The sequence below is a fragment of the Streptomyces xiaopingdaonensis genome, assembly GCF_000262345.1.
Taxonomy (GTDB): domain Bacteria; phylum Actinomycetota; class Actinomycetes; order Streptomycetales; family Streptomycetaceae; genus Streptomyces; species Streptomyces xiaopingdaonensis.
The window spans coordinates 1-45,220 of record NZ_AJTQ01000017.1 but is presented as its reverse complement, the minus strand read 5'-3'; the positions used below and the strand labels follow the sequence as shown (position 1 = coordinate 45,220).

Here is a 45,220-nt window from a genome sequence, read left to right as displayed (position 1 = left end):
CCGGCGGCGGCACTCGCGGGTGGAAACCGCGAACTAGCAGTTCAGCGGCGTCACTTCACCGGTGCAAGCTTGTCGACGAGCCCGGGTCGCTCGTCCATCCACTTGCGGACCGACTTCTTCTCCTCGCCCTTGGCGCCGTTCTGGATCTCGGCTTCAAGGGAGTTGAGGTCGTCCTCGGACATCTTGAAGTCCTTCAGCCAGCCGTGCAGCTCGGGGAAGTCCTTCTTGAAGTCCTTCTTGGCGGTCACGCGGATCGAGTCGCCCTCGCCCCACGCGCCCTTCGGGTCCTCGATCTTCTTCAGCGGGTACTTGTTGTAGACCCAGTGCGGAGACCAAGTCGTCGCCAGGACGGGCTTCTTCTGCTTCACCGAGCGCTCGACCTCGGCGATCATCGAGGAGGTGCTGGAAGAGACGACCTTGTACTCCTTGTCGAGGCCGTACTCCTTGAGCACATCCTTGAGGATCTTCATCTCGCCGGCGCTCGACTCGATGCCGGTGATCTTGTTGTCGAAGAGATCGCCCTTGCCCTTGAGGTCCTCCATCGAGTTGATCCCCTTGACGTACTCGGGGGTCGACAGCTCCAGGGAGGTCTCGTCGTACCAGGCACCCAGATCCGACATCTTCGAGCCGTACTTCTTCCAGTACTGCTCGTGCGTGGTCGGTAGCCAGCCGTCCATCTGGAAGTCCATCTTGCCCTGGGCGAGCGAGGTGTAGAGCGGACCGGGGTCGAGCTGCTTGACGTTCGGCTTGTAGCCGCGGTCCTCCAGGACGTTCTCCCAGAGGTACGTCGTCGCGATCGCCTCGTCCCACGGGAAGAATCCCATGTTGACGGGCTTCCCCGCGTCCTTGCCCTTCTTGACGTCACCGCCGGGGACCGGAGCCGCCTTGTCGGCGAAGTCCGGGTTGTCCTTCAGCCAGGTCTTGACGCCTTCCTGCTCCTGCCCCTTGGGCGCGTTCTGGATCTCGTTCTCCAGCGACGTCAGCTCATCTTCCGTCATCTTGAAGTTGGAGAGCCAGGAGGCGACCGTCGGGTTCTCCTCGGAGAAGCCCTTGCGGGAGACGGTGTGGAGCTTCTCTCCCTCGCCGAAGGCACCCTCCGGGTCGTCCAGCTTCGTCAGGTCGTACTCGTTGTACGCCCAGTGCGGCGACCAGAGCGTGACGACGACGGGCTCCTTCTTCTGGTACGAGCGCTTCAGCTCGGCGAGCATCGAGGAGGTGCTCGACGAGACCACGTCGTACTCGCCCTCGAGGCCGTACTCGGGGAGCACCTTGTCCTTGAGGATCTTCATCTCGCCCGCGCTGGACTCGATGCCGATGATCTTGCCGTTGAACTTCTTGCCCTGACCCTTCAAGTCCTCAAGGGAGTCGATGCCCTTGACGTACTTGGGGGTCGCCAGCTCGAGCGACGTGGGGCCGTACCAAGCGCCCAGGTCCTCCATTTTGGACTTGTACTTGCTCCAGTACTGCTCGTGGGTGGTCGGCAGCCAGGCGTCCGTCTGGAAATCGACGTCGCCCTGCGCGATGCCGGAGTACAGCGGGCCGGCGTCGAGCTGCTTGACGTCGGGCTTGTAGCCGCGCTGCTCCAGCAGCTCCTTCCAGAGGTACGTGGTGGCGATGCCCTCGTCCCACGGGATGTACCCCATGCTGACCTTCTGGCCCTTGCCGACGTTGGACGAGCCGCCGCCTGCGGTGTCGTCGTCCCCGCTGCCGGCGATGTTGATCCCGCCGGCGACGAGCGCCAGGACCACGACGCCGCTGAGTGCGACGGCGGTGCCCGGCTTGTACCTGACGAAGCGCAGGCTGCCCATGGCAGCGGCGGCCTTGGCCGCAGCACGCCGGCCGAGCGGCGAGACGCGCTGGTTGAGCGCGCCCGTCATGCGGTCGAGGTACATCGCGAGAATGACGACGGCGATGCCGGACTCGACGCCGAGACCCACCTGGACCTGCGTCACCGCCGCGTAGACCCGCTCACCGAGGCCGGAGGCACCGGACATGCCGGCGATGACGACCATCGAGAGCGCGAGCATGATGACCTGGTTGATACCGGCCATGATCGTCGGGAGCGCCAGCGGGAACTGGACCCTGGTGAGGGTCTCCCGCGGGCTGGTGCCGAACGCCTCGGCCGCCTCGACGAGCTCGCCGTCGACCTGCCGCACGCCGAGCTCGGTCATGCGGACGCCGGGCGGCATCGCGAAGATGATCGTGGCGATCAGACCGGGCGTCGTACCGATCGAGAAGAACATGACGCCCGGGATCAGGTAGACGAACGCAGGCATCGTCTGCATCACATCGAGGACCGGACGGAGGACTCCGCTGACGGCCTTGTTCCGGGCTGCCCAGATACCGAGCGGTACGGCGATCACGATGGTTATCACCGCTGCGGCGATGACCAGCGACAGCGTCGACATCGCGTCGCTCCACAGACCGAACGAGTCGATCAGAGCGAATCCGAGGAAAGTGGCGACTGCTCCCAGCAGCCCCCTCAGCCAGAACGCGATCACGGCGAAGATGCCGGCCATCAGCAGCGGTTCGCCTCCGCCGAGCACGGCGTTGACACCGTCGTACAGACCGGTGAGAACCGAGTTGATGAAGTCGAAGAGCCAGGCGAGATGCCCCTGCAGCCAGTCGACCGCGCTCTCGACCCACTCTCCGGGGTGGAAGTCAGGCACCTGCCTTCACCTCTGTCCCGTCCTCCTGTTCTCCGTCGCGCGGCTCGCTGGAGCCCTGCGCGACCTGCGGCTCTTCGGCGAGCGCGCTGAGCAGCCGCTCGCGGTCGACGACGCCGACCGGGGTGCCGTTCTCGTCGGTTACGACCATCTCGGCGTCGTCGCTGGCGAGCGGGTTGAAGAGGTCGGCGAGGGGGGTCTCGGCCGTGACGTGGGCACTCCCCGCGCCGTCGACCGAGGTACCGTCCCGGCGGCCCTCCATGATCGAACCCGCGGTGAGCACCCGGGAGCGATCGACATCCTGAATGAAGGAGGCCACGTAGTCGTTGGCGGGGCGCACGAGGATGTCCTCGGCCGTCCCGGTCTGGACGATGCGGCCGTCGCGCATCACCGCGATCCGGTCACCGAGGCGCATGGCCTCGTTGAGGTCGTGGGTGATGAAGACGATCGTCTTCTTCAACGTCTTCTGCAGTTCGAGCAGTTGGTCCTGCATGTCGCGGCGGATCAGCGGGTCGAGCGCGCTGAACGACTCGTCCATGAGCATCAGCTCGGCGTCGGTCGCGAGCGCACGAGCCAGGCCTACGCGCTGCTGCATACCGCCGGAGAGCTCGTCGGGCCAGGACTTCTCCCAGCCCTTCAGCCCGGCCAGCTCGAGCGCCTCCAGCGCACGCTCCTGCCGCTCCTCGCGCGGGACGCCCTGGACCTCGAGCCCGTAGGCGGCGTTCTCCAGCACGCTGCGGTGCGGGAAGAGCGCGAAGTGCTGGAAGACCATGCTGATCTGCTTCGAGCGGACCTCGCGCAGCTCCTTCGGAGGGAGCGAGGTGACCTCCTGCCCGTCGAAGAGCACGCGGCCCGAGGTGGGCTGCAGCAGCCCGTTGAGCATCCGGAGCAGCGTGGACTTGCCGGAGCCTGACAGGCCCATCACCACGAAGATGTGGCCCTCTTCGACCTCGAAGGAAGCGTCGACGACGGCCGCGGTGGTGCCCTCGCCGCGCAGCTCCTCGCGATCCACCCCCTGCTGGAGCCGGGACACCGCTTCTTCTGGCCTTCGTCCGAAGACCTTGTACAAGTGCTCGGCTTTGAGCCTAGACACATTCACCTCTTGGGTCAGACGACAGAAAAACCCGGCACCCCCTCAGGGGAGAAACAGCACACTTCAACAGTAAAAGGCGCATACCAGAACTACGCACCTTACATCAGAGGCGCACCAGGCCGCGCCTGCTCGGAGCCCACCGCTCCAAACAAGACGTGACCCAATCTTTACGCACTTGAATGCACTATGCACAGAATTCCTGCTCAGAGGCCGCTCGGGGACCGCCCCTCCCTCCGTCGGGCATCATCGGGCGCGTGACGACCAACACAACCGACACCGCATCGTTGCCGAAGCTGATGCTCCTCGACACGGCCTCGCTCTACTTCCGGGCCTACTTCGGCGTCCCCGAGAGCGTGCGCAGCCCCGACGGCGCCCCCGTCAACGCCGTGCGCGGCCTCCTCGACTTCCTCGCCAGGCTCCTCCGCGACCACCGCCCGGACGCCCTCGTCGCCTGCATGGACGCCGACTGGCGCCCCCGGTGGAGAGTCGAGCTGCTCCCGAGCTACAAGGCCCACCGGGTCGCCGAGCCGGACGCGGGACCCGGCGGCGTCGACGTCGAGGAGACGCCGGACACCCTCGCTCCCCAGGTACCCGTGATCGAGGAGGTGCTCGACGCGCTCGGCGTCGCGCGGATCGGCGCAGCCGGATACGAGGCCGACGACGTCATCGGCACGCTCTCGGCACGCGCCACGGGACCGGTCGACGTCGTCACGGGCGACCGCGACCTCTTCCAGCTCGTCGACGACGCCCGCGGCGTCCGCGTCCTCTACCCCGTGAAGGGCGTGGGCAACCTGGACGTCTACGACGAGGCGGCGCTGCGCGCCAAGTACGGCGTGGACGGGCGGAGTTACGCCGATCTCGCGCTGCTGCGCGGTGATCCGAGCGACGGCCTCCCCGGCGTGCGAGGCGTCGGCGAGAAGACGGCGGCGAGACTGCTGGAGACCTACGGCGACCTGGGCGCGATCCGTGCCGCCGTCGACGACCCCGCCTCGGCACTCACCCCGGCGCAGCGCCGCAGGCTCCACGAGGCGAGCGGCTATCTCGACGTCGCGCCCGACGTGGTCAGGGTCGCGAGGGACATCGACCTGCCCGCGCACGACGCGACGGTGCCCGGCGCACCGCGCCGCCCCGAGGCGCTCGCTGCGCTCGCCGAACACTGGGGCCTGGGCGGTTCGTTGGAGCGCCTCCTCTCGGCGCTCGGGGAGAACGCCGGACGGTAAGGGCCGCACGGCGGCCGTGACGGGGAACCGTGCGGAGCACGCCACCTCCGTGCGCGGCACAACGGCCACTACAGGTACGGTTAGGTATACCTAAGTTGACCGTCGCCGCAGTCGCTGGAGGCCCACGTGCCCGATCGTCCCGCCCGCAAGCAGCCGCAGCAGCACCGCGCGACGGTACTGCACAAGGAGCAGCTCTCCCCGCACATGGTGCGGGTGGTCCTCGGCGGCGACGGCCTCTCCGCCTTCGCCGCCGGGGAGTTCACCGACCACTACGTCAAGCTCGTCTTCCCCAGGCCCGAGGTCACCTACCCGCAGCCCTTCGACCTGGCCCAGGCACGCGCCGAACTCCCCCGGCACGAGTGGCCGCTCACACGGACGTACACCGTGCGCTCCTGGGACCCCCGACTGCGCGAGCTCGCCATCGACTTCGTGGTCCACGGCGACGAGGGGATCGCCGGCCCCTGGGCCGAGGCCGCCCGACCCGGCGACGAGCTGGTCCTCGCCGGCCCCGGCGGCGCCTACCGCCCCTCCCCCGAGGCCGACTGGCACCTCCTCGCCGGTGACGAGAGCGCCCTGCCTGCGATCGCCGCGTCACTCGAAGAGATGCCCGAGGGCGCACGGGCCACCGTCCTCGTAGAGGTGGCAGGGCCCGAGGAGGAGCAGAAGCTGGCGGTGCCCGAAGGCGCCGAGGTCGTGTGGCTGCATCGGAACGGGGCACGGGTCGGCTCGCTGCTCACCCGGGCGGTGCGCGAACTCGACTGGCCGCAGGGCGACTTGCAGGCTTTCGTGCACGGGGAGGCCGGCTTCGTCAAGGAGCTCCGACGGTACCTGCGCGTCGAGCGCCAGGTGCCGAGGGAGCGGCTCTCCGTCTCCGGGTACTGGCGCCTCGGCTCCGACGAGGACGGCTGGCAGGCGGCGAAGCGGGAGTGGAACGCGCAGGTCGAGGCGGAGCAGGAGAGCGGCGGGACCGTCAGCGCTCCGGCCGGCCGCTAGAGCGGGTGTCGCGGGGCACGGTGACCGGGTTGCGGCGCACCGGCCCCGCGCGGCCGGCGGTGCGGTCGCAGCCGTGGAGTGCCGCGACGGCACCGCACGCCGACACCGCGCGGGTTCAGCCGACGCTCGTGTACGCCACGACCCCGCGCTTCATCGCGTCCATCGCCTTGCGCGCGTTGGTGCGCACCGTCCCGCCCTCCGGGGCGGCGACGGCGATCTGCCCCAGGACGTCGAGGACCTGCTTGCACCAGCGGACGAAGTCGCCCGCCGGCATCTCCGCCTCGCGCAGCACCTCGTCGAGGCCGTGGCCCTCGGCCCAGCGGTAGGCGGGCCAGGCGAAGCCGAGGTCCGGCTCGCGCTGGCCCACGCCCTCCGTGGCGTTGATGCGGTGCTCCTCCTCCAGCGCGTCGAGGCGTCCCCAGATCCGGACCATCTCGCCCAGCGCCGAACGGGCCCTGCCGCCCGGCAGCTTGGGCGGCATCGTGTCGTCGCCGCTGCGCGCCTCGAAGACGAGCGCCGAGATGCACGCGGCGAGCTCCGAGGGCGGAAGCCCCTCCCAGACGCCCTCGCGCAGGCACTCGGAGGCGAGGAGGTCGAGCTCGCCGTAGAGGCGGGCGAGGACCTTGCCGTCGTCGGTGACGTGGTCGCCTTCGAGGTAGTCGAGGTCGGAGAGGAGGGCGTAGACGCGGTCGAAGGTGCGCGCGATCGTGTTGGTGCGCCCCTCCACGCGTCGCTCCAACTGCCGGGTGTCCCGCTTCAGTCGGTGGTAGCGCTCCGCCCACCGTGCGTGGTCCTCGCGCTCCTCGCAGCCGTGGCAGGGGTGCTGGCGGATCTCCCGGCGCAGACGTGCGATCTCCTCGTCCTCGGCGGCCTCCGAGCGACGGCGCCGGTGGCGCGGGGGCGCGTAGTGGCCTGCCTTGGTGCGCAGGGCGGAGGCGAGGTCGCGCCGGGACTGCGGGCTGCGCGGGTTGAACGAGCGCGGGATGCGCATCCGCTCGAACGGCTCGACGGCGGCCGGGAAGTCGATCAACGCGAGCCGCTTCACCTGCCGTTGCGCGGTGAGGACGAGCGGACGCGGGCCCTCCGGGTGGTCGTCGTGGCCGCCCGCCCTGCGCCGGTGCCCAGGGCCCTGCTGCGAGCCGCCGGTACCCGGATCGAGGACGAGCGCGAGCCCGGCGAACTTCCCCGTGGGGACGTGGATGACGTCGCCCGGCTTCAGCTTCTCAAGCGACGCGGCTGCCTGCGCCCTGCGCTGTGCCGTGCCCTGCTTCGCCAGCTCCGTCTCGCGGTCCTTGAGCCGGCGGCGCAGCGCCGCGTATTCCCCGAAGTCACCGAGGTGGCACGTCATCGACGTGCGATAGCCCTCCAGCCCCTCCTCGTTGCGCTGGATCTGGCGCGAGATCCCGACCACCGAGCGGTCCGCCTGGAACTGCGCGAACGACGTCTCCAGCAGCTCGCGCGAGCGGTGGCGCCCGAACTGGCCGACGAGGTTCACCGCCATGTTGTACGACGGCTTGAACGAGGAGCGCAGCGGATAGGTGCGCGCTCCCGCGAGCCCGGCCACGACCCCCGGATCCATTCCGCGCTGCCAGAGCACCACCGCGTGCCCCTCGATGTCGATGCCCCGGCGCCCCGCACGCCCCGTAAGCTGCGTGTACTCGCCGGGCGTGATGTCGGCGTGCTGCTCGCCGTTCCACTTGACGAGCTTCTCCAACACCACGGAGCGCGCAGGCATGTTGATGCCGAGCGCGAGCGTCTCCGTGGCGAAGACCGCCTTCACGAGACCGCGGACGAAGAGCTCCTCGACGACCTCCTTGAAGGTGGGGAGCATCCCCGCGTGGTGTGCGGCTATGCCGCGCTCCAGCCCCTCCAGCCACTCGAAGTAGCCGAGGACGTGGAGGTCGGCGTCGGGGATGTCGGCCGTGCGCTCCTCGACGATCTGGCGGACACGGGCACGCCCGGCGTTGTCGTTGAGCCGCAGTCCTGCGGCGAGGCACTGCTGGACGGCCGCCTCGCAGCCGGCGCGGCTGAAGATGAAGGTGATCGCCGGGAGGAGGCCCTCGGCGTCGAGCCTGTCGATCACTTCCGGGCGGCTGGGCGTCCAGATCCGTGCACGCTGCCGCCGCTCCCGCTCCCGGTCGGCCTCGCGCTTGGGGCGGCCGCCGCGACGCCGGTCCCTGACGCTGGTGGGGCGGGTGTTCTCCATCCGCGCCATGCGCACCAGGTCGGGGTTGACCTCCTTCTTCTCCCCCTTCTCCTCGAAGAGGTCGTACATCCGCCGCCCCGCGAGCACGTGCTGCCACAGCGGGACCGGCCGGTGCTCGGAAACGATCACCTTTGTGTCACCGCGGACGGTGTCGAGCCAGTCGCCGAACTCCTCGGCGTTGGAGACGGTCGCGGAGAGCGAGACGAGCGTGACCGACTCGGGGAGGTGGATGATCACTTCCTCCCACACCGCGCCCCGGAAGCGGTCGGAGAGGTAGTGCACCTCGTCCATCACGACGTACCCGAGGCCGACGAGCGACTGCGAGCCCGCGTAGAGCATGTTCCGCAGCACCTCGGTCGTCATCACGACGATCGGGGCATCGGAGTTGACGCTGTTGTCCCCGGTGAGCAGACCGACCTTCTGCGCGCCGTACCGTTTCACGAGGTCGCCGTACTTCTGGTTGGAGAGCGCCTTGATCGGCGTCGTGTAGAAGCACTTGCGCCCCTGGGAGAGCGCCAGGTGGACGGCGAACTCGCCGACGATGGTCTTGCCCGAGCCGGTCGGCGCGGCGACGAGCACCCCGGAGCCGGCCTCGAGGGACTGGCAGGCCTCGATCTGGAAGCCGTCGAGGTCGAAGTCGTACAGGTCCTGGAAAGGAGCGAGAGCGGTGGCCTGCTCCGCCGCCCGCCTGCGCGCGGCGGCGTAACGCTCTGCTGGGGAGAGGTCGTCGGTCATCGTGCCTACGACCCTACCGGTCATGGCCCGGATAGCTCACGATCTTTACCGGGCCATGAGCCGGGACGTACTCAGGAAACGCTGGTCAACAGGCGTACGGCGGCCGGATACGACTCCGCTCTCAGGGGAAGCGGACCGAGTGGTTCCCCGTCCGCGTACCCGGTCACTCCGGGCGCCTCCAACGTGACACTGCGTGCGCGGTGGAGGGTGACGAGGGGATGGTCGAGATGAGTCCCGCGGTAGATGCGCGGGAAGGCCCGGAGGAGTGCCGTACGGCTGCACGCGCCGACGACGGCGACGTCGAAGAGGCCGTCCTCCATCGACGCCGCCGCGCATATCCGCATCCCGCCCCCGTACGACGGACCGTTGCCCACCGCCACGAGGGTCGCGCGGAGCTCCATGGGCGCGCCCCCGTCGAGCGTCAACCGGTAGTCGAAGGCGCGGAGCGCCGCCACCTCGGCGAGGACGGCGAGGTCGTAGCGGAGCTTGCCCTTGGGCCAACGCATGCGGTTGCCGCGGTCGTTGACCCTGGAGTCGAGTCCCGAGGCGAGCACCGAGCCGAACCAGCGGTCTCCGACACGCCCCAGGTCGAGCGGCCGGGTGCGGTCCTCCTTGAGTGCCTCGGCGACGACCCTGCCGGCTGCGGCGGGGTCGAGCACCGGGAGCCCGGTGGCCCGCGCGAAGTCGTTCCCCGTGCCGACGGCGACCATGCCCAGCGGCGTCCCCGTGCAGGCGACGGCCTGCAAGGCGAGCGACGCCATGCCGTCGCCGCCGACGGCGATCAGTGCGCCCGTGCCCTCGTCGACGGCCTTGTGGGCGAGGCTGAGCGCGTCATCGGCGTCGGTGCCGACGAGCATGCGGACGGAGAAACCCGCTGCGCGGAGCGCCTCGGCCGCGGCCCTGGCACCTTGCGCGCCGCGGCCGCGGCCGGCCACCGGGTTGACGAAGAGGGAGACGTCGCTGGTCACGAGCGGAGGTTAGCGGGTCAGGTGGCGTCGTCGTAACCGCCGGTTCCGCTGTCGTTGCCGTCGTCGCGGCGCCGCCTTCCCTGCTCGCCGCTCTGCTCGTCCTCGCTGAGTCGGCGCGGCGGGGGCACGGTGTCGGTGCCGATCGATTCGGGGCGGTGGTCGAGGCTCGATGCCTCGTCGTCGTCGAGGCCGGCGTACGGGTCGTTGTGCGCACGGCGCCTGTCGTTGAAGAAGCAGATGCCGACAGCGGCGAAGTAGAGCACGACGATCGGTGCCGCCAGCGCCAGCATGGTGAGCGGGTCGCCGGTCGGGGTGGCGACGGCCGAGAAGATCGTGATGCAGAGGACCATCACGCGCCACCAGCCGAGCAGCCGCTTGCCCGTGAGGATGCCGCCGAAGTTCAACATCACGAGCAGCAGCGGGAGTTCGAAAGCGAGACCGAAGACGATCACCAGCCGCGTGACGATGTCGAGGAAGTCGTCGAGCGGGATGAGGTTGCCCGTGCCCTCGGGGCTGAAGTCGAGCAGCGTGCGCGCGGCGGCGGGGAGCAGGATGTAGGCGAGGCAGGCGCCGCCCACGAAGAGCGGGACACCCGCGGCGACGAAGGAACGCGCGTACTTCTTCTCGCTCTTGTGCAGACCGGGCGCGAGGAAGCCCCAGAGCTGGTAGAGCCAGACCGGCGAGGCGGCGACGACACCGGTGGTGAGCGCCACCTTCAGCATGATGGTGAAGGGGGCGATCAGGCCGTTGATGGTGATCTCGGCGCAGGTCTCGCCGTCCTTCGCGGCCTCGCCGAAGCCCTCGGTGCAACCGACGGCGTCCCGGACCGGGCCCATGAGGAAGTCGGCGATCTGCTGGTAGAAGACCATCGCTACGATGGTGACGACGAGCACGGCCAGCACGGACTTCAGAAGCCGGTTGCGCAGCTCCCGCAGGTGGTCGGCGAGGGGCATGCGTCCCTCGGGGTCCTTGCGCTGGCTACTGCCCTGTTTCCGGGCGGACTTGAGCACCCCACGTCCTCGGTGTCGAAGTGTCGGAACGGGCCTGGATCAGTTCTTCTGCTGCTGCGTCTCGTTGACGGGGCGGGCGCTGGTGACGTCGCCGGGGGCGGCCTGAATGGTCCGGGGAGCGGCCTGCGTCTCGCTGTTCTGCGCCGGCTCGCTCTCCTCCGCGCTGCCGCCGCTGCTGCTGCCGCCCTCCTTCTTCATCTGCTTGGCCTCGCTCTTGAGAATCCGCGCCGACTTGCCGAGTGAACGCGCCATGTCGGGGAGCTTCTTGGCGCCGAACAGCAGCAGGATGACAACGAGGATCAGAACGATCTCCATGGGCTTCAAGTTGCCAATCATGTGCCACTACCTTCTCGCCGGGGAGGCGTGTGTCCGTGCCTGCCGAGTGATTCGGACGGGTGCGTCAGCTTTTCGTGCTCCGAGAGATCGTACCCCCGGGGTCTGAACGCAAGGCAATCCCCATGCGTCCTCCGCCTGGCGCACGCGACGGCCGCCGGCAGCTCGGCCGCTGCCCCGGCGGAGCCGCCCCCTCGACGGGTGACGCAGCGGGGCTACCGCCGTGTCGGGCCCTGCCCGCGTGCCTGGCCGGTGCGGGCGGCGAGAGGCTCCGCCGACCGCTCCAACTCCTCGGCCGCGACGGCGATCCGCTCGGCGCCGTCCCCGACCGCCTTCGAGAAGCGGCGCACCTCCAGCCCGACGCGGACGGCGAGGACACCGAGGACCGCGATACCGCAGAAGGCAAACGTGAGGAAGAACATGGGCCAGAGCATGCCCGCAGCCTAACGAAGCCGCTCGGCGAACCCGCCGGCCGCGCCCCCGGCGTCTGCTCACTCGCCGTATGCCGCGAGAGCCTCGCGCGACGCCGCACGCGCGCTCTCCGCGAGCTCGGGCGGCGAGAGGATGCGCCCGTCGGCGCCGAGCCGGAGGCCGAGCCGGCGGAGCGAGGCCGGATCGGGGGTCCGCAGCGTGATGCGGAGCCCGCCGTCGGGCAGCTCCTCGGCGCTGTCGTGCGGGTAGTACTCGGCGACCCAGCGCCCGCCGGGGCCGACCTCCACGACGACCTCCGGGTCGTCGGCGGCCGGCTGGACGAGCCCGGCGCTCAGATCGCGCGGCTCGACGCGCGGTGGTTCCGCAGCCTCGTCGAGGAGCCGTATCTCCGCGACGCGATCGAGGCGGAAGGTGCGCCGGTCCTCGGAGAGCCGGCACCACGCCTCCAGATAGGTGCGCCCGACGGTGAAGAGGCGGACGGGGTCGACCTCGCGCTCGGTCAACCGGTCGCGCGCCGGCGAGTAGTAGCGCAGCCAGACCCGTCGGCGCTCGGCGATCGCCCGGTCGAGGTCGGCGAAGACGCCGCCCTCCGACTCGAAGGTGACCGAGAGCCGGGAGCTCGCGCCTGCGCTCTCCCCCGCCGCGGCTTCCAGCTTCGCGGTCGCACGCCGGAGCGCCTCCCGGTCGCTCTCGCGCAGCCCCGGCAGGTTCGCCACGGCGCGCGCGGCGACGAGCAGGGCCGTCGCCTCGTCGGCCGCGAGGCGTAGCGGTTGCGCGGTGTCGGCGCCGAGCGCGTCGGCGTTGCGCCACCAGATGTGCTCACCGTCGGACTCGATCTCCAGGAGGTCCCCGCCGCGGAAGCTGGTGCCGCACATCGGCAGGACGTTGAGGTCGGAGATGAGCTCGTCCGCCGTGATGCCGAACGCGCGCGCGACCTCCTCGACGGCGGCGCCGGGCCGGTCACGGAGATAGGTGACGAGGGAGAGCATCCGCCGGGTCCGGTCGATGGCGTTGGTGGCCATGTCCGCTCCTCCTAGTCCTTCGCCACGGCGCGGAGCCGGTCGACGACCTCGGCGCGCAGCTCGTCGGGGCCGAGGACGACGACGTCCGGGCCGAACTCGACGAGCCAGGCGTCCATGCCGTGCCCGTACGGCAGCTCCAACTCGTCCCACTCGTCGTCTAGTCGGCGCTGGACGGTGGCCCGGGCGCGGAGCGGGTAGCCGCAGCCGCGCCGCAGCCTGATCCGCGCGCTCCCCGTCGCACTCTCCCCTGCCCAGTGCTCCACCGTGCCGCGGACGCTGACCTGCTCGGGCACCGGCGCGGTGAAGGCGCCGGCGCGCGACCGGACGGCGGAGGTGATCCGCGAGAGGCGGAAGACGCGCTGCTCTCCGCGGTCCCTGTCGAAGCCGGCGAGGTACCACTGGCCCCGCCAGCACTCCAGCTTCCAGGGCTCGACCAGCCGGCGCTCGGGGCGGGCCGCGTTGGACTTGCGGTACTCGAAGGCGACGGCACGACGGTCCCGGCAGGCGAGCATCAGCGGCTCGAACGCGGTCTCGCGTGCGGGGATGTGCGGCTCCAGCGAGCTGTACGGCTGCCGCTGCGCAGCTCCGCGGCCACTCGCACCGTCCGCGGGCGCCGGCATACCGCCGGCGGCGTGCAGCTTCTGGAGCGCGCCGCTCGCCGCGCCGGCGAGCCTGGCCTGCTGCCAGACGCGCGCCGCGAGTCCGAGCGCCGCCGCCTCCTCCGCGTCGAGCGCGACGGGCGGGAGGCGGTTGCTGTCACGGTGCGCGAGGTACCCCGTCTCCCCCTCGTCCGTCTCCGACGTCTCGATGACGAGACCGAGTTCGCGGAGGTCGTCCTTGTCCCGCTCGAACATCCGGTTGAAGGAGTCGTCGCCGCCGGCCTCCGCGCGCTGGCCGGGGAGGCGCCCGGAGGGGCCGAACGCTTCCAGGTACGCCTCGATGGAGTCGCGGAGCTCCCTTTTGGTGAGCGCGCGGCTGGCGCCGAGAAGGCACAGCGCGAGGTTCATCAGCCGCTCGGCCTTGGCGATCGCCATGGGTCCTGGGTGCCTCTCTCACGCTCTCGTGCTGTGGTTACGTACGCGGCCCGCTGCCGACTCGGAGGGGTCCCGGTCGAAGGTGGCGGTCTCCGCCCCGCCCCGCGGACCGCCTGCGACAGACTCCCGACCGTACCGCCCGCGGGAGGCCGGGAAAAGCCGAGGGCCCCGCCGAAGCGGGACCCTCGCGGCCGCGGTCACAAAGGGACCGCGGCATCGGAAGCGATCAGTCGGACCCGGACACTTACGGTCGGTCCCGGACCGATACAGCGGTCGCTCAGACCGCGATCAAGTCGCAGACGAAGATCAGCGACTCGTTGGGCTTGATCCGGCCGCCGCCCGCGCCCTGCTCGCCGTACGCGAGGTGCGGCGGGATGGTCAGCCGGCGCCGGCCTCCGACCTTCATGCCCTGGACCCCGCGGTCCCAGCCGGCGATGACCTGCCCGGCCCCGAGCTGGAACTGGAGCGGCTTGCCGCGGTTCCAACTGGCGTCGAACTCCTCACCGGTCGAGAAGGAGACCCCGACGTAGTGCACGGAGACGGTGTCCCCTGCCTTCGCCTCGGGCCCGTTGCCCTCCCACAGGTCCTGGATCTCCAGATCGCTGGGGACGGGGCCTTCGGGGAACTCGACCTCGGGCTTGTCGATGCTCACGGATTAGCTCCTACGTACGTAATCGGGGACAACCTCGCCAGTCTGCCACGGCGCGGGGGTCGGGCTCGCTCCGCGCCCGCCCCGCAGGTCAGTTGATGTCGAGGATGTCGACGGAGAAGACCACGCCGGACTTGAACTGCTTCTGCTGCTGCTTGGGGAACTCGCTGCCGGGGACGGAGAAGACGACGCGGCTGCCCGCCTTGGCGCCCTTGAGCCCCTCCTTCCAGCCGGGGATCTGGTCGAGCGCGATCTCCTGCGGACCGCCCTGCTCCCAGGTGTTGTCGAGCTGCTTGGAGTCCTTCCAGAGCTTCGCCGTGAAGTGCGCGAGGACCGTCTTCTTCTTGCCGACCTTCTCGCCGTCGCCCTCGACGACGGTCTGCTTCACGAGCTCGTCGGGACCCTCCTCCTTGCCCTTCGGCATCTCGATCTTCGGGGCCTTCCCCTTCTCCACCTTGCTGCTCACCACAGGCAGTTCGGAGTTGGGCTCCTCCTCGGAGGGCTTGCCGTCGATCTGGCTCGGCATGATCTTCTTCAGGTCGACGACGAAGACGAGCGTCGAGTTGGCCGGGATCGTCGGCGGCTGCCCCTGCTTGCCGTACGCCTTCGCCGGCGGAGCGATGATCTGGACGCGGCTGCCGATCTTCTGGCCGACGAGCGCCTCGTCCCAACCCTTGATCACCTTGCCGGTGCCGATCTCGAAGGTGGTCGGGTCACCGCGCTTCCAGCTGCTGTCGAACTCCTTGCCGTTCCAGAGCTGTCCGACGTAGTGGGCGTTGAGCGCATCGCCCTTCTGCACCTTCTCGCCCTTGCCCTGCTTGAGGACCTTCGACTCCAGCTTCTTCGGCGGATCGCCCTCCGCCTTCTTGATCTTCGGCTTCTGCTCCAGGGCACCGGTGACGACGGGGCGGGAGTTCTTGTCGTCGCCGGAACCGTCCTCGGTGCCGCAGGCGGCCGCGGCGAGCAGCAGCGGGAGCGCCAGCAGAGCGGTGGCGGAGCGGCGCACGGTCTGCCGTGCCGGACGGGATGCGCGGGGGGACTTGCCCCCGGAACGTTGCAGCATGAGTCCAACTCGCGGTGTGTAGGGGTGTGGGTCGGGCAGTCACGCCAGCCTACGACTCCACGCGCCCCTCGCGGACCACCGGCGACACGTTCGGCGCACCCGCACACGGGCACGCCCCGGGGGCACGGTCTCCGCGCTCCCCGGGGCGTGCCTCCGCGGCCGCCGCCCTCACATGCCGGCGATCAGCTTCTCCACCCGCTCGTCGACGGAGCGGAACGGGTCCTTGCACAGGACGGTGCGCTGTGCCTGGTCGTTGAGCTTGAGGTGGACCCAGTCGACGGTGAAGTCGCGCCGCTGCTCCTGGGCACGCCGGATGAAGTCGCCGCGCAACCGCGCCCGCGTCGTCTGCGGGGGCACGGACTTGCCCTCGAAGATCTTGACATCGTTGCAGATGCGCTTCGCCCTTCCGCTCCGCTCCAGCAGGTAGTACAGGCCGCGTCGGCGATGGATGTCGTGGTAGGCGAGATCTATCTGCGCGATCCGCGGATGCGACATCGTGATGTTGTTGCGTTCGCGGTAGCGCTCGATGAGCTGGTACTTCATCACCCAGTCGATCTCGGTGTTGATGCGGTCGAGCTCCTGGGTGCGGATCGCCTCCAGCGTGCGGCCCCACAGCTCCAGCACCTGTTCGACCAGGCCGCTGCGGATGCCGCGGCGCTCGCAGAAGTCGACGGCCTTCTCGTAGTACTCCTCCTGCACCTCCAGCGCGGAGGCTTCGCGTCCGCTGGCGAGGCGCACCTTGCGCTGCCCCGTGGTGTCGTGGCTGACCTCGCGGATCGCGCGGATCGGGTTCTCCAGAGTGAGGTCGCGCATCACGGTGCCCGCCTCGATCATGCGGAGCACCAGATCGGTCGCGCCGACCTTGAGCAGCATCGTCGTCTCGGACATGTTGGAGTCGCCGACGATCACGTGGAGCCTGCGGTAGCGCTCGGCGTCCGCGTGCGGCTCGTCCCTGGTGTTGATGATCGGGCGGGAGCGCGTCGTGGCCGAGCTGACGCCCTCCCAGATGTGCTCGGCACGCTGGCTGACGCAGTAGACGGCGCCGCGCGGCGTCTGGAGCACCTTGCCCGCGCCGCACATGAGTTGGCGGGTGACGAGGAAGGGGATGAGGACGTCGGCGAGCCGGGAGAACTCCCCGTGCCTGGCGACGAGGTAGTTCTCGTGGCAACCGTAGGAGTTGCCTGCCGAGTCGGTGTTGTTCTTGAAGAGGTAGACGTCGCCGGCGATCCCCTCCTCGTGGAGCCGGCGCTCGGCGTCGACCAGCAGCCCCTCGAGGATGCGCTCGCCGGACTTGTCGTGGGTGACCAACTCGGTCACGCTGTCGCACTCGGGAGTCGCGTACTCCGGGTGTGAGCCCACGTCCAGGTAGAGGCGGGCGCCGTTCCGCAGGAAGACGTTGCTGCTGCGGCCCCATGACACGACACGGCGGAAGAGGTACCGCGCCACTTCGTCGGGGGACAGCCGCCGCTGTCCCCGGAACGTACACGTGACGCCGTACTCGTTCTCCAGCCCGAAGATTCGGCGGTCCATGACTGAACATTACGCCCGAAGCCCTGATCTGAAACCGGGTTCGGGGCACCGTTGCGATCATTTTCAGCAGGCGGAGCGGGAAGCACCGGCGGAGCCCGACACGGCTTCGACGGGGGCGAGGACGCGCCGCGTCGCCGCGAGGACGAGGAAGGCGGCCACCCCTGCGGCCCCCGCCACGGCGAACCCCAGTGCGGCACCGCCGAGTTCGACGGCCGGCCCCGCGGCAGCGGTGCCGACCGCCGCCCCCACCCCGAACGTCGTCACGAGCCAGGAGAACGCCTCCGTGACGGTCCCCACCGGCGCGTGCCGGTCCACCACGACGAACGAGCAGGCGAGCGCCGGTGCGAGAAAGAGGCCCGCGACCCCCGCGAGGAGCGTCATGGCACCGACGCCGCCCGGCGTGAGCGCGAGCGGCAGGTACCCGGCGGCGAGCGCCACCGAGAGCCGCCGCAGCCGTACCTCGGGGGCGCCCGACCACTGCCGCGCCCCGTAGACGAGGCCGCCTAGGAGCGCACCGGCGCCGTTGGCGGCGAGCAGGTAGCTGGAGACGCGCTCGCTCCCCGCCTCGTCGGCGTAGGCCACCGCGTCCACCGCGATCGAGCCGAGCGCCAGGCCGACGAAGAAGAACGCACCGAGCAGCGCGAGCAGGCCCCGGGAGCGCAGGGCGCCGAGCCAGTGCGCCGTGCGCGGCGCCGAGCGCCAGGCGCGTGAGGGACGCGAGAGCACCACCGACAGGGCGCCGAGCACCCCGATCACGTTGATCACGAGCAGCGCGGCACCGGCGCTCCAGAATCCGACGAGAAGGGTGACGAGCAACGGACCGACCGTGAACATGACTTCCTGTGCCGCCGCGTCCAACGCGTAGGCGGCGTGCACCCGTTCGCCGCGTCCGAGGACGTCGGGCCAGAGCGCGCGCAGCCCGCCCTCCAGCGGCGGGGTGCAGACGCCTGCGATCAGCACGGCGAGGTGGGCGAGCACGACCGGCTCCACTCCCCCGACCGCGAGGAGGCACATGCCGCCGGCCGACACGACGGCTGCGGGGAGCATCACGACCGGCTGCCCGTAGAGGTCGACGAGCCGTCCGAGCGCCGGTTGTCCGACGGCCGTCGCGACGCCGTAGACGGCGGCGAGGGCGCCGGCGAGGCTGTAACTGCCGCCCTCGGAGCGGGCGAAGAGGACGATGGCGAGCGCCGCGGTGGCGTTGGGGAGCCGCCCCACGAGGGTGCCGGCGAGGAGTCGCGCGGCGTACCGCACCCGGAGCAGCTCCCAGTAGCCCGCCATCGCGCACTCCTTCCCACCGGGTCCCGACCCGACGTGATACGTATGAACAGAACCCGTCATACGTATCATCGACTCCAACTCCCGGTCCACCCGGTGGTGTTGTGTCGAAAGGAGGCCGCGTGCCGCAAGGTCAACCGGACGCCGCGCTCGGACGGGCCCGCCCCACCAGCAAAGACGTGGCGCAGGACGCCGGGGTCTCGCAGGCGACCGTCTCGCTCGTCCTCTCCGGCAAGGGCGAGGGCCGGATCTCCGCGAGCACCTCGGAGGCAGTGCGCCGGAGCGCGGCGCGGCTCGGCTACCGGCCCAACCTCGCCGCGCGCACCCTGCGCGCGGGCCGCACCAGGACGGGGATGCTCGTCGTACCCGCGCTCAACAGCGACTTCTTCGCCCGCGTCCACTTCGGCGCCGCGCGCGAGGCGGCCCGGCACGACTTCGGCCTGCTCCTGTACCCGACGCACTCGACACCGCCCGCGCCCGGCGCGACCGAGCCGGACACCGGCGGCCGCGTCCAGGACCCGCTCGGCTCCGCCGGCGCCGCGCTCGACGGCGTGATCGCGTCCTCGCTCACACCCGGCACCCTGCCGGCGCTGCGCAGCGGCACACCCGTCGTGATGCTCGACGACGATCCCGCGCTCACCGGCACCGCGGCCACCGTCAACCTCGACATCGCCGACGGGATGCGCCAGGCCGCCGAGCACCTCCTCGCCCTCGGGCACCGCAGGATCGGACACGTCGCAGCGGCGATCGACTCGTGGACGTTCCGGGTACGGGCGCGCGCGCTCGGGCGCACCCTCGCGGACGGCGGCGCCGCCCAACCGCCCACGGCGTCGGCACCGTTGAACGTCCCCGGCGGCCTCCGCGCGGCCACCGAACTCCTCACGTCCGACCCGCGCCCGACCGCGCTCGTCTGCGACGACGGCTTCCTCGCCGCCGGCGCCTCCAAGGCCGCCGGCCGCCTGGGTCTGCGCGTACCGCAGGACGTCTCGCTCACCGGCGTCGACGGCGTCACGCTCGCGACCGCGCTGGAGCCGGAGTTGACGACGGTGGACCTGCCGGCCGAGGAGTTCGGCGCCGCGGGGATGCGCGCGCTCCTCGACGTCGTCGACGGGCGCGCGCCCCGGCCCGGCGTGCTGCCGGTGTCACTCGCCGTCCGCGGGTCCACGGGGCCTGCACCCGACTGAACCGCTCCGAGCGGACGGCGGGCACGAACGCGGGGCGGGGCGGGCCCGTTCGGCCCGCCCCGCCCCGTGCGCCCTCAGCAGGGCGGGCGGAGGATCACTCCTCGGAGCCCTCCGCGCTGTCGGCCTCGTCGTCCGGGGAGGAGCCGTTCGCGCCTCCGAGGAGCCTGGCGACCTGCCCCGCCGCGACCCGCTTGAACTTGCGCTGCTGCGGGCGGGAGCGGTCGAGGAGGGCGACCTCCAACTGGTCGGCCGTCAGCTCGCGTTCGCCGCCGCTGCCGTCCCTGACGAGCCCCGCGACCGCGAGCTTCAGCGCCTCGCCGAGGGACATGTCCTCGCGGTAGTTCTGATCGAGGTGGCTCCCGATCTGGTCGGAGTTGCCGCCGACGGCGACGGAACCGTGCTCGTCGACGATCGAGCCGTCGTGCGGGAGGCGGTAGATCTGGTCCTCGGAGGAGTCGGCACCGACCTCGGCGACGATCAGCTCGACCTCGTACGGCTTCTCCGCGTTGGCCGAGAAGATGGTGCCCAGCGTCTGCGCGTAGACATTGGCGAGGCCCCTCGCCGTCACGTCGGTGCGGTCGTAGGTGTAGCCGCGCAGGTCCGCGTAGCGGACACCGCCGATTCTGAGGTTCTCGAACTCGTTGTACTTGCCGACCGCCGCGAAGGCGATCCGGTCGTAGATCTCGCTGACCTTGTGCAGCGCCCGCGAGGGGTTCTCGGCGACGAACACGATGCCGTCGGCGTACTGCAACACGACCACGCTGCGACCGCGCGCGATGCCCTTGCGGGCGTACTCGGCGCGGTCCGCCATGGCCTGCTGGGGTGAGACATAGAACGGCGTCGACACCGGCTATCCGTCCCTTCCTGTCCGTCTGTCGAAGTGGGCCTGGGAGATCGGGGCCTGCGGCCCGTCGGGAAGCTGGAGACGGTCCTCGTGCACGCGTCGCACGAGGCGGGAGACCTCGGACTGCTCCAGCCCGCGGTAGCCGTCCTCGGTGATCGCCGCAACCACCGGGGGGATCCGTCGGCTGGAGTCGGAGCCGTCCGCGGCGTCGCGGAGAGCCTGCACCGCAGCGGTCGCCGCCTGCTCCTCGCTGAGGTCCTCGCCGTGCAGCTTCTTCAACGAGCCGCGGGCGTGGACGGCGCCGGGGCCGACCGCCGCGAAACGGGCCTCGGAGCGCCCACCCGTCACGTCGTACGTGAAGAGGCGGGCCTTGCGGCGCTCCTTGTCCCAGCCGGCGAAGAGCGGGACGACCGCGAGGCCGTGGAACGCACCGGCGAGGTGCCCGCGGACCAGCGCGGCGAGGCGGTTCGCCTTGCCTTCCAGGGAGAGCCGGGAGCCCTCCGCCTTCTCGGAGTGCTCCAGCTCCGACCGGAAGAGCCGCACCACTTCCGCTGCGGGACCCGTCGCGCCCGGGATGCCGAGGCCGGAGTGCTCGTCGGCCGGGAAGACGTTCTCCAGGTTCTGTTGTGCGAGGACGCTGCCCGTCGTGGCCGGGCGGTCGCCGGCGAGCACGACGCCGCCGGGGAACGTCGCAGCGACGACGGTGGTGCCGTACGGGGCCTCCTCGGCGCCCTCGGAGGGCAACGGGCGGTCGCCCGGAAAACCCCCGTTCACCTGCGCAGAGGGCGAAGACGGGCCCGGCGTCAGGAAGGCCGCCGGCGCGCGCCCGGCGCTACGAGTTTCGGCTGCCACACGTTTCCTTCCTGGTGTACGACGGCCCGGTTCGCCGCTCCCCGGTCTCCATGTGCCCCGCGCGTACTCCCGGTTGGGGCGCGGTGCACGCCGGGACTCTACCCGCCCCGTGATCGCGAACCACGTGCTCCGGCGAACCGCGAGGCGGACGCAGACAGTAGCCGACCGCACGGTCCGTGCCGCGTCCCGGCACCGCAGGCGAGACTGCGTCCGGTGGGCGGACGGCGCACCGGCGGACCGGTGCGCCGTCGAGCGAAGTCCGCCCGCACCGGGGCCGGTTCGGCCGCTCGGCACCGTCGGGCACGGGTCCTACTCGCCGCCCTTCTGCACGAACGACCTGACGAAGTCCTCGGCGTTCTCCTCCAGGACGTCGTCGATCTCGTCGAGGACCGAGTCGACGTCGTCGGAGAGTGCCTCCTGGCGCTCCTTGAGGTCCTCGGACGCCTGCGCGTCCTGGGTTTCCTCCTCGGTCTCCTCGGTCTGCCGGGTGGACTTCTGCTGTCCGCCGCCGGTGTCCTTGGTCGCCATTTCCCTCACCCCGCTCGGTTCGGTTGTACGCGAGACGTACAAGATCAGACCCTACAAGCCGCGACTGACTTCGGCCCCTCGGTTGGTGCAACGTCCGGGGTCCCCCGCAGTGATTCCCCGCCTCATGGTGATTCCCCGAGAACGGCGACCGCGCACCTGGTGAGGGCGGGTTCGTGAACTCTCGGTGTCGGAAGAGGACCTCGATGCAGCCTGGGAACGGTTAGTTTCCGGACAGTACGCGCACAAGTTCGTCCGCCGTTCTGCATCGGTCGAGCAGATCCTTGACGTGTTCCCGCGTACCCCGCAGCGGCTCGAGGGTGGGGACGCGCTGCAGGGAGTCGCGGCCCTGGAGGTCGAAGATGACCGAGTCCCACGACGCCGCCGCGACGTCGTCCGCGTACTGCTCCAAGCAACGCCCGCGGAAGTACGCCCTGGTGTCCTCGGGCGGGCGCAGCACTGCCCTGTCCACGTCCTCCTCCGCGAGCAGCCGCTGCATCTTCCCGCGGTTGGCGAGCCGGTTGTAGAGACCCTTGTCGGCGCGGACGTCGGCGTACTGGAGGTCCACCAGGTGCAGGCGGGCCGCGTCCCAGCCGAGGCCGTCGCGGCGGCGGTAGCCCTCCAGGAGTTCGCGCTTGGCGACCCAGTCGAGCTCGCCGCTGAGGCTCATCGGGTCGTCCTCGAGGCGCGTCAGCACCGACTCCCAGCGGCTGAGGACGTCCTTCGTCTGCTCGTCGGCGTCCTGGCCCCAGCGTTCCTCGACGTACTTGCGGGCCAGCTCGCAGTACTCCATCTGAAGCTGGACGGCCGTGAGCCGGCGGCCGCTGCGGAGCGTGACGAGGTGTCCGAGGCCGGCGTCGTGCGACACCTCGTGGAGCGTGCGCACGGGCTGGTCGACGGCGAGGTCGACCGCGATGAAGCCGTCCTCGATCATCGAGAGGACGAGGGAGGTCGTGCCGAGCTTGAGATAGGTGGAGACCTCGGAGAGGTTGGCGTCGCCGACGATGACGTGGAGCCTGCGGTACTTCTCCGCGTCCGCGTGGGGCTCGTCCCTGGTGTTGATCAGCGGACGCTTCAGGGTGGTCTCCAGGCCCACCTCGACCTCGAAGTAGTCGGCGCGCTGGCTGAGTTGGAAGCCCTGCTCGGTGCCGTCCTGACCGATGCCGACGCGGCCGGCGCCGCAGACGACGGGCCGGGAGACGAAGAACGGCGTCAGGTGGCGGACGATGTCGGAGAACGGGGTCTCCCGCTTCATCAGGTAGTTCTCGTGGGTGCCGTAGGAGGCGCCCTTGTTGTCGGTGTTGTTCTTGTACAGGTGGATGGGCTGCGTGCCCGGCACCTCGGCGGCGCGCAGCGCGGCCTCCGCCATCACGCGCTCCCCGGCCTTGTCCCAGAGCACGGCGTCCCTGGGGTTGGTGACCTCGGGGGCGCTGTACTCCGGGTGCGCGTGGTCGACGTAGAGGCGGGCGCCGTTGGTGAGAATGACGTTGGCGAGGCCGATGTCCTCGTCGGTGAGCTGGCTGGCGTCAGCGGTCTCGCGCGCGAGGTCGAAGCCGCGCGCGTCACGCAGCGGGTTCTCCTCCTCGAAATCCCAACGTGCGCGGCGCGCCCGCTGCATCGCGGCCGCGTAGGCGTTGACGACCTGCGAGGAGGTGAGCATGGCGTTCGCGTTGGGGTGACCCGGAACGGAGATCCCGTACTCGGTCTCGATGCCCATTACCCGCCGTACGGTCATCGCATTCTCCTTGCGTGGATACACGGCTCTGTCAACGCGCATTGCCAAGGTACTGCCCGGCACCGACATGCCCGCGGCGTGCTCCGGGCGCCGCATACGGCGGCGAGTCCGACGAGACTACCCCCGGGGCGCGCGCCGGGGAGCCCACCTGCGGCATCCGTCCGCCGGGGCAGCCGGCGCCGCGCCACCAGGCGCCAGGGCCCCGCCTGGTGGGCGGGGCCCTGGGCCGCGGCGTCGGTGGGGGCGGTGCCTGCTAGAGGTACTGGCCCGTGTTGGCGACCGTGTCGATCGAGCGACCGGTGTCCGCACCCTGCTTGCCGGTGACGAGGGTGCGGATGTAGACGATCCGCTCGCCCTTCTTGCCGGAGATGCGGGCCCAGTCGTCGGGGTTGGTGGTGTTGGGGAGGTCCTCGTTCTCCTTGAACTCGTCGACGCAGGCGGCGAGGAGGTGGGAGACGCGCAGGCCCTTCTGGTTGTGGTCGAGGTACGCCTTGATCGCCATCTTCTTCGCCCGGCCGACGATGTTCTCGATCATGGCGCCGGAGTTGAAGTCCTTGAAGTACAGGACCTCCTTGTCCCCGTTGGCGTACGTGACCTCCAGGAAGCGGTTCTCCTCGGACTCCGCGTACATCTGCTCGACGACGGACTGGATCATCGCCGCGCAGGCCGCCTCGACGTTCCCGCCGTGCTCCGCGACGTCGTCGGCGTGCAGCGGCAGGTTCGCCGTGAGGTACTTGGAGAAGATGTCCTTCGCCGCCTCGGCGTCCGGGCGCTCGATCTTGATCTTCACGTCGAGGCGCCCGGGCCTCAGGATCGCCGGGTCGATCATGTCCTCGCGGTTCGAGGCGCCGATGACGATGACGTTCTCCAGGCCCTCCACGCCGTCGATCTCGGAGAGCAGCTGCGGCACGATGGTGTTCTCCACGTCCGAGCTGACTCCGGAGCCGCGGGTGCGGAAGAGGGAGTCCATCTCGTCGAAGAAGACGATGACGGGCGTCCCCTCGCTGGCCTTCTCGCGCGCCCGCTGGAAGACGAGGCGGATGTGCCGCTCGGTCTCGCCGACGTACTTGTTGAGCAGCTCGGGGCCCTTGATATTGAGGAAGTAGCTCTTCCCCTGCGGCTTGCCCGTGACCTCGGCGACCTTCTTGGCAAGCGAGTTGGCGACCGCCTTCGCGATGAGCGTCTTTCCGCAGCCGGGCGGGCCGTAGAGCAGCACGCCCTTGGGCGGCCGGAGTTCGTGCTCCTTGAAGAGGTCCGGGTAGAGGTAGGGGAGTTCGACGGCGTCGCGGATCGCCTCGATCTGACCGCCTAGGCCGCCGATCTTGTTGTAATCGATATCGGGGACTTCTTCGAGGACGAGCTCCTCGACCTCGCTCTTGGGGACGACCTCGAAGACGTAGCCGGAACGCGGTTCGAGCAGCAGCGCGTCCCCCGCGCGCAGGGTGCTGCTGAGCAACGGCTCGGCGAGGCGCACGACGCGCTCCTCGTCGGTGTGGCCGACGACGAGTGCCCGCTCGCCGTCCTCCAGGACCTCCTTGAGGGTCACGATGTCGCCGGCCGTCTCGAACTCCATGGCCTCGACCACGTTGAGCGCCTCGTTGAGCATGAGCTCCTGGCCGCGGCGGAGTTCGTCGAGTTCGACGTTGGGGCTGACGTTCACCCTGAGCTTGCGGCCCCCGGTGAAGATGTCGGCGGTGCCGTCCTCGTTGGGCTTGAGGAAGACGCCGAACCCGGCGGGGGGCTGAGCGAGGCGGTCGACCTCCTCCTTGAGCGCCACGATCTGGTCGCGGGCTTCGCGCAGTGTGTTGGAGAGCCGTTCGTTCTGCGCGGAGACCCCGGCCAAGTTGGTCTGGAGCTCGACGATCCGTTCTTCGAGAACCCGGGTGTGCCGCGGAGAGTCGGCGAGCTTCCGGCGCAGGACGGCGATTTCCTGCTCTAGCTGGGCAACCTGGCCTTCCGGGTCCTCTGAACCCCGACCGGCCTTGATGCCGCGGTTGATGTCGTCGTCGTGGGCTGCCACGGTCCTCACCTCCTCCAGGGGGAGCTGGACGCTTCGACCCTACCTGGGCCGGTGCGGGTTGAAACCCCTAGATCACAAAGACGTAAGGGGAGTGTCCGATCTTCACCCTTGCGCGCTCCCTCCCGTCTGGGGGATACCCACGAGTTCCGGTCCGAAAGCGGCCCGCCTTGTGCTTGCACACCCCAATACCCTTACGGGGGTGCGAATTCCGACCTCCGGCCCGAGAGGGAGGACGCGGCAGACACCGCCGCCCCGCTCCGTCGCCGCCGTCCGCATGCTCGACGCCCGTACACCGCAGGGGTCTTGCACCCGACCGCCCTCAGGCGGCGCCCGCGACCGGCCCCGGCACCAGCACGAACCGTCCGTCGCGCCACTCCCAACGCACCTTGCGCTGCTTGTCGGGGCAGCACCTCGGGACGTCGGACGAGGAGTAGCCGAGGAGCGTCGCGGAGATTGCGTGCGGGGTGACCTTCAACCCCTGCACGCTCATGCCCTCGCTCGCCGGAACGAGTGTGGCGACGACCTCGGGCCGCTCGTCCTCCGCTGCGGGCGCGAGGACGAAGACCGCGCTGGGCGGCGTCCCGCCCGCCGAGCCGCACCGTGCGACCGCCACGGCCTCCGCGCGCCCGTCCCCGTCGAAGTCGGCCGAACCGCTCGCCAGCACCTCCGCCTCGTCGGCACCGCAGTCGAGCGGGTAGCTGGCCGCCTCGGGGGCGGGGCCGCGGGCCGCCTCGCCCGACGGGTTCGCCGTGGCGCCGGACGGTTGGAGGAGGGCCGTACCGCCGAGGAGGGCGGCGAGCGCGAGGGCGGTGGCGGCCCAGTGGGCCGTGCGGGAACGGGTGTGCGGCAGTGCTGTCACGCGGGGCGACTCCTGGGCGTGCTCGAACGCGCCGGCGCATCGGCGCGGAGGGCTGGCGGGTGCCAGCATGGTGCCATACGTCACACCGTGGCGGAACGGCGGGCCCCCGGTCTCCGCGTCTCCTCAACGCAGCGGCCCCGCAGCGGAGTTCCTCGTCGGAACGGTGCTGCGGGGCCGGTCGGTCGTGCGGGGTCAGCGGGAGGTGCTGCCGGGGCCCTTGTAGTCCTCGCCGTACGCGCCCTTGGACGGGCGGCGGCGGCGCAGCGGCGGCTCGACGCCGTCGGCGAGGCGGCGGGCGGTGAGCAGGAACCCGGTGTGTCCGATCATGCGGTGGTCGGGACGGACGGCGAGGCCCTCGACGTGCCAGTTGCGGAGCATCGTCTCCCACGCCTGCGGCTCGTTGAAGGTGCCGTGCTCGCGGATCGACTCGACCATGCGCGCGAGCTGGGTCGTCGTGGCGACGTAGCAGCAGACGATGCCGCCGGGCACGAGCGCCTTGGAGACGGCGTCGAGGCACTCCCAGGGGGCGAGCATGTCGAGGATGACGCGGTCGACCTCGGTGTCCGAGAGGTTGTCCTGGAGATCGCCGACGGTGAGCGTCCACGCCGGGTGCGGGCTGCCGAAGTACCGCTCGACGTTCTGCCGGGCGATCCCGGCGAAGTCCTCGCGACGCTCGTACGAGTGGAGCATGCCCTGGTCGCCGATGGCGCGCAGCAGGAACGCGCTGAGCGAACCGGAACCGACGCCTGCCTCGACGACGCGGGCGCCGGGGAAGATGTCGGCCATCGCCAGCACCTGCCCCGCGTCCTTGGGGTAGACGACGGCCGCTCCGCGCGGCATGGACAGGACGTAGTCGGGGAGCAGGGGGCGCAACGCCAGGTAGGCGACGTTGCCCGTGGTGCGGACGACGCTGCCCTCGGGCGCACCGATCAACTCGTCGTGCGGGAAGGCTCCCTTGTGGGTGTGGAAGCTCTTCCCCTCTTCGAGGGTGATCGTGTAGTGGCGGCCCTTGGGGTCGGTGAGCTGGACCTGGTCCCCGACCTGGAAGGGCCCGCGACGGCGGGCGGCACCGGTCGGTTCGGACATGCGGACACACTAACGGGTCGTCGGAGCTGCTCCGCGCGGAGGGCCGGCCCCGGTCAGGAAGGATGCTTCGCCATCGCCTTGACGAAGGCGCGCTCCACGTCGCCGGTCGAGAGGACGCCGTAGATCGCGCCCGTCTCCTCGACGACGAGGTACTCGGTGGCCGGCGTCGTGCGCAGGTACTCCAGCAGCTCGTCGCCGGCGAGCTCCACCGGCACCCGCATCCCCTCCTTGAGGTCCTGCGCCAGAGTGCTCACCGCGACCCACGGCCGCCGGTGCTCCGGCACCCCGACGATCGCGGACTCCCGTACGAGCGAGAGCGGCTCGCCCCTGCCGCCCACGACGACGAGCGCCCTGGCGCCCGCGTCGTTGGCACGCCTGAGCGCCTCGGAGAGCGGGGTGTCGCCGGAGACGGGGACGGCCCGGCGCGTCAGCGCGCGGGCGCTCAACTCCGGGAGCCGCTCGCGGAGTCGCGCCATCCGGAGGCTGTTGCCCGCACCCGTCCAGATGATCGCGGCGAGGATCGCGGCGAGGAGGGCGTCGGTGAGCGTCGAGACACCGCCCATGCCCTCCGTGCCGGCGCGGGACCGGGTGGCGAGCGGCAGCCCGACGAGCACGGCGAGCGCGAGCACCCGGCCCGTCCACACCGCGGCGACGGTGCCGGTCATCGGCCGGCCGCTCAGCTTCCACACGACGGCGCGCAGCATCCGCCCGCCGTCGAGCGGCAGCCCCGGAAGGAGGTTGAAGACGGCGACGATCAGGTTGGAGAGCATCAGGGCCGCGAGGATCACACCGGGCACGGTGCCGGCCTCGACCCCCTGCATCCCGCCGTAGAAGACGGCGGCGAGGACGAGGGAGAGCAGCGGCCCGACGAAGGCGAGGACGAACTCCCTGCCCGGCGTCTCCGCCTCCTTCTCGATCTCCGAGACGCCGCCGAAGAACTGGAGCTGGATACGGCGCACCGGCAGCCGGAAGCGGAGCGCGGCGACGGTGTGCGCCAGCTCGTGGACGAGTACGGAGGCGTAGAAGGCGACCGCGAAGAAGAGGGCGATGAGGTAGCGCTCGATGCCCAAGTGGGGCAGGACGCGGTCGAGTTGCCCGCCGAAGACCCAGGTGATGAGCGCGGCGACGAGGAACCAGCTCGGTGCCACGTACACGGGGACGCCGAAGGGCCGCCCCATGAGGAGGCCGCCGCCGCGGGGGCGTGCGGCCGCGCCCTTCGTCTCGCCCGGACGGCCGGTGCCGGGCCGGCCCGCGGCGGGGAGGCCGGGGGGCGTGGGGCCGGACTCGCCCGTGGGGCCCTCGCTGCCGGAGGCTTCGCCCGGGCGGGGGCGCTCCTCCGGTTCCGTGGGCTCGAGAGGTGTCGACTCCGCGTCGGGGCGCGGCTGTTCGGGCGAGGGGTGTTCGTCCGCTCCGGTCGGCTGCGGGGCGTCCGCGGGTTCGTCCTCGGGCGCCGACGGACGGTCGGGCGACGGTTCGCCCGAGGGCTCCCGCTCGCCGGCGTCCGCGTCCGTGACGGGGCTTCGGGTGCCTTCGGGCTCTTCGCCGGCGGACGGGCGCTCGGCGTCCGTCTCCTGTTCGCCCGCGTCGGTTTCGCCGAGGGCGGGCGCCGGCTCCTCCGTGCCGCCGGGCGACGCAGGCGGCGCGGTACGCCGGGGCGTGCCGCACTCGCCGTCCGTGCCCTCGGGGCCGCCGGCCCGCGGTTTCCCGCCGCTGTCCGTGTCCGCCACGGGTTCCCCTCTGCCGCTTGCCTGGTGTCCCCCGCCCGCCTGCACGGTCGCACGCGGTGGAGGTGTGGTGATCATGCAGGGTGAGCGCTGCTGCCGTCCGAGGACGATGGTATGTGCCCGGTGTCGGTGACGGGGCTTAGGGTCGTTGCCCATGAACACCGGTGCCTCCTCCCCCTCCCCCGCGGACGCCCGCCGTCCGGCCCCGCCGAACGGCCTTTCCCCTTCTCGCGCCGGTGACTTCATGCAGTGCCCGCTGCTCTACCGCTTCCGGGTGATCGACAAACTGCCCGAGGAGCCGTCCGCCGCGGCCACCCGCGGCACCGTCGTCCATTCGGTCCTGGAACGCCTCTTCGACGCGCCGGCGGCTGAGCGCAGCATCGAGCGGGCACGGTCGATGGTCGGACCGGAGTGGGAGAAGCTGCTCGCCAAACGGCCCGAGCTCGCCCGGTTGTTCGCGCCCGAACCGCCCGCCGGGCCGCCGGAGCCGGAGGACGCGCAGAGCCCCGCGCTCGACGCCGCGCAGCTCGCCGAGTGGCTCGCGGAGGTCGAGGCACTCGTCGAGCGCTGGTTCGAACTGGAGGACCCGACCCGCCTGGAGCCCGCCGAACGCGAGCTCTTCGTGCAGACGACGCTCTCCTCGGGGCTGCGCCTGCGGGGCGTGATCGACCGGGTCGACGTCGCCCCCACCGGCGAAGTCCGCGTCGTCGACTACAAGACGGGCAAGGCTCCCCGTCCGGAGTACGCCGAAGGACCGCTCTTTCAGATGAAGTTCTACGCGCTCGTGCTCTGGCGCCTCCGCGGAGTCGTCCCCCGGCGCCTGCAACTCGTCTTCCTCGGCAGCGGGGACGTCCTCACCTGGGATCCCGAGGAGTCCGAGCTCCTCGCCGTCGAGCGCAAGCTCCACGCACTGTGGGACGCGATCACCCGCGCCACCGAGACCGGTGACTGGCGCCCGAGACCCAGCAAGCTCTGCAACTGGTGCGACCACCGCTCCCGCTGCCCCGAGTTCGGCGGCATCCCGCCCGAGTACCCGTTGACGATCCAGCCCCGCCTCCCCCTGCCCCGCGAGGCCGAGGAATCGGCCTGAGCGTTCGACCGCTGCCCGGGAGCCCGGCGGTGTACGCACCGCGGGTTGGGTGAGAATGGGAACGCCCGCCGCCTGCCGCCCCCTTGGAGGAGATCCCGTGGCAATCCGCGTACTGCTCGTGGACGACCAGCCGCTGCTGCGTACCGGCTTCCGGATGATCCTGGAGGCCGAGCAGGACGTGGCGGTGGTGGGCGAGGCCGGCGACGGTCAGCAGGCGCTCGATCAGGTGCGCGCCCTCCAGCCCGACGTGGTGCTGATGGACATCCGGATGCCGCGGATGGACGGCGTCGAGGCGACACGGCGCATCACGGGCCCCGAGAAGGACGGGCCGGCGAAGGTGCTCGTGCTCACCACCTTCGACCTCGACGAGTACGTGGTCGAGGCGCTGCGCGCCGGGGCGAGCGGCTTCCTGCTCAAGGACGCCCCGGCCGACGAACTCGTCCAGGCGCTCCGGGTCGTGGCCGCGGGCGAGGCGATGCTGGCGCCGAGCATCACCCGCCGCCTGCTCGACAAGTACGCGGAGAAGCTGCCTTCCGGCGAGGAGCCCGTCCCCGACAGCCTCGACCAGCTCACCGAGCGCGAGGTGGAGGTGCTGAAGCTCGTCGCACGCGGCCTGTCGAACGCGGAGATCGCCGCGGACCTCTTCGTCAGCGAGACGACCGTCAAGACGCACGTCGGGCACGTGCTCACCAAGCTCGGCCTCCGCGACCGCGTACAGGCGGCGGTCTACGCCTACGAGAGCGGGCTCGTGCGCCCGGGCGCCGCCTGACGCCCGAACGAAGGAACGGGCTCCCGCCCCGGCGCGGCGCGCCAGGGACGAGAGCCCGTCGAGGGAGGGTCCGTCAGTCGGAGACGCCGCGGCCCAGCTCCCAGAACTGGTTGAGCGACGAGGCGTTGAGCGCCCACTCGACGCCGGTGATGTCGTCGCGCGCGGCGACGTACTGCTTGCCCTGCCAGAGCGGGAGGATCGGCACGTCCTCCGCGACGAGGTCCTGAGCGCGGCCGAACTGCTGCGACGCGTTGGCGCGTTCGGTCTGGCGGCGGCTCTGGGGGATGAGCTTGTCGCGGATCTCCCGGTTGATGTACGACGAGTTGAGGTGGTTGTTCTCCTCCATGAAGGGCGCCAGGTAGTTGTCGGCGTCGGGAAAGTCGGGGAACCAGCCGTAACCGAAGACCTGGTACTTGCCCTTCAGCGCGGCCGGCTGGAAATTCTTCCACTTGGTGCCCGTGGTCGTCACCTCGAAGAGCCCGGTGTCGTTGAGCTGCTTCTTGAGGATCTTGAACTCCTCGGCCGTCGCTTCGCCGTAGTGGTCGGTGGTGTAGGCGAGTTGCAACTTCACCGGGGTGTCGATGCCCGCCTTCTCCAGCGTGGCGCGGGCGGCGGCGGGGCTGGGCCTGCCGTACTCGTTGAAGAACGCGTTGTTGTGACCGGGCAGACCGCTGGGCACGGGTGAGTAGAGCGGCTCGGAGGTACGCGAGTAGGCGTCGCGCACGAGCTTCTGACGGTCCACCACCTGCGCCACGGCCCGGCGTACGGCCTTGCGGCCCGCGGTGCGGTCGTCGGTGTCGAAGACGAGGTAGCGGATCTCCTGGCCCGGCTGCTCGACGAGTTGGACGCCCTCGTCCTTCGCCGTGCCGAGCCGATCCACCTGGCTCGGCGAGATGGTCCGGTTCATGACGTCGATGTCGCCGGCGGTGAGCGCCTGCTCCATGCTCTTCGCGCTCTTGAAGAAGCGGAGCTCGATGCCCTTGTTCCGGACGTTCAGCCCGCCGTCGTAGTCGGGGTTCCTGCTGAGGACGGCCTTGCCTTCCGAGGGCTCGAAGGAGTCGACGACGTACGGGCCCGAGCCGGTCACGGAGAAGCCGTCGACGAAGCCGTCCTTCGGGTACGTCTCGCTGTCGACGATCGCGGCCGCCGGGGTGGTGAGCTTCAGCGGGAAGGTCGCGTCCGGCTTCTTGAGGTGGAAGACGACCTGCTTCTCGTCGACCGCCTCCACCTTGTCGACGTTGGAGAAGAGCGATGCGGGGCCGTTGACGTAGTTGATGGAGAGCTGCCGCCGCATGGAGAACTCGACATCCTCGGCGTCGAGTTGATTGCCGTTGGAGAAGTGCTGACCGTCCTTGAGCGTGCAGCGGTACTGCTCGTTGTGCGAGTCGGTGAAACCGCACTTCTCGGCCGCGTCGGCCTCGGGCTCGGTGCCGGAGCGGGGTATGCGCACCAGGGTCTGGAAGGTGCTGCGCATGATGTTCCACCCGGCGATGTCGTACGAAGCGGCCGGGTCGAACGGCGCCGGGTTGTCCTTGCTGACGGCGAACTCGTCGGTGGTGCCCACGACGACGGTGTCATCCCCGCCGCTTCCCGACCCGTCCCCACAGGCGGCGAGCAGAGGCGCGAGCAACCCGGCCAGCACGGGCAGCACCACGGTTTTACGGTTCATGGTCGACGATCTCCCTCGTCCGGCCGCGAGTTGTGCAGGAATGGAATGGCCGGGCAACAGACATTAGTAGTTCGCTCGGACCCCCCTTGAAGTGGAAGGCGCAGAGCGGTTTCACGCACCGATATCGCCGCGCCACCATCCGCTATACGGACAAGGGAACGTACCGCACCTTCGGTGAACCAATGCGGACACATGGACAGCCGCCCGAAGCGCACGAAGGGCCGCGGAGCAGGTCCGCGGCCCCCTGTCGACACCGCTTCCCGTGACGAACATCACACGATCAACTCACCTGCGCACGCCGGGAATTGACGGCCCCACAGTCACCGAAAATGAGCACTCCGGCGCATTGGGTTTCCCCGCTATTCCCCCGCGGGAAGGGCACGTGGCGTTCCCTACGCTCAGTGCGCGACCGCTCTCAGAGAGCGCAGAAATGCGAGATCGACTTCTTCGAGCGATCGGACGATCGTCCGCCCGGGCGCCGGTTCGATCGGCGCGACCGACGGCACGGCGACGACCCGGCAACCGGCCGCCTCCGCCGACGCGACCCCCGTCGCGGTGTCCTCGAGCACCGCGCACCTGCGCGGGTCGACGCCGAGCTGCTCGGCGGCCGTCAGGTACGGGTCGGGGTGCGGCTTGGTGCGCACCAGCTCGTCACCGGCCACCGTGCAGGCGAAGTTGGCGTTCCCGAGCGAGCCGAGCATGTGGTCGACGACGTGGCGGTGCGAGGCGGAGACGAGCGCGGCGGGCAGCCCGTGCTCGGCCAGCTCGGCGAGCAGCCGGCCAGCGCCCGGCATCAGCGGCACGCTTTGACCCATCCGTGCGACGCACTCGACGAACCGGGCGTTGAGGAGCCTGCTCACCTCCTCCAGGCCGATGTCTGCCTTGGTCGCCTCGATGAGGAAGCCGGCGCTGCGCGCCATGGGCCCGCCGACGACCACCTGCCGCCACTCCTCCCGCAGCGAGTGCCCCAGCTCGGCGAAGACCTCCCGCTCGGCCTGCCACCAGCAACCCTCGGTGTCCACCAGGGTGCCGTCCATGTCGAGCAGGACGGCCTGTAGACCCGGCCCCTCCTCCAGAAGGGTGCCGAGCGCCGAGACGGAACTGGACATCCGCATGCACCTCCCACGGGGCGAGAAGGCCGGCCGCCCCGCTGTGCGGCGAGGGCGGCCGGCCTGTTGTCGGATCGATCAGTCTACGTCCTGCGCTTACCTGGCGTTGAAGTACTTCGCCTCGGGATGGTGCAGGACGATGGCGTCGGTCGACTGCTCGGGATGGAGCTGGAACTCCTCGGAGAGCTCGACGCCGATCCGCTCCGGCTGGAGCATCTCCGCGATCTTCGCGCGGTCCTCCAGGTTCGGGCAGGCACCGTAGCCGAGCGAGAAGCGCGCGCCCCGGTACTGGAGGTCGAACATGCCCTGCATCTGCGCCGGGTCCTGGCCGGAGAAGCCGAGCTCGTTGCGGACGCGGGCGTGGAAGTACTCGGCGAGGGCCTCGGCCAACTGCACGGAAAGGCCGTGGAGTTCGAGGTACTCACGGTAGGCGTTCGCCTCGAAGAGTTCCTGCGTGACCTCGCCGATGCGGTTGCCGACCGTCACGACCTGGAAGCCGACGACGTCCGTCTCCCCCGACTCCTCCGGACGGAAGAAGTCGGCGAGGCAGAGCCGGCGACCGCGCCGCTGCCGCGGGAAGGTGAAGCGGGTCCGCTCGGAGCCGTCCTCGTTGAGGACGATCAGGTCGTCGCCCTTGGAGTGGCACGGGTAGTACCCGTAGACGACGGCGGCCTCCAGCATGTTCTCGGTGTGCAGCCGGTCGAGCAGGCCGCGCAGCCGCGGCCGGCCCTCGGACTCCACGAGCTCCTCGTAGGACGGACCGTTGCCCTTGCGGGACTCCTTCAGGCCCCACTGCCCCTTGAAGAGCGCGCCCTCGTCGATCCAGGCGGCGTAGTCCCGCAGCCCGATCCCCTTGACGACGCGGCTGCCCCAGAACGGCGGCTCGGGAACCGGGTTGTCCACGGCGACGTCGGAGCGCACGGAGCCGTCGTTGGGCGGGGGCTCCTCGATCTGGAGGTCGCGCTTGGGCACGCGCCGCTGCTTGAGCGCAGGCAGCTCGGCGCCGGGGACGCCGCGCTTGACGTCCATCAGCTTGTCCATGAGCGAGAGGCCCTCGAAGGCGTCCTTCGCGTACCGGACCTCGCCCTCGTAGACCTCGTGGAGGTCCTGCTCGACGTAGGCGCGGGTGAGCGCGGCACCACCGAGGATGACGGGGAAGTCCGCCGCCATCTTCCGCTGGTTCAGTTCCTCCAGGTTCTCCTTCATGATCACCGTGGACTTCACCAGCAGGCCCGACATCCCGATCACGTCGGCCCGGTTCTCCTCCGCCGCCTCCAGAATCGCCGAAACCGGCTGCTTGATACCGATGTTGACGACGTTGTAGCCGTTGTTGGAGAGGATGATGTCCACGAGGTTCTTGCCGATGTCGTGGACGTCGCCGCGGACCGTGGCGAGCACGATCGTGCCCTTGCCCTCGTCGTCCTCGCTCTTCTCCATGTGCGGCTCCAGGTGGGCCACCGCGGTCTTCATCACCTCGGCGGACTGGAGCACGAACGGCAGCTGCATCTGCCCGGAGCCGAAGAGCTCGCCGACGACCTTCATGCCCTCGAGGAGCGTGTCGTTGACGATGTCGAGGGCCGGGCGCTCCTGGAGCGCCTCGTCGAGGTCGGCCTCCAGGCCGTTGCGCTCACCGTCGATGATGCGCCGCTGGAGCCGCTCTTCCAGGGGCAGTTCGAGGAGTTCCTCGGCCCTGCCCGCCTTCATCGACTTGGTGTCGACGCCCTCGAAGAGCTCCAGCAGCTTCTGGAGCGGGTCGTACCCCTCGCTGCGGCGGTCGTAGACGAGGTCGAGCGCGACCTGGACCTGCTCCTCCTCCAGCCGTGCGATCGGCAGGATCTTCGAGGCGTGGACGATCGCCGAGTCGAGTCCGGCCTTGACGCACTCGTCGAGGAAGACCGAGTTGAGGACGATCCGCGCGGCCGGGTTGAGGCCGAAGGAGATGTTGGAGAGCCCGAGGGTGGTCTGCACGTCGGGGTGGCGGCGCTTGAGTTCGCGGATCGCCTCGATCGTGTGGATACCGTCCTTGCGGGACTCCTCCTGGCCCGTGCAGATGGTGAAGGTGAGGCAGTCGATGAGGATCGCCGACTCCTTGAGGCCCCAGTTGGTCGTGAGGTCCTCGATGAGCCGCTCGGCGATGGCGACCTTGTGCTCGGCCGTACGGGCCTGGCCCTCCTCGTCGATGGTGAGCGCCATGAGCCCGGCACCGTGCTCCCGCGCGAGGCCCGCGACCTTGGCGAAGCGGGACTCGGGGCCGTCGCCGTCCTCGTAGTTGACGGAGTTGATCACGGCGCGGCCGCCGAGCTTCTCCAGGCCGGCGCGGATCACCGGGACCTCGGTTGAGTCGAGGACGAGCGGCAGCGTGGAGGCGGTGGCGAACCGGCCCGCGAGCTCCTCCATGTCCGCGACGCCGTCCCGGCCGACGTAGTCGACGCAGAGGTCGAGCATGTGGGCGCCCTCGCGGATCTGGTCCTTCGCCATCTCCACGCAGTCCTCCCACCGCCCTTCGAGCATCGCGGTGCGGAACTTCTTCGAGCCGTTGGCGTTGGTCCGCTCACCGATCGCCATGTACGAGCTGTCCTGGCGGAACGGGACCGTCTGGTACAGCGAGGCGGCGCCCGGCTCCGGCTGCGGGGAGCGCTGCGTCTGCTCCGCGCCACGGACGCGCTCCACCAGCTGGCGCAGGTGCTCGGGCGTCGTGCCGCAGCAGCCGCCGACGAGCGAGAGGCCGTAGTCCCGTACGAACCCCTCGTGCGCGTCGGCGAGTTCGGGCGCGGTGAGCGGGTAGGTGGCGCCGTGCTTGCCCAGTTCGGGGAGGCCGGCGTTGGGCATGCAGGAGATCGGAATGGTGGAGTGCTGCGCGAGGTAGCGCAGGTGCTCGCTCATCTCGGCGGGGCCCGTGGCGCAGTTGAGGCCGATCATGTCGATGCCGAGCGGCTCCAGCGCGGTGAGCGCCGCCCCGATCTCGGAGCCGAGCAGCATCGTGCCGGTGGTCTCGACGGTCACGGAGCAGAGCAGCGGCACCCGGTAGCCGGCCGCCTCCATCGCCCGGTGGGCGCCGATGATCGCCGCCTTCGTCTGGAGAAGGTCCTGGGTCGTCTCGACGAGCAGCGCGTCGGCGCCGCCGGCCATCATGCCCTCGGCGTTCTGCTGGTAGGCGTCGCGGAGGGTGGCGTAGGGCGCGTGCCCCAGTGTCGGCAGTTTGGTGCCGGGGCCCATCGAGCCGAGGACCCAGCGCATGCGGCCGTCCCCCGACTCGAACGCCTCGGCGGCGTCGCGGGCGATCCGCACGCCCTTCTCGGAGAGTTCAAAGATCCGTTCGGTGATGTCGTACTCGCCCAGCGCCGCGTGGTTGGCGCCGAAGGTGTTGGTCTCCACGCAGTCGACTCCGGCCGCGAAGTACTCGTCGTGCACCGAGCGGATGATGTCGGGCCGGGTGACGTTGAGGATCTCGTTGCAGCCCTCGAGCTGCTCGAAGTCGTCGAGGCTGGGGTCCTGAGCCTGGATCATCGTCCCCATTGCGCCGTCGGCCACCACCACGCGTTCGGCGAGGGCCTGACGTAGGGCGTCTGCCCTGGCGGTGTTGGCTGCGGACGTACTGCTCGGCGAGGCCATGGAAGTGCTCCCTGAGGTGCGACGGCTGTCGGCTATGCGTGATCATCGACTCCATCGGCGATGCAACGCACCCGGTCAGCGTATAGGGCGGGCGCAAGAGGACGCTCGGGTGTACCGCCAAGCGGACACTCTGCGGGGTCGGCTGCACCCGTTCCGCGGCTGAAGTCCGACTACCGCTGGGTCGTCAGTAAGGGATACCGTTCGACATTGTCGACCTGTGGACGTCCGTCGACAGAAAGGCCAGGGAGGTGCCGATGGCCCGGACCATTCAGTCCCTGGAGCGCGCGGCCGCGGTGCTGCGTCTCCTGGCAGGAGGTGAACGCCGGCTCGGTCTCTCGGACATCGCCTCCACGCTGGAGCTCGCCAAGGGCACGGCGCACGGGCTGCTGCGGACGCTCCAGCAGGAGGGCTTCGTCGAACAGGACCCGCTCTCCGGCAAGTACCAGCTCGGCGCCGAGCTGCTCCGTCTCGGCAACAGCTACCTCGACGTGCACGAACTGCGTGCCCGCGCCCTGGTCTGGGCCGACGACCTGGCGCGCTCCAGCGGCGAGAGCGTCTACCTCGGCGTCCTGCACCAGCAGGGCGTCCTCATCATCCACCACGTCTTCCGGCCGGACGACAGCCGTCAGGTGCTGGAGGTCGGGGCGATGCAGCCGCTCCACAGCTCGGCCCTGGGCAAGGTGCTCTCGGCCTACGACCCGGTGGCCCACAGCGACGTCCTCGAAGGCGAGCGCCGGCGGTTCACCGGGCACACGGTCACGGACCCGAAGAAGCTGGAGCAGGTCCTCGCGCTGACGAAGGGACGGGGCTGGGGCGCGGACGTCGAGGAGACGTGGGACGGGCTCGCCTCCGTCGCGGCGCCGATCCACAGCAGGCGCGGGCTGCTCCTCGGCGCGGTCGGCGTGACGGGCGCCGTCGAGCGGGTCTGCGACGCCGGGGAGTTGCGGGCGCGCATCGTCGCCTCGGTGCGCGACTGCGCGCGGGCCATCTCCAGGGACCTGGGCGCCGGGCGGTTCCAGGCGGGGCGGGGCGCCGTCTAGATCCGGCCGGCAAACGGAAGTTGACGCTCCGAGGGACCGCCGACCGGCGTGTTCGGCGGGGTTGCCGCGCACCCCCTTCCCAGTTCCCCTCCTCGGGCCGATCCTGCCCGTCCGAGGTCTCGCCGGCCCGCCGGTTCGGGCGCCTGACCCGGGCAGCGGAGCAGGAGGCGGCGGCAACCACCGGGTTGGCGCCGTCCCGGATGCCGCGGTTGCGTCGTGCGGTGAGGATGGACGGCCATGGAGTGCTGTGTCACACCCTCTTGACGCAAGCTTCACCAAAGAGAAAACTGCCGATCACTGGTCGACATTGTCGAACAACGAACGGCTAAGGACGCGGGACCGGTTCGTGGCTCAGGCCGCGTAGGTCCGTGCTCCCTCTGGACGAAGGACAAAGGAGTCGCGGGTGTCCAGCACCGACATCTTCGTAGGGGAAGTGGTCGGCACCGCGGTGCTGATCCTGCTCGGTGGCGGCGTGGTCGCCGCCGTCACGTTCAAACGCTCCAAGGCGTACGAGGCGGGCTGGGTGGCCGTCGCGTTCGGCTGGGGCATGGCGGTGCTCTCGGGCGCCTACATCGCCACCGGCGTCTCCGGCGCCCACCTCAATCCCGCGGTGACGCTGGGACTTGCGATCCAGGGCGGTACGGAGTGGAGCGACGTGCCGCTCTACCTCTTCTCCGAGATGCTCGGCGCCATCATCGGCGCCGTCCTCGTCTGGCTGACGTACTACGGGCAGTTCCGCTACCACCTCACGACGCCGCCGATCACGGGCGACGAGCTCGACCACGGAAGCCCCACCGCGGCCAGCAACGAGCCGGGCCCCGTGCTCGGCGTCTTCTCGACCGCCCCCGAGATCCCGCACAAGCTGCAGAACCTCGTCACCGAGATCATCGCTACCTTCGTGCTGATCATCGCGATCCTCACCCAGGGCCTCAACGACGAGGGGAACGGGCTCGGCACGCTCGGCGCCCTGATCACCGCGCTCGTCGTCCTCGCCATCGGCCTCTCGCTCGGCGGGCCCACGGGGTACGCCATCAACCCGGCGCGCGACCTGGGACCGCGCATCGTGCACGCGCTGCTGCCGCTGCCCAACAAGGGAAGCTCCGACTGGCAGTACGCATGGGTCCCAGTCGTGGGGCCGCTGATCGGCGCCGCTCTCGCCGGCGGGCTCTACAACCTCGCCTTCGCCCCGTGAGCAGCACCGCAGGCGACCGGGGAGAGCCGGCCGCGGAGCAGAACCACAGACCAACCGAGCATCGGAGCACACCGTGAGCGACATCCACTCCACCGGCCCGTTCATCGCAGCGATCGACCAGGGCACGACCTCCAGCCGCTGCATCGTCTTCGACAAGGACGGCCGGATCGTCTCGGTCGACCAGAAAGAACACGAGCAGATCCTGCCGAAGCCGGGCTGGGTCGAGCACGACGCCACCGAGATCTGGCAGAACGTCCAGCAGGTGGTCACGGGCGCGCTCGACAAGGCCGGCATCACCAAGCAGGACGTGCTGGCGCTCGGCATCACCAACCAGCGCGAGACGACGCTGCTGTGGGACAAGAACACGGGCGAGCCGGTGCACAACGCGATCGTCTGGCAGGACACCCGCACCGACGGGCTCTGTCGGGAGCTCGGCCGCAACGTCGGTCAGGACCGCTTCCGACGGGAGACGGGACTGCCGCTCGCCTCGTACTTCGCAGGGCCGAAGATCCGCTGGCTGCTCGACAACGTCGAGGGGCTGCGGGAGCGCGCCGAGCGGGGTGAGCTTCTCTTCGGCACGATGGACTCATGGGTGATCTGGAACCTCACCGGCGGCGTCAACGGCGGCGTGCACGTCACCGACGTGACCAACGCGTCGCGCACGATGCTCATGAACCTCCACACGATGAGCTGGGACCCCAAGATCTGCGCCTCGATCGGGGTGCCGATGTCGGTGCTGCCGGAGATCCGCTCCTCCGCCGAGGTCTACGGCGAGGCCACGGGCGACCTCGCGGGCCTGCCCGTCGCCTCCGCGCTCGGCGACCAGCAGGCGGCGCTCTTCGGACAGACCTGCTACGAGATCGGCGAGGCGAAGTCGACGTACGGGACCGGCACCTTCCTGCTGATGAACACCGGGCACGAGCCGGTCAACTCGTACAACGGCCTGCTGACCACCGTCGGCTACCGCATCGGCGACCAGGACCCGGTCTTCGCGCTCGAGGGCTCGATCGCGGTCACCGGTTCCCTCGTACAGTGGATGCGGGACCAGATGGGCATGATCAACAGCGCCGCGGAGATCGAGACGCTGGCGAGCTCCGTCGACGACAACGGCGGCGCCTACTTCGTGCCGGCGTTCTCCGGCCTGTTCGCACCGTACTGGCGCTCGGACGCGCGCGGTGTGATCGCGGGGCTGACCCGCTACGTCACCAAGGCGCACCTCGCGCGCGCCGTGCTGGAGGCGACCGCGTGGCAGACGAAGGAGATCGTCGACGCCATGCACAAGGACTCCGACGTCGACCTGACCTCGCTCAAGGTCGACGGCGGCATGACAGCGAACAACCTGCTGATGCAGACCATCTCGGACGTGCTCGACGCGCCGGTGGTCCGCCCGATGGTGGCCGAGACGACCTGCCTCGGCGCCGCCTACGCCGCCGGGCTCGCCGTCGGCTTCTGGTCGGACACCGACGAGCTCCGCGCCAACTGGAAGCGGGCTGCCGAGTGGACACCGCAAATGGACGCGGCCGTCAGGGACCGCGAGTACAACAGCTGGCTCAAGGCCGTGCAGCGGACCATGGGTTGGCTTGAAGAGGAGAGCTGAGAGAGATGAACACCCCGCTGAGCGCCCCCGCACTGGGGACGCACCCGGCTGCCGGCAGCAACCCCGGCCGCACCGAGACCAGGGACCTGCTCGCGCACGCGACGTACGACCTGCTGGTCGTCGGCGGCGGCATCCTGGGCACCTCGGTCGCCTGGCATGCCGCGCAGTCGGGGCTGCGGGTGGCCATGGTGGACGCGGGCGACTTCGCCGGAGCCACGTCGTCCGCGTCCTCCAAGCTGGTGCATGGCGGCCTGCGCTACCTGCAGACGGGCGCCGTGAAGCTGGTCGCTGAGAACCACCACGAGCGGCGGGTGCTGGCGAAGGACGTCGCACCGCACCTGGTCAACCCGCTCACGTTCTACCTGCCCGTCTACAAGGGCGGGCCGCACGGGGCGGCGAAGCTCGGTGCCGGTGTCTTCGCCTACTCGGCGCTCTCGGCCTTCGGTGACGGCGTCGGCCGCGTGATCTCCCCGTCGAAGGCCGCGGCCGACAACCCCGGCCTGCGCACGGAGAACCTCAAGGCGGTCGCGGTCTACGGCGACCACCAGATGAACGACTCGCGTATGGCGGTGATGACGGTCCGCGCCGCCGTCGACTCCGGCGCCGTGGTGCTCAACCACGCCGAGGTCACGGGGTTGCGCACCACCCGCGGCCGCGTCACGGGTGCCGAACTGCGGGACCGCCTCGACGGCACCGAGTTCGGCATCGACGCACGGCTCGTCCTCAACGCGACCGGGCCGTGGGTCGACCACCTGCGTGCGATGGAGGACAGCGCGGCGGCCCCGTCGATCCGGCTCTCCAAGGGCGCCCACCTCGTCCTCAAGCGCAAGGCGCCGTGGAAGGCCGCGATGGCGACGCCGATCGACAAGTACCGGATCACCTTCGCGCTCCCCTGGGAGGACCAGCTCCTGCTGGGCACCACGGACGAGGAGTACACGGGCGACCCGGCGGACGTACGCGCCACCGAGTCCGACATCCAGCAGATCCTCGACGAGGCGGCGTTCTCCGTGCGGGACGAGCACCTCGATCGCGACCTGATGACCTACGCGTTCGCCGGACTGCGGGTGCTGCCGGGCGGTCCGGGCGGCACCGAGTCGGCGAAGCGCGAGACGGTCGTCAGCGAGGGGCGCGGCGGGATGCTCTCGGTCGCGGGCGGCAAGTGGACGACGTACCGGCACATCGGGCGCACGGTTCTCGACAAGCTGACGAAGCTGCCCGGCGGGGCGCTCGCCGAGGACATGGAGCCGGTGAAGCGGCTCGTGCGCCACACTCCGCTGCCGGGCGTCTCCAATCCGAACGCGGTGGCGCACCGTCTGCTCGTCGACCGCGAGCCGGGCGCGCGCATGGACCCGCTCACCGCGCGGCAGTTGGCGACGCACTACGGGTCGCTCTCCTTCGACATCGCCCGGCTCGTCAACGAGGACCCGGCGCTCGGCGAGCGCATCCACCCCGACGGTCCCGAGGTCTGGGCGCAGGTCGTCTACGCGCGCGACCACGAGTGGGCGGAGACGGCGGACGACGTGCTGCGTCGCCGCACCACGCTCACCATCCGCGGGCTCGACACCGACGAGGTGCGCGGGAAGGTGCAGCGGATACTCGACGAGCGTCGCGGCTGACACCGCGCGGTCGACGTCCTTACGGCGGCGGCGCGTTCCGGGGTTCCGGATCGCGCCGTCGCTTTCGCGTGGCAGCATCCGACCCATGTTCGATGAGCGGCGAGCGGACGGCGGGAACGGGCCGGAGGCGGTCGAGGGCGGGCCCACGGAATCCGCGGCCGAGCGCCGGGCGTACGCCGGCGGGCCGTCGTCGACGTCCCCGACGCTCCGGCGCAGGCTGCTGCTGTGGGGGTTGCCCGCGCTCGGCGCCGCCGTCCTCCTCCCCGCGGCCACCGCGGCGACGGCGCTGCGCCTCTCCTACGCGGGCGACCTCCCCGAAGGCGCGCACACGCGCGGTCGCGACGCCGTCTGGCTCGGCCACGCCTGGGTCGACGGCCGCAAGGACGACGAGGACCTCGCCCGCCTCGGGCGCCGCATCGAGGGGACGGGCGTGCGCGATCTCTACGTGCACACAGGGCCGTTGGAGCACGACGGCACCCTCGACGCGAGCCGCGCCCGACGGTCCCCGTGGCTGCTCCGCGCCGTCCGCAAGAAGCTGCCGGGGGTCCGTGTGCAGGCGTGGCTCGGCGACGTCCTCGTCCACGACGAGGCGGGCGAGCGCGCGGGAAAGGGGCTGCGCCTCGCCAATCCGGCCTCACGGCGCGCGGTGGTGGCGAGCGCGCGGCAGGTGATGCGGGCGGGGTTCGACGGCGTCCACTTCGACCTGGAGCAGATGCACTCGGGCAACGAGGACTTCCTGCGCCTCCTCGACCGGCTCGGCCCCGTGGTCTCCCGCGCGGGCGGGGTGCTCTCCGTCGCGGCGCACCAGATCGACCCGCTGCCCGAGGTGCACCGGGTCCTGGGTGCGGTGAGCGGTCGGGGCAAGTACTGGTCGCAGGGGTACTTCGGGGAGGTCGCACGGCGGGTCGACCAGATCGCGATGATGTCGTACGACACCTGGATGCAGACGGAGAGCCACTACGGCGGACTCGTCGCGCACCTCACGGAGTTGGCCCTGGAGGCGACACCGCGCGGGACCGACCTCCTGATGGGGCTGCCCTTCTTCCACACCGACAACCTCGCGCACCGCGCCTCGGCGGAGACCGTGCCGGCCGCGGTGCGCGGCATCCGGCTGGGCCTCGGCCGCGGGGACGTGCGGCGCAAACGGTTCGGTACGGCGGCGTACGTGGATTTCGCCGCTGACGAAACCGACTGGACCGCCTACCGCAGGAGTTGGTGCGAAGTCGCCGGGCGGAAACCCCCATAATGGCAAGGCATCGGATGTCTGGCGGTCGGGGAGGGGCGGCGCTGTGGCGGTCACCGACAAGGCGATCGGGAAGATCCGCGGCATGATCGTCTCCGGGGCGCTGGGACCTGGCGACCGCTTGCCCAAGGAGAGTGTGCTCGCAGGAGAGTTGGGCCTCTCGCGCAGTTCGCTGCGGGAGGCGGTGCGCGCGCTCTCGCTCGTGCGCGTCCTCGACGTGCGCCAGGGCGACGGTACGTACGTCACCAGCCTCGACCCCGGACTGCTGCTGGAGGCGCTGGGGTCGATCGTGGAGCTCCAGCGGGACGACGCCGTACTCGACTGCCTCGCGGTGCGGCGCATCCTGGAGCCGGCCGCGACGGCGCTCGCCGGCTCCAGGATCGGCGAAAGCGAACTCGACTCCCTTCAGGCGCAGTTGGAGCCGCTGAGTGAGAGCTCCACCGTCGAGCAGCTCGTCGAGGCGGATCTGGAGTTCCACCGCCGCACCAACGCCGCCTGCGGCAACCCGGTGCTCCACTCGCTGCTCGACGCGCTCGCGGCGCCGGCGACGCGGGCCCGGGTGTGGCGCGGTCTCGCGCGGGAGCGCGCCGTCGGCCGGGCCCTCGACGAGCACCGGCAGATCCTCGCGGCGCTGCGGGACGGCGACGCGGAGGCGGCGCGCTCCTGGTCGACCGTGCACCTCGCCGGCGTCGAGCGGCGGCTCCGCTCGACACCGTGAGGTGCCCCGACTCCCCCGCTGTCAGCGGGCGTTCGGCTCACGCGCCCTGCCACACCGGTGCGCGCTTCTCGGCGAAGGCACGCGGCCCCTCCTCCGCGTCGGCCGAGCGCAACATGGTGCCGTAGCACGGGAGTTCGCCGCTGCGCATCCGCGCGAACCCGGCTTCCACGCCCAACGCCTCGGTCTCCCTGAGGACTTCCTTGACGGCGGCGAGCGCCAGCGGCGCACCCTGCGCGACCTCCCCCGCCAGGGCCACCGCGCGCTCCACGACGGCCCCCGGCTCCGCGACCTCGTTGACTAGGCCCCAGCGAGCGGCCTCAGCGGCGGTGAGGCGCTTCCCTGTGAGCAGCAGTTCCGTCGCCACCGCGCGCGGGAGGCGCCTCGGCAGCCGGAGCACCCCGCCGGAGTCGGCGATCATGCCGATCCGCACCTCGGGGAGCGCGAACTCGGCGTGCGGTGCGGCGACGATCAGGTCGGCGGCGAGGGCGAGTTCGAAGCCGCCGC

Annotated in this window: 36 protein-coding genes; 11 read left to right on the top strand and 25 right to left on the bottom strand. The window is 70.6% G+C overall.

Going from position 1 to position 45,220, the window contains the following annotated elements; all coding sequences use genetic code 11:
• Positions 1–50: 50 nt before the first annotated feature.
• Together UWG_RS0101180 and UWG_RS0101175 are read right to left on the bottom strand one after the other, a co-directional pair.
• Positions 51–2,669, bottom strand: a complete 2,619-nt coding sequence (locus tag UWG_RS0101180) for an ABC transporter permease/substrate binding protein (RefSeq protein ID WP_016905376.1) — start codon at positions 2,667–2,669, stop codon at positions 51–53.
• Positions 2,662–3,759, bottom strand: a complete 1,098-nt coding sequence (locus UWG_RS0101175) for a quaternary amine ABC transporter ATP-binding protein (protein WP_193386394.1) — start codon at positions 3,757–3,759, stop codon at positions 2,662–2,664. Before UWG_RS0101175 ends, UWG_RS0101180 begins: the two co-directional genes overlap by 8 nt.
• Before the next feature lie 296 nt (positions 3,760–4,055).
• Between UWG_RS0101175 and UWG_RS0101170 the strand changes: the two genes are divergently transcribed.
• Positions 4,056–4,979: a 5'-3' exonuclease gene (locus tag UWG_RS0101170; RefSeq protein ID WP_016905374.1), complete on the top strand. Its 924-nt coding sequence runs from the start codon at positions 4,056–4,058 to the stop codon at positions 4,977–4,979.
• A gap of 126 nt (positions 4,980–5,105) precedes the next feature.
• Positions 5,106–5,972: a siderophore-interacting protein gene (locus UWG_RS0101165; protein ID WP_016905373.1), complete on the top strand. Its 867-nt coding sequence runs from the start codon at positions 5,106–5,108 to the stop codon at positions 5,970–5,972.
• A 115-nt stretch (positions 5,973–6,087) separates the two neighbouring features.
• Here UWG_RS0101165 and UWG_RS0101160 read toward each other — a convergent pair whose 3' ends face one another.
• The 11 genes from UWG_RS0101160 to UWG_RS0101110 form a co-directional block, all read right to left on the bottom strand.
• On the bottom strand, positions 6,088–8,913 hold the full coding sequence (locus UWG_RS0101160; RefSeq protein ID WP_016905372.1) for a DEAD/DEAH box helicase: 2,826 nt from the start codon (positions 8,911–8,913) through the stop codon (positions 6,088–6,090).
• A gap of 71 nt (positions 8,914–8,984) precedes the next feature.
• Positions 8,985–9,881, bottom strand: coding sequence for a diacylglycerol kinase (locus UWG_RS0101155; protein ID WP_016905371.1), 897 nt, complete (start codon positions 9,879–9,881; stop codon positions 8,985–8,987).
• Between the two features lie 17 nt (positions 9,882–9,898).
• Positions 9,899–10,891 (bottom strand): twin-arginine translocase subunit TatC, encoded by a 993-nt coding sequence (gene tatC, locus UWG_RS0101150; RefSeq protein ID WP_016905370.1) that lies wholly within the window; start codon positions 10,889–10,891, stop codon positions 9,899–9,901.
• A 39-nt stretch (positions 10,892–10,930) separates the two neighbouring features.
• Positions 10,931–11,227, bottom strand: a complete 297-nt coding sequence (tatA, locus tag UWG_RS0101145) for a Sec-independent protein translocase subunit TatA (RefSeq protein ID WP_029391064.1) — start codon at positions 11,225–11,227, stop codon at positions 10,931–10,933.
• A gap of 212 nt (positions 11,228–11,439) precedes the next feature.
• Positions 11,440–11,658 (bottom strand): hypothetical protein, encoded by a 219-nt coding sequence (locus UWG_RS0101140; RefSeq protein ID WP_016905368.1) that lies wholly within the window; start codon positions 11,656–11,658, stop codon positions 11,440–11,442.
• A gap of 57 nt (positions 11,659–11,715) precedes the next feature.
• Complete coding sequence (locus tag UWG_RS0101135) at positions 11,716–12,678, bottom strand: helix-turn-helix transcriptional regulator (protein WP_016905367.1); 963 nt, start codon at positions 12,676–12,678, stop codon at positions 11,716–11,718.
• Between the two features lie 11 nt (positions 12,679–12,689).
• On the bottom strand, positions 12,690–13,712 hold the full coding sequence (locus UWG_RS0101130; protein WP_016905366.1) for a helix-turn-helix transcriptional regulator: 1,023 nt from the start codon (positions 13,710–13,712) through the stop codon (positions 12,690–12,692).
• 277 nt (positions 13,713–13,989) lie between these two features.
• Positions 13,990–14,364, bottom strand: coding sequence for an FKBP-type peptidyl-prolyl cis-trans isomerase (locus tag UWG_RS0101125; protein WP_016905365.1), 375 nt, complete (start codon positions 14,362–14,364; stop codon positions 13,990–13,992).
• 88 nt (positions 14,365–14,452) lie between these two features.
• Positions 14,453–15,424 (bottom strand): FKBP-type peptidyl-prolyl cis-trans isomerase, encoded by a 972-nt coding sequence (locus UWG_RS0101120; RefSeq protein ID WP_016905364.1) that lies wholly within the window; start codon positions 15,422–15,424, stop codon positions 14,453–14,455.
• A gap of 168 nt (positions 15,425–15,592) precedes the next feature.
• Entirely contained in the window at positions 15,593–16,954 is a 1,362-nt protein-coding gene (gene pafA / locus UWG_RS0101115; RefSeq protein ID WP_016905363.1) for a Pup--protein ligase, read from the bottom strand.
• 63 nt (positions 16,955–17,017) lie between these two features.
• Positions 17,018–18,235, bottom strand: coding sequence for an MFS transporter (locus UWG_RS0101110; RefSeq protein ID WP_016905362.1), 1,218 nt, complete (start codon positions 18,233–18,235; stop codon positions 17,018–17,020).
• Between the two features lie 119 nt (positions 18,236–18,354).
• On the opposite strand from UWG_RS0101110, the gene UWG_RS0101105 reads away from it, so the two are divergent.
• A complete protein-coding gene (locus UWG_RS0101105) occupies positions 18,355–19,416 on the top strand; it encodes a LacI family DNA-binding transcriptional regulator (protein ID WP_016905361.1) in 1,062 nt (353 codons plus the stop codon).
• 94 nt (positions 19,417–19,510) lie between these two features.
• On the opposite strand, the gene prcA is transcribed toward UWG_RS0101105, so the two are convergent.
• The 8 genes from prcA to UWG_RS0101065 all read right to left on the bottom strand — a co-directional run bounded on the left by prcA (position 19,511) and on the right by UWG_RS0101065 (position 29,064).
• Positions 19,511–20,263: a proteasome subunit alpha gene (prcA, locus tag UWG_RS0101100; RefSeq protein ID WP_016905360.1), complete on the bottom strand. Its 753-nt coding sequence runs from the start codon at positions 20,261–20,263 to the stop codon at positions 19,511–19,513.
• 3 nt (positions 20,264–20,266) lie between these two features.
• On the bottom strand, positions 20,267–21,112 hold the full coding sequence (gene prcB / locus UWG_RS29270) for a proteasome subunit beta (protein ID WP_050988487.1): 846 nt from the start codon (positions 21,110–21,112) through the stop codon (positions 20,267–20,269).
• A 309-nt stretch (positions 21,113–21,421) separates the two neighbouring features.
• Positions 21,422–21,640: a ubiquitin-like protein Pup gene (locus tag UWG_RS0101090; protein WP_016905358.1), complete on the bottom strand. Its 219-nt coding sequence runs from the start codon at positions 21,638–21,640 to the stop codon at positions 21,422–21,424.
• A gap of 220 nt (positions 21,641–21,860) precedes the next feature.
• On the bottom strand, positions 21,861–23,372 hold the full coding sequence (gene dop / locus UWG_RS0101085) for a depupylase/deamidase Dop (protein ID WP_078495566.1): 1,512 nt from the start codon (positions 23,370–23,372) through the stop codon (positions 21,861–21,863).
• A 253-nt stretch (positions 23,373–23,625) separates the two neighbouring features.
• Positions 23,626–25,392: a proteasome ATPase gene (arc, locus tag UWG_RS0101080; RefSeq protein WP_016905356.1), complete on the bottom strand. Its 1,767-nt coding sequence runs from the start codon at positions 25,390–25,392 to the stop codon at positions 23,626–23,628.
• 319 nt (positions 25,393–25,711) lie between these two features.
• The gene (locus tag UWG_RS0101075) at positions 25,712–26,251 is read right to left on the bottom strand and encodes a hypothetical protein (RefSeq protein WP_016905355.1); all 540 of its coding nucleotides are present in this window, start codon (positions 26,249–26,251) and stop codon (positions 25,712–25,714) included.
• A 192-nt stretch (positions 26,252–26,443) separates the two neighbouring features.
• Entirely contained in the window at positions 26,444–27,337 is an 894-nt protein-coding gene (locus tag UWG_RS0101070) for a tRNA (adenine-N1)-methyltransferase (RefSeq protein ID WP_016905354.1), read from the bottom strand.
• A 53-nt stretch (positions 27,338–27,390) separates the two neighbouring features.
• Positions 27,391–29,064: a site-2 protease family protein gene (locus UWG_RS0101065; protein ID WP_016905353.1), complete on the bottom strand. Its 1,674-nt coding sequence runs from the start codon at positions 29,062–29,064 to the stop codon at positions 27,391–27,393.
• A gap of 151 nt (positions 29,065–29,215) precedes the next feature.
• Here UWG_RS0101065 and UWG_RS0101060 point away from each other — a divergent pair, with 151 nt between their 5' ends.
• Together UWG_RS0101060 and UWG_RS0101055 are read left to right on the top strand one after the other, a co-directional pair.
• Positions 29,216–30,151 carry a RecB family exonuclease gene (locus tag UWG_RS0101060; RefSeq protein ID WP_078495565.1) on the top strand — a complete coding sequence of 312 codons (936 nt, stop codon included), beginning with the start codon at positions 29,216–29,218 and terminating at the stop codon, positions 30,149–30,151.
• Positions 30,152–30,248: 97 nt separating this feature from the next.
• Positions 30,249–30,920 (top strand): response regulator, encoded by a 672-nt coding sequence (locus UWG_RS0101055; RefSeq protein ID WP_016905351.1) that lies wholly within the window; start codon positions 30,249–30,251, stop codon positions 30,918–30,920.
• Positions 30,921–30,993: 73 nt separating this feature from the next.
• Here the strand turns inward: UWG_RS0101055 and UWG_RS0101050 are convergent, their stop codons facing one another.
• From UWG_RS0101050 to metH, 3 genes are all read right to left on the bottom strand, one after another.
• Positions 30,994–32,589, bottom strand: coding sequence for an ABC transporter substrate-binding protein (locus UWG_RS0101050; protein WP_029391062.1), 1,596 nt, complete (start codon positions 32,587–32,589; stop codon positions 30,994–30,996).
• A gap of 398 nt (positions 32,590–32,987) precedes the next feature.
• Entirely contained in the window at positions 32,988–33,698 is a 711-nt protein-coding gene (locus tag UWG_RS0101045; RefSeq protein WP_016905349.1) for an HAD family hydrolase, read from the bottom strand.
• A gap of 96 nt (positions 33,699–33,794) precedes the next feature.
• A complete protein-coding gene (gene metH / locus UWG_RS0101040) occupies positions 33,795–37,310 on the bottom strand; it encodes a methionine synthase (protein ID WP_029391061.1) in 3,516 nt (1,171 codons plus the stop codon).
• A gap of 254 nt (positions 37,311–37,564) precedes the next feature.
• Here metH and UWG_RS0101035 point away from each other — a divergent pair, with 254 nt between their 5' ends.
• The 6 genes from UWG_RS0101035 (at position 37,565) to UWG_RS0101010 (ending at position 44,716) form a co-directional block, all read left to right on the top strand.
• Positions 37,565–38,350 carry an IclR family transcriptional regulator gene (locus tag UWG_RS0101035; protein ID WP_016905347.1) on the top strand — a complete coding sequence of 262 codons (786 nt, stop codon included), beginning with the start codon at positions 37,565–37,567 and terminating at the stop codon, positions 38,348–38,350.
• Positions 38,351–38,753: 403 nt separating this feature from the next.
• Entirely contained in the window at positions 38,754–39,542 is a 789-nt protein-coding gene (locus UWG_RS0101030) for an MIP/aquaporin family protein (RefSeq protein WP_016905346.1), read from the top strand.
• A 73-nt stretch (positions 39,543–39,615) separates the two neighbouring features.
• Positions 39,616–41,139: a glycerol kinase GlpK gene (gene glpK, locus UWG_RS0101025; RefSeq protein ID WP_016905345.1), complete on the top strand. Its 1,524-nt coding sequence runs from the start codon at positions 39,616–39,618 to the stop codon at positions 41,137–41,139.
• Between the two features lie 5 nt (positions 41,140–41,144).
• Positions 41,145–42,755 carry a glycerol-3-phosphate dehydrogenase/oxidase gene (locus UWG_RS0101020; protein ID WP_016905344.1) on the top strand — a complete coding sequence of 537 codons (1,611 nt, stop codon included), beginning with the start codon at positions 41,145–41,147 and terminating at the stop codon, positions 42,753–42,755.
• Positions 42,756–42,840: 85 nt separating this feature from the next.
• Entirely contained in the window at positions 42,841–44,001 is a 1,161-nt protein-coding gene (locus UWG_RS0101015) for a glycoside hydrolase family 18 protein (protein WP_016905343.1), read from the top strand.
• Positions 44,002–44,044: 43 nt separating this feature from the next.
• The gene (locus UWG_RS0101010) at positions 44,045–44,716 is read left to right on the top strand and encodes a FadR/GntR family transcriptional regulator (protein WP_016905342.1); all 672 of its coding nucleotides are present in this window, start codon (positions 44,045–44,047) and stop codon (positions 44,714–44,716) included.
• Between the two features lie 37 nt (positions 44,717–44,753).
• Here the strand turns inward: UWG_RS0101010 and UWG_RS0101005 are convergent.
• The coding region (locus tag UWG_RS0101005; protein WP_016905341.1) for an enoyl-CoA hydratase-related protein at positions 44,754–45,220 on the bottom strand (467 nt) is incomplete at its 5' end.

Bases quoted from the DNA above. Each gene is read 5' to 3' on its own strand.
- UWG_RS0101120 (WP_016905364.1), bottom strand. From the start codon at position 15,424: ATGCTGCAACGTTCCGGGGGCAAGTCCCCCCGCGCATCCCGTCCGGCA.
- UWG_RS0101035 (WP_016905347.1), top strand. From the start codon at position 37,565: ATGGCCCGGACCATTCAGTCCCTGGAGCGCGCGGCCGCGGTGCTGCGT.
- UWG_RS0101060 (WP_078495565.1), top strand. From the start codon at position 29,216: ATGAACACCGGTGCCTCCTCCCCCTCCCCCGCGGACGCCCGCCGTCCG.
- UWG_RS0101130 (WP_016905366.1), bottom strand. From the start codon at position 13,712: ATGGCGATCGCCAAGGCCGAGCGGCTGATGAACCTCGCGCTGTGCCTT.
- UWG_RS0101110 (WP_016905362.1), bottom strand. From the start codon at position 18,235: ATGGCGGGCTACTGGGAGCTGCTCCGGGTGCGGTACGCCGCGCGACTC.
- tatA (WP_029391064.1), bottom strand. From the start codon at position 11,227: ATGATTGGCAACTTGAAGCCCATGGAGATCGTTCTGATCCTCGTTGTC.
- UWG_RS0101090 (WP_016905358.1), bottom strand. From the start codon at position 21,640: ATGGCGACCAAGGACACCGGCGGCGGACAGCAGAAGTCCACCCGGCAG.
- dop (WP_078495566.1), bottom strand. From the start codon at position 23,372: ATGACCGTACGGCGGGTAATGGGCATCGAGACCGAGTACGGGATCTCC.
- UWG_RS0101140 (WP_016905368.1), bottom strand. From the start codon at position 11,658: ATGCTCTGGCCCATGTTCTTCCTCACGTTTGCCTTCTGCGGTATCGCG.
- metH (WP_029391061.1), bottom strand. From the start codon at position 37,310: ATGGCCTCGCCGAGCAGTACGTCCGCAGCCAACACCGCCAGGGCAGAC.
- UWG_RS0101160 (WP_016905372.1), bottom strand. From the start codon at position 8,913: ATGACCGACGACCTCTCCCCAGCAGAGCGTTACGCCGCCGCGCGCAGG.
- UWG_RS0101170 (WP_016905374.1), top strand. From the start codon at position 4,056: ATGCTCCTCGACACGGCCTCGCTCTACTTCCGGGCCTACTTCGGCGTC.
- pafA (WP_016905363.1), bottom strand. From the start codon at position 16,954: ATGGACCGCCGAATCTTCGGGCTGGAGAACGAGTACGGCGTCACGTGT.
- UWG_RS0101020 (WP_016905344.1), top strand. From the start codon at position 41,145: ATGAACACCCCGCTGAGCGCCCCCGCACTGGGGACGCACCCGGCTGCC.
- UWG_RS0101050 (WP_029391062.1), bottom strand. From the start codon at position 32,589: ATGAACCGTAAAACCGTGGTGCTGCCCGTGCTGGCCGGGTTGCTCGCG.
- UWG_RS0101015 (WP_016905343.1), top strand. From the start codon at position 42,841: ATGTTCGATGAGCGGCGAGCGGACGGCGGGAACGGGCCGGAGGCGGTC.
- UWG_RS0101070 (WP_016905354.1), bottom strand. From the start codon at position 27,337: ATGTCCGAACCGACCGGTGCCGCCCGCCGTCGCGGGCCCTTCCAGGTC.
- UWG_RS0101135 (WP_016905367.1), bottom strand. From the start codon at position 12,678: ATGGCCACCAACGCCATCGACCGGACCCGGCGGATGCTCTCCCTCGTC.
- UWG_RS0101045 (WP_016905349.1), bottom strand. From the start codon at position 33,698: ATGTCCAGTTCCGTCTCGGCGCTCGGCACCCTTCTGGAGGAGGGGCCG.